58 protein-coding genes and 1 tRNA gene (1 of these 59 running past the window's edge) are annotated in these 54,908 nt (G+C 64.7%); 23 read left to right on the top strand and 36 right to left on the bottom strand.

Annotation, left to right across the window (positions count from 1 at the left end):
• The first annotated feature begins 379 nt into the window (after nt 1-379).
• From PARHAE_RS21060 to grxD, 3 genes are all read left to right on the top strand, one after another.
• A complete protein-coding gene (locus tag PARHAE_RS21060; protein WP_164555205.1) occupies nt 380-547 on the top strand; it encodes a hypothetical protein in 168 nt (55 codons plus the stop codon).
• A 112-nt stretch (nt 548-659) separates the two neighbouring features.
• Nucleotides 660-902, top strand: a complete 243-nt coding sequence (locus PARHAE_RS09985; RefSeq protein WP_126154474.1) for a BolA/IbaG family iron-sulfur metabolism protein — start codon at nt 660-662, stop codon at nt 900-902.
• Between the two features lie 44 nt (nt 903-946).
• On the top strand, nt 947-1,309 hold the full coding sequence (gene grxD / locus PARHAE_RS09990) for a Grx4 family monothiol glutaredoxin (protein ID WP_126154475.1): 363 nt from the start codon (nt 947-949) through the stop codon (nt 1,307-1,309).
• 54 nt (nt 1,310-1,363) lie between these two features.
• Here grxD and PARHAE_RS09995 read toward each other — a convergent pair whose 3' ends face one another.
• From PARHAE_RS09995 to PARHAE_RS10005, 3 genes are all read right to left on the bottom strand, one after another.
• On the bottom strand, nt 1,364-2,023 hold the full coding sequence (locus PARHAE_RS09995; protein ID WP_126154476.1) for a phage holin family protein: 660 nt from the start codon (nt 2,021-2,023) through the stop codon (nt 1,364-1,366).
• An 8-nt stretch (nt 2,024-2,031) separates the two neighbouring features.
• A complete protein-coding gene (locus tag PARHAE_RS10000) occupies nt 2,032-2,466 on the bottom strand; it encodes an ElaB/YgaM/YqjD family protein (RefSeq protein WP_126154477.1) in 435 nt (144 codons plus the stop codon).
• 105 nt (nt 2,467-2,571) lie between these two features.
• Nucleotides 2,572-2,648, bottom strand: a tRNA-His gene (locus PARHAE_RS10005).
• A gap of 100 nt (nt 2,649-2,748) precedes the next feature.
• On the opposite strand from PARHAE_RS10005, the gene PARHAE_RS10010 reads away from it, so the two are divergent.
• The gene (locus PARHAE_RS10010) at nt 2,749-2,967 is read left to right on the top strand and encodes a DUF6324 family protein (RefSeq protein ID WP_126154478.1); all 219 of its coding nucleotides are present in this window, start codon (nt 2,749-2,751) and stop codon (nt 2,965-2,967) included.
• Here PARHAE_RS10010 and PARHAE_RS10015 read toward each other — a convergent pair.
• From PARHAE_RS10015 to PARHAE_RS10035, 5 genes are all read right to left on the bottom strand, one after another.
• Nucleotides 2,948-3,412 (bottom strand): MmcB family DNA repair protein, encoded by a 465-nt coding sequence (locus PARHAE_RS10015; RefSeq protein WP_126154479.1) that lies wholly within the window; start codon nt 3,410-3,412, stop codon nt 2,948-2,950. The two genes, PARHAE_RS10010 and PARHAE_RS10015, sit on opposite strands and share 20 nt — an antisense overlap.
• Nucleotides 3,413-3,755: 343 nt before the next feature.
• Nucleotides 3,756-4,721, bottom strand: coding sequence for a DUF481 domain-containing protein (locus PARHAE_RS10020; RefSeq protein ID WP_126154480.1), 966 nt, complete (start codon nt 4,719-4,721; stop codon nt 3,756-3,758).
• Between the two features lie 411 nt (nt 4,722-5,132).
• Complete coding sequence (locus tag PARHAE_RS10025; protein WP_126154481.1) at nt 5,133-5,444, bottom strand: hypothetical protein; 312 nt, start codon at nt 5,442-5,444, stop codon at nt 5,133-5,135.
• A gap of 77 nt (nt 5,445-5,521) precedes the next feature.
• Complete coding sequence (gene nusB, locus PARHAE_RS10030; protein ID WP_126154482.1) at nt 5,522-6,010, bottom strand: transcription antitermination factor NusB; 489 nt, start codon at nt 6,008-6,010, stop codon at nt 5,522-5,524.
• Nucleotides 6,011-6,063: 53 nt separating this feature from the next.
• Nucleotides 6,064-6,681 carry a riboflavin synthase gene (locus PARHAE_RS10035; protein WP_126154483.1) on the bottom strand — a complete coding sequence of 206 codons (618 nt, stop codon included), beginning with the start codon at nt 6,679-6,681 and terminating at the stop codon, nt 6,064-6,066.
• Between the two features lie 139 nt (nt 6,682-6,820).
• Here PARHAE_RS10035 and PARHAE_RS10040 point away from each other — a divergent pair, with 139 nt between their 5' ends.
• From PARHAE_RS10040 to cysW, 7 genes are all read left to right on the top strand, one after another.
• Nucleotides 6,821-8,155, top strand: a complete 1,335-nt coding sequence (locus PARHAE_RS10040) for a capsule biosynthesis protein (RefSeq protein WP_241232762.1) — start codon at nt 6,821-6,823, stop codon at nt 8,153-8,155.
• A gap of 164 nt (nt 8,156-8,319) precedes the next feature.
• Entirely contained in the window at nt 8,320-9,396 is a 1,077-nt protein-coding gene (locus tag PARHAE_RS10045) for a polysaccharide biosynthesis/export family protein (protein WP_126154661.1), read from the top strand.
• 7 nt (nt 9,397-9,403) lie between these two features.
• A complete protein-coding gene (locus tag PARHAE_RS10050) occupies nt 9,404-11,395 on the top strand; it encodes a capsular polysaccharide biosynthesis protein (protein WP_126154484.1) in 1,992 nt (663 codons plus the stop codon).
• A gap of 207 nt (nt 11,396-11,602) precedes the next feature.
• Nucleotides 11,603-12,703 carry a sulfate/molybdate ABC transporter ATP-binding protein gene (locus PARHAE_RS10055; protein WP_126154485.1) on the top strand — a complete coding sequence of 367 codons (1,101 nt, stop codon included), beginning with the start codon at nt 11,603-11,605 and terminating at the stop codon, nt 12,701-12,703.
• A gap of 2 nt (nt 12,704-12,705) precedes the next feature.
• On the top strand, nt 12,706-13,707 hold the full coding sequence (locus PARHAE_RS10060) for a sulfate ABC transporter substrate-binding protein (RefSeq protein WP_420899402.1): 1,002 nt from the start codon (nt 12,706-12,708) through the stop codon (nt 13,705-13,707).
• A 2-nt stretch (nt 13,708-13,709) separates the two neighbouring features.
• The gene (gene cysT / locus PARHAE_RS10065) at nt 13,710-14,558 is read left to right on the top strand and encodes a sulfate ABC transporter permease subunit CysT (RefSeq protein WP_126154486.1); all 849 of its coding nucleotides are present in this window, start codon (nt 13,710-13,712) and stop codon (nt 14,556-14,558) included.
• Nucleotides 14,555-15,373: a sulfate ABC transporter permease subunit CysW gene (gene cysW / locus PARHAE_RS10070; RefSeq protein WP_126154487.1), complete on the top strand. Its 819-nt coding sequence runs from the start codon at nt 14,555-14,557 to the stop codon at nt 15,371-15,373. The genes cysT and cysW overlap by 4 nt, the downstream gene beginning before the upstream one ends.
• On the opposite strand, the gene PARHAE_RS10075 is transcribed toward cysW, so the two are convergent.
• Together PARHAE_RS10075 and PARHAE_RS10080 are read right to left on the bottom strand one after the other, a co-directional pair.
• Nucleotides 15,374-16,696 carry a sigma-54-dependent transcriptional regulator gene (locus tag PARHAE_RS10075; protein WP_126154488.1) on the bottom strand — a complete coding sequence of 441 codons (1,323 nt, stop codon included), beginning with the start codon at nt 16,694-16,696 and terminating at the stop codon, nt 15,374-15,376.
• Nucleotides 16,693-18,351 (bottom strand): sensor histidine kinase, encoded by a 1,659-nt coding sequence (locus PARHAE_RS10080; protein WP_126154489.1) that lies wholly within the window; start codon nt 18,349-18,351, stop codon nt 16,693-16,695. The genes PARHAE_RS10075 and PARHAE_RS10080 overlap by 4 nt, the downstream gene beginning before the upstream one ends.
• 224 nt (nt 18,352-18,575) lie before the next feature.
• Here PARHAE_RS10080 and PARHAE_RS10085 point away from each other — a divergent pair, with 224 nt between their 5' ends.
• Nucleotides 18,576-19,946, top strand: coding sequence for a dicarboxylate/amino acid:cation symporter (locus tag PARHAE_RS10085; RefSeq protein WP_126154490.1), 1,371 nt, complete (start codon nt 18,576-18,578; stop codon nt 19,944-19,946).
• 56 nt (nt 19,947-20,002) lie between these two features.
• Here the strand turns inward: PARHAE_RS10085 and PARHAE_RS10090 are convergent, their stop codons facing one another.
• From PARHAE_RS10090 to PARHAE_RS10125, 8 genes are read right to left on the bottom strand one after another with little or no spacing between them, the layout of a single operon-like run.
• Nucleotides 20,003-20,962, bottom strand: coding sequence for a 2-hydroxyacid dehydrogenase (locus PARHAE_RS10090; RefSeq protein ID WP_206436927.1), 960 nt, complete (start codon nt 20,960-20,962; stop codon nt 20,003-20,005).
• 6 nt (nt 20,963-20,968) lie between these two features.
• Nucleotides 20,969-22,567, bottom strand: coding sequence for a gamma-glutamyltransferase (gene ggt, locus PARHAE_RS10095; protein ID WP_126154491.1), 1,599 nt, complete (start codon nt 22,565-22,567; stop codon nt 20,969-20,971).
• A 48-nt stretch (nt 22,568-22,615) separates the two neighbouring features.
• Nucleotides 22,616-24,214, bottom strand: a complete 1,599-nt coding sequence (locus PARHAE_RS10100; RefSeq protein WP_126154492.1) for a GMC family oxidoreductase — start codon at nt 24,212-24,214, stop codon at nt 22,616-22,618.
• Nucleotides 24,214-25,212 carry a branched-chain amino acid ABC transporter permease gene (locus PARHAE_RS10105; RefSeq protein WP_126154493.1) on the bottom strand — a complete coding sequence of 333 codons (999 nt, stop codon included), beginning with the start codon at nt 25,210-25,212 and terminating at the stop codon, nt 24,214-24,216. Before PARHAE_RS10105 ends, PARHAE_RS10100 begins: the two co-directional genes overlap by 1 nt.
• Nucleotides 25,212-26,099 carry a branched-chain amino acid ABC transporter permease gene (locus PARHAE_RS10110; protein ID WP_126154494.1) on the bottom strand — a complete coding sequence of 296 codons (888 nt, stop codon included), beginning with the start codon at nt 26,097-26,099 and terminating at the stop codon, nt 25,212-25,214. Before PARHAE_RS10110 ends, PARHAE_RS10105 begins: the two co-directional genes overlap by 1 nt.
• 1 nt (nt 26,100) lies before the next feature.
• Nucleotides 26,101-26,805, bottom strand: a complete 705-nt coding sequence (locus PARHAE_RS10115; RefSeq protein WP_126154495.1) for an ABC transporter ATP-binding protein — start codon at nt 26,803-26,805, stop codon at nt 26,101-26,103.
• The gene (locus tag PARHAE_RS10120) at nt 26,802-27,581 is read right to left on the bottom strand and encodes an ABC transporter ATP-binding protein (RefSeq protein ID WP_126154496.1); all 780 of its coding nucleotides are present in this window, start codon (nt 27,579-27,581) and stop codon (nt 26,802-26,804) included. Before PARHAE_RS10120 ends, PARHAE_RS10115 begins: the two co-directional genes overlap by 4 nt.
• Nucleotides 27,582-27,590: 9 nt before the next feature.
• On the bottom strand, nt 27,591-28,793 hold the full coding sequence (locus PARHAE_RS10125) for an ABC transporter substrate-binding protein (protein ID WP_126154497.1): 1,203 nt from the start codon (nt 28,791-28,793) through the stop codon (nt 27,591-27,593).
• Nucleotides 28,794-28,978: 185 nt separating this feature from the next.
• On the opposite strand from PARHAE_RS10125, the gene PARHAE_RS10130 reads away from it, so the two are divergent.
• From PARHAE_RS10130 to PARHAE_RS10155, 6 genes are all read left to right on the top strand, one after another.
• The gene (locus tag PARHAE_RS10130) at nt 28,979-29,911 is read left to right on the top strand and encodes a LysR family transcriptional regulator (RefSeq protein WP_126154498.1); all 933 of its coding nucleotides are present in this window, start codon (nt 28,979-28,981) and stop codon (nt 29,909-29,911) included.
• 28 nt (nt 29,912-29,939) lie between these two features.
• The gene (locus PARHAE_RS10135) at nt 29,940-31,409 is read left to right on the top strand and encodes an APC family permease (RefSeq protein ID WP_241232763.1); all 1,470 of its coding nucleotides are present in this window, start codon (nt 29,940-29,942) and stop codon (nt 31,407-31,409) included.
• 154 nt (nt 31,410-31,563) lie between these two features.
• Complete coding sequence (locus tag PARHAE_RS10140; RefSeq protein WP_126154499.1) at nt 31,564-31,893, top strand: thermonuclease family protein; 330 nt, start codon at nt 31,564-31,566, stop codon at nt 31,891-31,893.
• Between the two features lie 145 nt (nt 31,894-32,038).
• Nucleotides 32,039-32,356, top strand: a complete 318-nt coding sequence (locus PARHAE_RS10145; protein WP_126154500.1) for a hypothetical protein — start codon at nt 32,039-32,041, stop codon at nt 32,354-32,356.
• A gap of 46 nt (nt 32,357-32,402) precedes the next feature.
• On the top strand, nt 32,403-32,984 hold the full coding sequence (locus tag PARHAE_RS10150) for a hypothetical protein (RefSeq protein WP_126154501.1): 582 nt from the start codon (nt 32,403-32,405) through the stop codon (nt 32,982-32,984).
• Complete coding sequence (locus PARHAE_RS10155) at nt 32,978-33,892, top strand: hypothetical protein (RefSeq protein ID WP_126154502.1); 915 nt, start codon at nt 32,978-32,980, stop codon at nt 33,890-33,892. Before PARHAE_RS10150 ends, PARHAE_RS10155 begins: the two co-directional genes overlap by 7 nt.
• 332 nt (nt 33,893-34,224) lie before the next feature.
• Here the strand turns inward: PARHAE_RS10155 and PARHAE_RS10160 are convergent, their stop codons facing one another.
• The 5 genes from PARHAE_RS10160 to PARHAE_RS10180 all read right to left on the bottom strand — a co-directional run bounded on the left by PARHAE_RS10160 (nt 34,225) and on the right by PARHAE_RS10180 (nt 36,532).
• Nucleotides 34,225-34,755: a hypothetical protein gene (locus PARHAE_RS10160; RefSeq protein ID WP_126154503.1), complete on the bottom strand. Its 531-nt coding sequence runs from the start codon at nt 34,753-34,755 to the stop codon at nt 34,225-34,227.
• 18 nt (nt 34,756-34,773) lie between these two features.
• Nucleotides 34,774-35,061: a ubiquitination-like system serine protease family protein gene (locus PARHAE_RS10165; protein WP_126154504.1), complete on the bottom strand. Its 288-nt coding sequence runs from the start codon at nt 35,059-35,061 to the stop codon at nt 34,774-34,776.
• The gene (locus PARHAE_RS10170) at nt 35,061-35,687 is read right to left on the bottom strand and encodes a peptidoglycan recognition protein family protein (RefSeq protein ID WP_126154505.1); all 627 of its coding nucleotides are present in this window, start codon (nt 35,685-35,687) and stop codon (nt 35,061-35,063) included. Before PARHAE_RS10170 ends, PARHAE_RS10165 begins: the two co-directional genes overlap by 1 nt.
• A gap of 79 nt (nt 35,688-35,766) precedes the next feature.
• Nucleotides 35,767-36,144, bottom strand: coding sequence for a hypothetical protein (locus PARHAE_RS10175; protein ID WP_126154506.1), 378 nt, complete (start codon nt 36,142-36,144; stop codon nt 35,767-35,769).
• Nucleotides 36,145-36,202: 58 nt separating this feature from the next.
• Nucleotides 36,203-36,532 carry a phage holin family protein gene (locus PARHAE_RS10180; protein WP_126154507.1) on the bottom strand — a complete coding sequence of 110 codons (330 nt, stop codon included), beginning with the start codon at nt 36,530-36,532 and terminating at the stop codon, nt 36,203-36,205.
• A gap of 272 nt (nt 36,533-36,804) precedes the next feature.
• Here PARHAE_RS10180 and PARHAE_RS10185 point away from each other — a divergent pair, with 272 nt between their 5' ends.
• On the top strand, nt 36,805-37,416 hold the full coding sequence (locus PARHAE_RS10185; protein ID WP_126154508.1) for a VPLPA-CTERM sorting domain-containing protein: 612 nt from the start codon (nt 36,805-36,807) through the stop codon (nt 37,414-37,416).
• Here the strand turns inward: PARHAE_RS10185 and PARHAE_RS10190 are convergent.
• The 8 genes from PARHAE_RS10190 to PARHAE_RS10225 form a co-directional block, all read right to left on the bottom strand.
• Nucleotides 37,413-39,980, bottom strand: coding sequence for a hypothetical protein (locus tag PARHAE_RS10190; RefSeq protein ID WP_126154509.1), 2,568 nt, complete (start codon nt 39,978-39,980; stop codon nt 37,413-37,415). The two genes, PARHAE_RS10185 and PARHAE_RS10190, sit on opposite strands and share 4 nt — an antisense overlap.
• Nucleotides 39,977-41,779, bottom strand: coding sequence for a phage tail protein (locus tag PARHAE_RS10195; RefSeq protein WP_126154510.1), 1,803 nt, complete (start codon nt 41,777-41,779; stop codon nt 39,977-39,979). The genes PARHAE_RS10190 and PARHAE_RS10195 overlap by 4 nt, the downstream gene beginning before the upstream one ends.
• Nucleotides 41,776-42,078 (bottom strand): hypothetical protein, encoded by a 303-nt coding sequence (locus PARHAE_RS10200; protein ID WP_126154511.1) that lies wholly within the window; start codon nt 42,076-42,078, stop codon nt 41,776-41,778. The genes PARHAE_RS10195 and PARHAE_RS10200 overlap by 4 nt, the downstream gene beginning before the upstream one ends.
• A gap of 2 nt (nt 42,079-42,080) precedes the next feature.
• Complete coding sequence (locus PARHAE_RS10205) at nt 42,081-42,683, bottom strand: DUF4376 domain-containing protein (protein WP_126154512.1); 603 nt, start codon at nt 42,681-42,683, stop codon at nt 42,081-42,083.
• Nucleotides 42,680-42,997: a hypothetical protein gene (locus PARHAE_RS10210; RefSeq protein WP_126154513.1), complete on the bottom strand. Its 318-nt coding sequence runs from the start codon at nt 42,995-42,997 to the stop codon at nt 42,680-42,682. The genes PARHAE_RS10205 and PARHAE_RS10210 overlap by 4 nt, the downstream gene beginning before the upstream one ends.
• A 9-nt stretch (nt 42,998-43,006) precedes the next feature.
• Entirely contained in the window at nt 43,007-43,699 is a 693-nt protein-coding gene (locus PARHAE_RS10215; protein WP_126154514.1) for a hypothetical protein, read from the bottom strand.
• Nucleotides 43,700-43,745: 46 nt separating this feature from the next.
• Nucleotides 43,746-44,639 carry a hypothetical protein gene (locus tag PARHAE_RS10220; protein WP_126154515.1) on the bottom strand — a complete coding sequence of 298 codons (894 nt, stop codon included), beginning with the start codon at nt 44,637-44,639 and terminating at the stop codon, nt 43,746-43,748.
• A 64-nt stretch (nt 44,640-44,703) separates the two neighbouring features.
• Nucleotides 44,704-49,263 (bottom strand): hypothetical protein, encoded by a 4,560-nt coding sequence (locus PARHAE_RS10225; protein WP_126154516.1) that lies wholly within the window; start codon nt 49,261-49,263, stop codon nt 44,704-44,706.
• A gap of 84 nt (nt 49,264-49,347) precedes the next feature.
• Here PARHAE_RS10225 and PARHAE_RS10230 point away from each other — a divergent pair, with 84 nt between their 5' ends.
• From PARHAE_RS10230 to PARHAE_RS10245, 4 genes are all read left to right on the top strand, one after another.
• A complete protein-coding gene (locus PARHAE_RS10230) occupies nt 49,348-49,620 on the top strand; it encodes a hypothetical protein (protein ID WP_206436928.1) in 273 nt (90 codons plus the stop codon).
• Between the two features lie 78 nt (nt 49,621-49,698).
• Nucleotides 49,699-50,262: an excalibur calcium-binding domain-containing protein gene (locus PARHAE_RS10235; RefSeq protein ID WP_126154518.1), complete on the top strand. Its 564-nt coding sequence runs from the start codon at nt 49,699-49,701 to the stop codon at nt 50,260-50,262.
• A gap of 205 nt (nt 50,263-50,467) precedes the next feature.
• The gene (locus tag PARHAE_RS22125; protein WP_420899403.1) at nt 50,468-51,379 is read left to right on the top strand and encodes a trypsin-like serine protease; all 912 of its coding nucleotides are present in this window, start codon (nt 50,468-50,470) and stop codon (nt 51,377-51,379) included.
• Nucleotides 51,376-52,704, top strand: a complete 1,329-nt coding sequence (locus PARHAE_RS10245; RefSeq protein ID WP_126154520.1) for a trypsin-like serine peptidase — start codon at nt 51,376-51,378, stop codon at nt 52,702-52,704. Before PARHAE_RS22125 ends, PARHAE_RS10245 begins: the two co-directional genes overlap by 4 nt.
• 95 nt (nt 52,705-52,799) lie before the next feature.
• Here the strand turns inward: PARHAE_RS10245 and PARHAE_RS10250 are convergent, their stop codons facing one another.
• The 5 genes from PARHAE_RS10250 to PARHAE_RS10265 all read right to left on the bottom strand — a co-directional run.
• Nucleotides 52,800-53,159 carry a type II toxin-antitoxin system death-on-curing family toxin gene (locus PARHAE_RS10250; protein WP_164555207.1) on the bottom strand — a complete coding sequence of 120 codons (360 nt, stop codon included), beginning with the start codon at nt 53,157-53,159 and terminating at the stop codon, nt 52,800-52,802.
• 19 nt (nt 53,160-53,178) lie between these two features.
• Nucleotides 53,179-53,376, bottom strand: a complete 198-nt coding sequence (locus PARHAE_RS21065) for a hypothetical protein (protein ID WP_164555208.1) — start codon at nt 53,374-53,376, stop codon at nt 53,179-53,181.
• A 112-nt stretch (nt 53,377-53,488) separates the two neighbouring features.
• Nucleotides 53,489-53,797, bottom strand: a complete 309-nt coding sequence (locus PARHAE_RS10255; RefSeq protein ID WP_126154522.1) for a hypothetical protein — start codon at nt 53,795-53,797, stop codon at nt 53,489-53,491.
• Between the two features lie 173 nt (nt 53,798-53,970).
• Nucleotides 53,971-54,267 carry a hypothetical protein gene (locus tag PARHAE_RS10260; protein WP_126154523.1) on the bottom strand — a complete coding sequence of 99 codons (297 nt, stop codon included), beginning with the start codon at nt 54,265-54,267 and terminating at the stop codon, nt 53,971-53,973.
• Nucleotides 54,264-54,908 carry the 3' portion of an ORF6N domain-containing protein gene (locus tag PARHAE_RS10265; protein WP_164555210.1) on the bottom strand. Its footprint extends 186 nt past the window's final position, so only the last 645 of its 831 coding nucleotides appear in the window; its start codon lies off the right edge, out of view; it ends in the stop codon at nt 54,264-54,266. The genes PARHAE_RS10260 and PARHAE_RS10265 overlap by 4 nt, the downstream gene beginning before the upstream one ends.

Genomic DNA, 54,908 nt, shown 5'->3' on the forward strand with positions numbered 1-54,908 from the left:
GCAGAAACCTGGCACCAGTTCCTCGACGACTTCGTTAGCGATCCTGAACTCGCGCAACGCTTCAAGGCTCAACCGCCGCGGTAACAATCGGCCGGTTACGTTCGGTCCCATTCTCAGCATTATCGCAAAAAGCTGTCTCATGCCCTGGGGCCACCCCGGATGTTACACCACTTTGAGGGACGTGACCGGGGCGCCCTAGCATCTTGCCCTGCGCCGGCGCGCGAAATTGCAGGCTGCGGCACAGTCCGAACGCGACTGCCGACGCAAGAAACTTTCCCGGCAGCCAAAGTCGCATTTGGGCCTGCCCCTACGGAACTTTTGTCAGTTCCGACGCTTTCTGAAATAGCAGCGCAATTGGGTGCGCAGAAAGGACAATCTGATGCGGATACTGACGGCAAGTCTCTGCGGCAGCATCGTTTTCATGCTGGCTGCCTGCGGCAATACGGCAACGGAACGCGCCGCGACCGGCGGCATCGGAGGCGCGGTTGTCGCCGGGCCTGCGGGCGCGATCGTCGGCGGAACCGTGGGCGCAGCGACCGCAAACTGATCTTTGAAACCACGTCCTGAACGGCCGCGCCAGTCGCGGCCGTTCGGCGTTGGTCTTGCGAGAGCTTTCGGCTTCCCCTACATCAGAAAAGCAAAGGCAGAAGGACAATCCCATGGCGATGGAAGCGCATGACATCGAGGCCCTTATCCGCGTGGCCTTTCCCAACGCGCAGATCACCATCACCGACCTGGCGGGCGACGGCAATCACTATGCCGCCGAGGTGATCGACGAAAGCTTCCGGGGTCAGAACCGCGTCCAGCAGCAGCGCGCCGTCTATGCGGCGTTGCAGGACAAGATGGCGGGCAAATCGGGCGCCCTTCACGCCTTGGCATTGACCACCAAAGCGCCTGACTGAGGCCCCTGCCCCTTGGCCAGACCATCAGACACAGGATGAAAGACATGACGGAAGTAACTGGAAAAATTCAAGGATTGGTGGACAATGCGGATGTCGTCTTGTTCATGAAAGGCACCAAGGAAATGCCGCAATGCGGTTTTTCCAGCCGCGTCGCGGGCGTGTTGAACTATATGGGCGTCGATTACCGCGACGTGAACGTGCTGGCCGATGACGATATCCGCCAGGGCATCAAGGATTTCTCGGACTGGCCGACGATCCCGCAGCTCTATGTCAAGGGAGAGTTCGTGGGTGGATGCGACATCGTGACCGAGATGACCCTTTCGGGCGAACTGGATCAGTTGTTCGACCAGAAGGGCGTGTCCTATGACAAGGCCGCTGCGGACAAAATTCGCGAAGCGAACGCCTGATCCGATCGGATTTTACACATGAAGCGGGCCGCCTTCTTGGGCGGCCCGTTCAGTTTACAGGATATCATCCTGATAGTCGTAATCGTCGTCGTCGTGTCGTTCCTTCAACTTGGCCGCCAAGGTAACGCCGAGGGCAAAAGCTCCTAACAGCTTGGCCATACTGCCCGCGTTGCTGTTGTGCGCGCGGGACAGCGTCTCGGTCGCGCCTTCGACCTTGGACCGCACGGTATCCAGGTTGCCTTGCGTGAACCCCACGGCCTGCGCCGCATGACGCGCCGCGCCGAAGACCCGGCGTTCGGTGTCATCGGCCAGCTTCGTAACCTTGTAGCTGGCCTCGTCCATCAAAGACGACACTTTTTGGCCCGCCATGTCCACGACCCGCTCGGCCTCGGCCCGCGCCTTTTCGACCGCCGCATCGGCCGCCAGACTGACCCGAGCCTCGACCTCTTTGCGAAGATCGTCTGTGGTCGGCATTTCGTGACGGGTGGCCTTGGACATCGCGAACAGGATCAGCCCGATCAGGATGAACAGCACGGCTACGGCAAGAGACGCCAAGGCCGATCCGAATTCCAGATCATGGGCCAGGAACGACCAAAGGGCTGCTATCAGGAACCCAACGGCAACGGCCAGGACACCCCCGGCCGCCGCCTTCATGACCGACCGACGCGCCGTGTCCTTGAGAGCCAGTTGAAGACGCTGCGCATAGTCGAACATGGGAAACCTCAGCGACGGGCCAGGATTAGGCCGACCAGGAAGCCGATACCGGCGGCGATGCCCAGGGCTTGCGCGGGATTGCGCCGAACCATTTCGGACACTTCGTCATACCGCTCCTCGGCGTAATGGGCGACCTCGGAGGCCTTCTGCTGGCCGGTCTCGTACAGCCGCTCGGCCTCGGCCTTGGCGCGGCCGGCATATTCGCCGCCAACCTCGCGGGCGCGGTGAACGTAATCCTGCGCGGTTTCGCGGGCATTCTGCGCCAGTTCCGCGCCGCGTTCCTTGAGATTCTCGGTGCCCGAGTTGTTTGACAGCTTGTCGGCGGTATCGCGGATATCCTCGCCGATCTTGCGGGCGCCCTCGTTCAGGTCGCGCTTGGCCTGCTGCCCTGCGGCGGCGGCGTCTTTTTTCAGGTCGTTTGCTGTGGGATTGTGTTCAGCCATGGAAATGTCCTCCGGTGTGATTGTCACCATCAGGGCTTAAACACATGGAACAAGGGCATTGTTCCGCACCGCAGAAGATTAATTGAATGCCGGGCTTTGGGGAAATGGTACCGCCTCCCCGGCTCGAACGGGGGACCTCTAGATCCACAATCTAGCGCTCTAACCAGCTGAGCTAAGGCGGCACGGTTGCGTTCTGTAACGCCGGTTCGGTCCCGTTGCAAGCCCGACTTGCCGTGAAAATTCATGCAGGCTACAGAAACCCATCACAGAAGGATGACGGTCATGAGCATCAACAGCCAAAGCGACATTGCGGCCAATCTGCAAGTCGGCCCCACCGATCAGGGCATGGTGCGCATCTATCTGCAAGCCGAAGAGATCGACCTGCCGCTGGATTTCGATCCCGAGGAAGCCACCGAAATCGCCGAGGAACTGCTGGCCGCAGCCGAAGCCGCGCGCAGCATGGGAAAGACCGGGGGGAAGCCTAAAAAACCCCGGCGGTAAGGGCATCGGGATCGGTCAGGCCTTGCAGGCGCAACGCCGAGGCGCGGGCGAAGTCGCGCATGATCCTGCTGCGGCGCGCGCCTGCCAGCCGGGCCTCGGGTGCCATGCGCTGAATTTCGGCGCCATAGGCATCGGCGCAGATCAGCCCGGTGTCGGGGGGCAGCAGTTCCGAGGGAAAGTCGCAATCGACCGCCCAGAAATAGCGGTCGCACCATTCGACATAACCCTGCCATTTGCGGTCGCCCATGAAATCCGCGCGGCAGCTTTTGCATTCGACGATCCAGAATTCGCCCTTCGGACCCATGCTGATCACATCCACCCGCAGGCCGCGGCTGGGCGAGAATTCGGTCAGCACCGCGTGATCCATGCTGCGCAACAGCCGCCCCACGCCGCGCGCAAGACGGTGGCCGGGCATGGCGGGAAGGGTCGGATCCAGATGGGTCATGGTCCGCTTATAGAACGAAGCGGCAACATCCTTCAAGGCGCTTGAAGTGGCCCTGCCCTGTCCCTATCTGTTGCCTTGGCGGGTTTCTGCTCCTCTCGCGCGCGGCCATTTTTCCACTGGCCTATAACTTTTCCGAGGGGGCTGGCTCTGGCGTGACCCTGGTCTCGTTACCCGGCGCCCACCTGGTAATCCAGGCTTTCGGGAAATCTCGCGCCGCCGCGGTTGCTGCGGTTCCCGCCACCCTACCCAACCGCCCTGCCTTGGCATCGGCGGTTTTTTTCATACCGGATACATGCGAAAAGGGCGGCCTTGCGGGCCGCCCTTTCGATGACTGTGGCTGCGATCAGAAGCCGTAGACGACCGACACGCCCAGGGTGTTGTCCGTACGGATCGGACGGTTTTCCTGGTACTCGGTGGTGTAGCTGACGCGGGTCGCCAATTGGTCGGACATCTGGAAGTTGACGCCGAATTGGTTGGTGATCACGTCATCCGAGTCTTTCGAAGAAAGATAGTCGGTGTCGTTGGTGATGAACACCATGTCATTGAAACGGTGGTACAGACGCGACGACACGATATAGCCGACGCCGCTATCGGACGAATCGTTGACCGCAACACGGTCGTAGCTGTCGGTCACCGGATTGTATTCCAGATTGAAGCCAGCCTTCTGGGCGCCCGTCTGGGTATAGCGATAACCGATACCCGCCTGAACCCGCCAAGCGGTCGCTTCGGTGTTGATCACGCGATAGCCCGGACCCACGCCGATGAAGCCGTCGCGGGCGAAATCGCCCAGCTTTTCGGCAATCTCGTTGTCGGGCTGGCCGTCGTAATCAGCCTCGCCGTTGGCCAGACCATCGACACTGAAGCGACCCAGGACAAAGGCATAGAACTGGTCGTTGAAGTAGTAGGCACCATCATAGATGGTCGACACTTCTTCCTTGTCCTTGTTGCCGAAATCGTCTTCACCGAATTCGATCAGCATCCCGACCGACTGCTGCCAGGGACCGGCGTTGTTGGACACGCGGCCCGCAAGAGAGAAGTCCTGGCTTTCGGTGTTGCCGGTGCTGCCCGCATAGGTCAGCGCGATCGAACCGAACAGGCCCTCGCGGCGGTCGGGGTTGCCGAAGCGCGCGTCGTCGTTATCACGGTCGAAATCGTCCTGAACGGCGTCCTCGACATCGATGATCCGGTCGTTGATACCCGAGATCCCGGTCGCATCCGCACCCGCCGCAATCTCGGTCTGGGCGAATGCCGGGGCCGACAGTGCGGCGATCAGAGCGGCGGAGCCGGTCAGCAGCGTAACTTTTTTCATCTTTTCCTCACGAGCTGAGTTTTGTTGTTCTGAACGTCTGTGGGACGCCAGAGCATCTCTGCGAAAGATGAAGTAATCCCCCCCTGCCCTGGTTCATAGGGCCGCGAAAAACGTCTGCACGTCCCGAAAAAGTGAGAGGGTTTGAACAGAGACAAATCAGGCAAAATTCCGCCGAAATATGCGGGTGATGGGATAGTCGGGAACTCAATTCGGTGCTTTGGAACCTCTTGGCGCGATTAACCAAATCGGTCGTCGGCATCCCGCGAGCTTGCCAGCAGCCCGGCAAGATGGATGAAATAATTCCGTGATTGCCTAAAATCTGTGCGGAATTTTGTCCGGCGGCAACGCGTTCAGCTGTTGCATAATCGACACGATATCACACCCAATCGCGCCGAAGGAACCAGAGCAGGTTTATTTTCGCGGTGCCGTTGTGACCGGCACCCGAACCGCCTCTTTCCTCGGCGGACGCCCGATCCACGACCGGCGGCCGGACGACGGCGGCGATTCGGCCTGTTCCATGACCGTGATGGCGAACTGAACCCCCGAAAAGACGATGGTGTTGAAGGCGACCAGCATGACCACGGCCAGCCAGCCCACGGTGCTGTTCAGGACAAGGTGCCGCAGATGCGCAACATCCAGCGCCAAAAGCGCGGCCACGAAGCAACAGGCCAGCGCAGCGCCGATCAGGACGCTGCGGATATAGACACGAACCATGATCGGCATGACGCACCCCAAATCGGACGACAGATCCAAGATATAGGGTATTTCCCACGGAAAAGCAGTAGGAAGTGGGGCCTGCGTCAGAAGGCCTCGGGGCGCAGCTCTCGGGCGACGTGATCCAGGACGGCGTTCACGAATTTCGGCTCGCGGCCCTCGGGAAAGAACGCCTCGGCCAGGCGGACATATTCGGTGATGACCACCTTGGGCGGGGTCTGCGGCGTGACCAGTTCCGCCCCGGCGGCGCGGAACAGGGCGCGCAGTACCGGATCGATCCGGTCGATGGGCCATTTGGCGACCAGGCCGCGATCGGTCGCCTGGTCGATGCGCGACTGCCAGGTCACGGCTGCATCGACAAGGCGAGAAAACAGCCCTTCGTCGGCGGGCAGATACTGCCCATCCTCGTCCTCGGCCTCCAGGCGATACAGTTCGAATTCCCGCGTCACCCGGTCGGCGGACTGACCGGCGGCCTCCATCTGATACAGGGCCTGAACGGCGTAGAAGCGCGCCCCGCTGCTTTTCGCCCGGCGGTCGGCGCGCTTGTCGGTCTGCTTGTCGTCGTTCACGGTCATGGATCGGGCCTTGTCACAGAGACCGGCTGCAATGTCGCGAAAGCCGTCCCGCGTCAAGCCCCGGCGGGCAGCGGCGCGGCCATCGCCTCGGCCAGCCGCGCGACATAGCGGGCCAGGGTGTCGATTTCCAGGTTGACCGCATCGCCCAGGACGACGCCGCCCCAGGTCGTCACCTGCCGGGTATGCGGGATCAGGTTCACGCCGAAGCGGTTGCCTGCCACCTCGTTCACGGTCAGCGACGTGCCGTTCAGCGCGACCGAACCCTTGGGCGCGATGAAGCGGGCCAGCGCGGCCGGGGCCTCGAACGTCAGGCGCAGGCTGTCGCCCTCTTCGTGCAGCTCGGCCACGCGGGCCACGCCGTCGACATGACCGCTGACGATATGGCCGCCCAGTTCGTCGCCCACGCGAAGTGCGCGTTCCAGGTTCAGCTTGCGCCCGACCTGCCAGCCATTCGCGCCGATATTGGTCTTGGACAGCGTCTCGGCCGAGATGTCGACCGTGAACCAGCCAGGCCCCTTGTCGACCACGGTCAGGCAGACCCCGTCGCAGGCGATCGAGGCGCCCAAGTCCACGGTCGCCATGTCATAGCCGCAATCGATCCGCGCGCGCATGTCGCCGCGCATTTCCACCGACGCGACCGTGCCGATATCCGTGATGATGCCTGTGAACACCTGCGCACCCCATGTTTCCAGCGAAAAGACCTAGGCGATGGCCTGAACCGGCGCAAGTCCAGCATGCCGTTAAATCTTTGTTAACCTTCCTGTGAAAAATTTGTGTCGCGCGTGTGTTGCGCTTCATGGGGTTCTCCCAGTGTTCCAGGTTCGTAACGATTTCAGTGCGGTGCAGGAAGTTCAGCGGGATGCGTCCCCGCAGCGCGTCTTCTTGCTGTTGCAGGGACCGCATGGCCCGTTCTTCGACCGGCTGGGCCGATTGCTGCGGGCGGCGGGCGCGCAGGTCTGGCGATGCGCCTTCAACGCGGGGGACGAATTCTTCTGGTCCGATCCCGTGCATCTGCTGCGCCATACCGGCAGCAGCGCGGACTGGCCCGCCCATCTGACGGTGATCCTGGCCGAAAAGGGGGTGACGGACATCGTTCTTTACGGCGACATGCGCCCGATCCACGCCGCCGCACGCCACGCCGCCCAGGCGCTGAACCTGCGGCTGCACGTGTTCGAGGAAGGCTATCTGCGCCCGTACTGGATCAGCTATGAACGCGGCGGGTCGAACGGGCATTCGCCGCTGCTGAATATCTCTCTGTCGGACATGCGCGCGATGCTGCGCGACACCGCGTCCGAGGTCCGGCGGCCGCCCGCCCATTGGGGCGACATGCGCCAGCACAAGGCCTATGGGGCGCTGTATCATTTCCTGGTGCTGGTCGCGAACCGCCGCTATCGCCAGTTCGCCAGCCACCGTGCCCTGCCGGTCTTCGACGAATTCCGCCTGAACCTCGGCCGGCTGATCCTGACGCCGGTCCATTCGCTGACCCGCGCGGTCCAGTGGCGACGCTTCCGGCTGTCGGGCGATCCCTATCTGCTGGTGCCCATGCAACTGGAACACGATTCCAACATGCTGGGCCATTCGCCGCTTTCCCTGAACCGGCAGTTCATCGAACAGGTGGTGGCGGAATTCGCCCGTTCCGCCCCCCGCCACCACCACCTGCTGTTCAAGGCCCATCCGCTGGAGGACGGGCGCGCCCGGAACCGCCGGTCGATCCGCGACGCGGCGGCCCGGCACGGCGTGGCGGATCGGGTGCATTACGTCCGGGGCGGCAAGCTGGCGGACATGATCGCCCATGCCCGCGCGGTGATCACCGTCAATTCGACGGCGGCCCAGCAGGCGCTGTGGCGCGGCTTGCCGGTCAAGGCCCTGGGCCGCGCCGTCTATTGCAAGCCGGGGCTGGTGTCGGAACAGGCGCTGGCCGACTTCATGGCCCATCCCCAACGGCCCGACACCGCCGCCTATCGCCTGTTCCGCGATTATCTGCTGCAAACCAGCCAGGTGCCGGGGGGGTTCTATTCCCGCCGGTCGCGCGCCCATGCGCTGCGGCTGGTGGCCGATCTGATCCTGGCACCCGAGGATCCGTATCAGGCGCTGGCGGCGGGCCGCTGTCATCGCCGCCAGCAGATCGGCGAAGTTCTGGACTAGCGCGCAGGAAGGTGTGGCGCCCGCCGACCGCGCAGTCTAGAATTGCGCGCACAACCGGACAGCAAGTCCGGGCAAAGGAACAGGAGTTTCGAGAGGTGACAGTGAAGCTTTCTCCTGCCCGTTCGGCGGCGGGTCTGGCCGTGCGCCTGACGCTGATTGCCGCGATGACGCTGCTGGCGGCGTGCAGCCTGCCCCGGTCCGGCCCCAGCAAGTCCGAGATCTATTCCGGGGCGGTCGAAAAGGGCGGCAATACGCATGTGATCTATGTGAACGATCACGTTGCCCGCACGACGAACTTCACCCCGTCCTATGGTTTCTCGAACAGCTTCCGGGGCGCCGGGCAGGTCGGCGCCGACGAGATCCGCGCGGGCGACGTGCTGGGCCTGTCCATCTGGGAAAACGTGGATGACGGGCTTCTGACCTCGCTGGGGAACAGCTCGACCGCGTTGCAGGAAATCCAGGTGGACAGCGGCGGCTATATCTTCGTGCCCTATGCGGGCCGGGTCCAGGCGGCGGGCAACACGCCCGATCAGTTGCGCCAGATCATCACCGAACGGCTTGCCACCCAGACCCCCGATCCGCAGGTGACGGTGACGCGGGTGGCCGGCAACGGCGCCACGGTATCGGTCATGGGCAAGGTCACGGCTCAGGGCGTCTACCCGATCGAGCGGCCCACCCGGTCGCTGTCGGCGATGCTGGCGCGCGCGGGCGGCGTGTCCATCGAACCCGAGATCGCGGTGGTCACCGTCAAACGCGGCAACAACACCGGCAAGGTCTGGCTGACGGATCTGTATTCCAACGCCAGCAACGACATCGCGCTGCGCCCCGGCGACGTGATCCTGGTCGAGGAAGATCAGCGCAGCTTCACCGCCCTGGGCGCGCTTGGCGGCCAGACCCGCGTTCCGCTGGGCAATGAATCGATCAACGCGGTCGAGGCCGTCGCCATGGTCGGGGGGCTGAACTCTCACCTGGCCGATCCGACCGGCGTGTTCATCCTGCGCGACGAACCCGAACAGGTCGCCTCGCGCGTGCTGGGCAAGTCGGTGCAGGGATCGCAGCGCATCGCCTATGTCCTGGATCTCACGCGGCCGAACGGGCTGTTCCTGGCCCGCGACTTCCTGATCCGGGATGAGGATACGGTCTATGTGACCGAGGCGCCCTATGTTCAGTGGCAGAAGCGGCTGGCAGCCCTGATCGGGCCGATCAACTCTGCCAACGCAGTTCAGAACCTGGCGCAGTGACAGCCGCATGATCGACGAACAAGGGGCCGCCGGGGGAAAGCACCGGCGGCTTTTCGCATTCAGCGGCGGCTTCTGGCGGGAACCGCGCCTGCGCCGGATCCTGGCGCTTGCGGGCTGGAAGTTGCGGCTGGGACTGCCCGGCCCCGGCGACAGCGTGGCGGTCTGGGGCGCCAGCCCGACCGCCTGGCGCGGCCGCGCCGTCGCCCGGCACACGGGCGCGGCCCTGGTCACGGTCGAGGACGCTTTCCTGCGGTCCATCCTGCCGGGCCGCGCGCGGGGTCATGTCGCCCGGCGCGGGCCGGTCGGCCTGCTGATCGACCCGCTGGGGGTGCATTTCGACCCGTCGCGCCCTTCGTTGATCGAAGCCCTGGTGCTGCGTGGTGTCCCCTCGGCCCAGGAACAGCGCGCCCGCGACGGCATCGCCCGGCTGCGCGCGGCGGATCTGTCGAAATACAACGCCCATCGGCCCGACCTGCCCGCGCCCAGTCCGGGCTATGTGCTGGTGATCGACCAGACGCGCGGAGATGCGTCCCTGATGGGCGCGGGGCGCGGGCGTTTCCTGGCGATGCTGGACGCGGCGCGGCGCGAACATCCGGGCCGTCCGATCCTGCTGCGCAGCCATCCCGAAACCATCCGGGGGCTGCGGCCCGGCCATCTGGACCGCGCCGACCTGGCGCCCGGCGAGGCCCTGTGCGACCACGAGATCTCGCCCTGGCGGCTGCTGGAAAACGCCCATGCCGTCTATGCGGTCAGTTCGCAGCTGGGATACGAGGCGATCCTCGCCGGCCACCGCCCCCGGCTGTTCGGACAGCCCTTCCATGCCGGGTGGGGGCTGAGCCAGGACGAATATCCCCTGCCCCCCGGACGGCGCGGCCCCGCCACGCCCGAGGCGCTGTTCGCCGCAAGCCACCTGTCCGCCCCGGTCTGGTACGATCCCTGCCGCGACCGCCTGACCGATTTCGACGGCGCCCTGGACCAGATCGAGGCCGAGGCGCAGGCCTTTCGCCAGGATCGCGACGGGCATCTGGCCGGGGGGATGCGGCTGTGGAAACGCCCGGCCATCGCTCGCGCCTTTGGCGACGGGGCGGGCGTCCGCTTTACCGGCAGGCCCTCGCCCCGCGTGACCCTGGCCTGGGCGGGCGCAGCCGCCGCAGTGCCGGGCGCGATCCGGGTCGAGGACGGGTTCCTGCGGTCGCGCGGGCTGGGGGCCGCCCTGACGCCGCCTTTGTCGCTGGTGGCCGACGACCTGGGCATCTATTACGATCCGGCGCGCGAAAGCCGCCTGGAACGGCTGATCGCCGCCGGTCCGCCGCCTGGCGGGACGGCGCGCGCGGAACGGCTGATCGCGGCGATCCGGGCCGCTGGCCTGTCGAAATACAACCTGACCGGCAGCTATCGCCCCGCCGCAACCGACCGCCCGCGTATCCTGGTTCCAGGCCAGGTCGAGGACGACGCCTCGATCCGGCTGGGCGCGGGGGCGGAACGCACGAACCTGGATCTGCTGCGCCGCGTCCGCCGCGAGAACCCCGACGCGCATCTGATCTTCAAGCCCCATCCCGATGTCGAGGCCGGGCTGCGGCGGGGCGCCATCGACGCCTCGGGCCTTGCGGATGAGGTGGCCGTCAACGCCGATCCGGTCGCCCTGCTGGCACTTGCCGATCAGGTCTGGACCATCACCTCGACCATGGGGTTCGAGGCGCTGCTGCGCGGCGTCCCCGTGACGACCCTGGGCGCGCCCTTTTATGCGGGCTGGGGCCTGACCCGCGACCTGGGGCCGGTGCCGCCGCGCCGCGTCGCGCGGCCGGACCTGGCCGCCCTGGTCCATGCCTGCCTGATCGCCTATCCCCGTTATCGCGACCCGGTGACCGGCCTGCCCTGCCCGGTCGAGGTCGCGGTGGACTGGCTGCGCCACGGCATCGGCCCGCGCGCGCCCATGCTGCGCCTGCTGTCGAAGCTGCAAGGCGGCATGGCGGGGCACAGCTGGATCTGGCGGCGCTGAGGGCGCAAAAAAGGGACAATGTCGCGCCGCCGTCCCCGCTTTCGCGAACCAGGCCTGCGCGTCACGGCCCATGGCGGACCGGGATTTTCCGCAGCGTTGTCCGCGAAGAATGCCGTTCTCTGGCGGGCCCCTGGAACGCCCAGCCCCGTTCCTTGGCAAGCCTGCGCGCCGTTGCTAACTGTGGCGCGCAATCAGGAAGGTCCGCCCATGTCGCTTGCCATCTCGCATCTTGCCCGGCGCTTCGACACGACCCAGGTTCTGCGCGGCATCGACCTGACCGTCGGGAAAGGAGAGTTGATCGCCCTGCTTGGCCCCTCGGGATCGGGCAAGACGACGTTGTTGCGGATCATCGCCGGGCTGGACTGGCCGGATGCGGGCGCGCTGTCCTTCAATGGCACCGATTGGCTGGTGAAATCCGCCGCCGAACGCCGGATCGGCTTCGTTTTCCAGCATTACGCGCTGTTTCCGCACATGACCGTGCGCGACAACATCGCCTTCGGCCTGACCGTCCTGCCGCGCGCCGACCGGCCCGGCAAGGCGCAGATCGCCGCCACCGTGGACCGGCTGCTGGCCTTTCTTCAGATCGACGGGCTGGCGGACCGCTATCCGGCCGAATTGTCGGGCGGGCAGCGCCAGCGCGTCGCCCTGGGCCGCGCCATGGCGATCGAGCCGCGCGTGCTGCTGCTGGATGAACCGTTCGGCGCGCTGGACGCCCAGGTCCGCCGCGACCTGCGCCGCTGGCTGCGCGGCGTCCACGACAGCGCCGGGACCACCACCATCTTCGTGACCCACGACCAGGAGGAAGCCTTCGAACTGGCCGACCGGGTGGTCGTGATGAACGGCGGCGTGATCGAACAGACCGGCCATCCCGACGAGATCTATGACCATCCCGCGACACCCTTCGTCGCCCGCTTCCTGGGCCTGACGGTCGAGGTGCCGGTGACGATCCGGTCGGGCCGCGCGCAGGCGGCGGGCCTGGACCTGACCGCCCTGCCCCGCCGCGCGCTGCCCGACGGCCCCGCCACGCTGTTCCTGCGCCCCGCCGACATTCAGCCCGTCCCCGATCCCGCCGCGCCGTTCCGGGTGACGGAAATCGCCTCGACCGGCGCGCTGCTGCGGATCGTGGCGGAAAACGCCGCCGCCTGCCGGATCGAGGCCGAGATGCCGCGCCGCCAGGGCCGCGACCTGCGCAAGGACCAACCCGTCGCCCTGCGCGTCATCGCGGGCCAGATCTTTCCCGGCGGCGCCGCGCCCGCCGACGCCGCCCCTGTCGAAGCACCCAAGGCCCTGAAGGAGTCCCGCCCGTGACGATCCGCGTGAAAACCCGCCTGTCCGCCACCCTTGCCGTCATGCTGGGCCTTGCCTCGCCCGTGGCGGCCCAGGATGCGATCCTGAACGTCTCCTACGACATTGCCCGCGAACTGTTCGCCGAACTGAACCCGGTCTTCGCCGAAAAATGGAAGGCGGAAACCGGCCGCGCCGTGACCATCGACCAATCGCATGGCGGGTCGTCGAAACAGGCCCGCGCGATCCTGGAAGGGCTGCCCGCCGATGTCGTGACCTTCAACCAGGTGACCGATATCGACGTGCTGGCCAAGGACGGCCTGGTCGACGAAAACTGGCGCGAGGCCTTCCCCAACGAAGCCTCGCCCTATTATTCGCTGCCCGCCTTCCTGGTGCGCGAGGGCAATCCCAAGAATATCGACGACTGGGACGACCTGACGCAGGACGGCGTGCAGGTGATCTTCCCGAACCCCAAGACCAGCGGCAACGGGCGCTATACCTATCTGGCGGCCTATGCCTATGCGCTGGACAAGAACGGCGGCGACCAGGCGGCGGCGCAGGACTTCGTGAAAAAGCTGTTCGCCAATGTCCCGGTCTTCGACCAGGGCGGGCGCGCGGCCACCGCGACCTTCGCCGAACGCGGCATCGGCGACGTGCTGATCACCTTCGAGGCCGAGACCGGCGGCATCGCCCAGCAATATGCCGATGCCAGGCTGGAACGCGTCACCCCGTCGCTGTCGCTGCTGGCGGAATTCCCCGTCGCCGTGGTGACCGCGAACACGGAAAGCAAAGGCACCACCGAGGTGTCCAAGGCCTATCTGGATTTCCTCTATTCCCCCGACGCGCAACGCATCCTGGCCAAGAACTTCAACCGCGTCCATGACCAGGCGATCACCGCCGAATTCGCCGCCAACTTCCCCGACGTGAAGCTGGTCACGGTCGATGACGTGTTCGGCGGCTGGGACAAGGTGCAGGCCGACCATTTCGCGGAAGGCGGCATCCTCGACACGGTGTTCGTCAATCAATGAGCATGACGGCGGCCCTTCCCGCCAGCGGGCGGCAGCGGCGCGTATTGCCGGGCTTCGGCCTGACGATGGGGCTGACGCTGACCTATGTCGGCATCATCGTGCTGCTGCCCGTGATCGCCCTGTTCCTGAAAGGGGCCGAGATCGGCCCCGCCCGCTTCTGGGCCATCGTGACCGCCCCCCGCACCCTGGCCGCGCTGCGGCTGACCATGACCGCCGCAGCCCTGGCGACGGCGTTCAACGCGCTCTATGGCCTGCTGATGGCCTGGGTTCTGGTGCGCTATCGCTTTCCGGGCCGCAGGCTGCTGGACGCGATGATGGACATTCCCTTCGCCCTGCCGACCGCCGTCGCTGGCCTGGCGTTGACCGCGCTGTTTTCCGAAAACGGCTGGTACGGGCAGGTGCTGGCCCCTGCCGGAATCCCGGTCGTCTATACGATCTGGGGGGTGGCGGTGGCGATGTCCTTCACCTCGATCCCCTTCGTGGTCCGCACCGTCCAGCCGATCCTGGAAGATCTGGACCACAGTCAGGAAGAAGCCGCCCGGACCCTGGGCGCCACGCCCTTGCAGATTTTCGCTCGGGTGATCTTTCCGGCGATCCTGCCCGCCTTCCTGGTCGGCACGACCATCGCCTTCGCCCGCTCGCTGGGCGAATTCGGCGCGGTGATCTTCATTGCCGGGAACCTGCCGATGAAGACGGAAATCGCCTCGCTTCTGGCCGTCATCCGGCTTGAGGAATACGACTATAACGGTGCCGCCGCCATCGCGCTGACCCTGGTCGCCATCGCCATGGTGCTGCTGGTGCTGTCGAACTGGCTGCAAGCGCGGCTGACCCGGCGCAGGGTGCCCGCATGAGCGCCGTCCTCGCCCCGCGCCCCGACCAGGGCGGCGCGCGCCTGCTGATCGGGCTGGCGGTCGCGCTGACGCTGTTCATCGTCGTGGTGCCGCTGGCCTATATCTTCTGGCGGGCGTTTTCCGGCGGGTTTGCGGTCTTCGCCCAGAACATCCTGGCGCCCGACACGCTGCACGCGATCTGGCTGACCTCGGTCGTGGCGGCGATCACGCTGCCGATCAATCTTGCCATCGGCATCGCCTCGGCCTGGCTGATCGCGCGGTTCACCTTTCCGGGCCGCAAGGCGCTGCTGACGATCATCGAACTGCCGTTTTCCATCTCGCCGATCATCGCCGGGGTCTGCTATCTGCTGCTCTACGGACGGCAGGGGCTGCTGGGACCGCTGCTGGCGGCGGGCGAGGTGAAGATCCTGTTCGCCCTGCCCGGCATCGTCATGGTGACGCTGTTCGTCACCGGCCCCTTCGTCGCCCGAGAGGTGCTGCCCCTGATGCAGGCGCAGGGGTCCGAACAGGAACAGGCGGCGCTGACGCTGGGCGCGTCGGGCTGGCAGATTTTCCGGCGGGTGACGCTGCCGAATATCCGCTGGGCGCTGCTTTACGGCGCGGTGCTGGCGACGGCGCGGGCGGTGGGGGAATTCGGCGCCGTGTCGGTGGTGTCGGGCGCGATCCGGGGCCAGACCATGACCCTGCCCCTTCAGATCGAGCTGTTGTTCAACGACCTCAACATCGTCGGCGCCTTCGCCGCCGCGTCCACCCTGACGCTGATCGCGCTTGTGGTGCTGGTGCTGAAAACCGTGCTGGAGGGGCGGACCCGCTGATCAGCGCCGGAAATCGGTGGGCCTGATCCCGTGCCGCGCCAGCTTGTCGTAAAAGGTCTTGCGCGGCAGTCGCAGCCGCGCCATCGCGGCGGTCGCGTTGCCGCCCGCCAGCCGCAGCGCATCGCGGATCAGTTCGGCCTCGTAGGCGGCGACCAGATCCGGCAGGCCCGGCGCATCGCCGCCTTCGGGCGCGTCGAAGGGCGTCACGCCAATGGCTTGGCTTTCCGCGAAGCCGCGCAGTTCGGGCAGGTTTCCCGGCCAGCCATGCCCCGACAGCCGCGCCTTGACCGCGCCGGTCATCGCAGGCGCGGGCCGGTCCAGCCGCGCGCAAGCCGCCAGCAGGAAATGGCGATACAGCGCCGGGATGTCCTCGCGCCGCTCCGCCAGGGACGGGACCGGCAGGACGGTGCCCGACAGGCGATAGAACAGCCGCGCGTCGAACCGCCCCTCGGCCACCCGCTGCGACAGATCGGCCTGGGTCGAAGCCAGAAGCTGCACGTCCATCGGCCGCGGCGCGGCGGCGCCGGCGGGCCAGAACTCGCCCGCCTCGACGATGGCCGACAGCCGCGCCTGCATGGCGGGCGACAGCGCGTCGACGCGGTCCAGGAACAGCACGCCCCGCTGCGCCCGCTCCAACTGCCCGGCCTGCCGGGTGCCGCGCGGTCCCATGGCGTCGCCGCCCAGAAGATCGGCGTCGAAACGCGCCTCGTCCAGGGCGTCGCAGGCCAGATGCACGAAGGCGCGGGCGCGGCGCGGGCCCTGGCGGTGGATGGCGCGGGCCACGATCAGCCTGCCCGCCCCGTCCGGGCCGGTCAGCAGGGCATTGCCCCCGGCCTGGGCCACGCGGTCAAGGGCGGTGCGCAGATGGTCCATCACCTCGCTGCCGCCCGCCAGTTCGGGAAAGCTGTCAGAGGCGTCATGGCTGGCCTGCCGCAATTCCCGGTTCTCCAGCACAAGCGCGCGGGCCGACAGCGCCCGGTTCAGCGCCGCCAGCAGCACGTCGCGCGCCACGGGCTTCGTCAGGAAGTCATAGGCACCCGCTTTCAGCGCCGTGACCGCCATCGGCACGTCGCCATGCCCGGTCAGCAGGATCACCGGCAGATCCGGGTCGATGGCGTGCAGGTGCTGGAACAGTTGCATCCCGTCCATGCCGGGCATCCTTACGTCGGACAGCACCACGCCGGGAAAATCGCGCGTCACGCCGCGCAACGCATCAGCGGCAAGGCCGAAATCCTGGACCTGCAAGCCCGCCATCCGCAGGGTCTGGACCTGGGCCGCGCGCAGATCCTCGTCATCCTCGACCAGCCGGACCAGTCCTGTCATGCGGCTCTCCTCAGCGTCAGGCGAAAGGTGGCGCCCTGCCCCCCGACCGGATCGTCGGCGGTCAGATCGCCCCCCAGATCGCGCGCGATGTCGCGAGAGATGACCAGCCCCAGCCCAAGCCCCTGCGCCTTGCTGGTGGCGAAGGGCGCGAAAAGCTGGTCCCTGACCTGCGGCGAAAGGCCCGGACCGTTATCCGCGACGGTCAGCGTCACAAGGTCGCCTTCGGCCCGAACGGCAAGGCGGACCCAGGGATCGGGCCGGTCCTCCTGCGCCTCGAAGGCGTTGGTCAGCAGGTTGACCAGGATCTGCTCGACCCGCACCCGCTCTCCCAGGATGGCCAGCCCTTCGGGAATGTCGGGCAGGTGCACCGGCATGTCGCTGGCCTTGCGGCGGCTGGCGGTCAGCAGCAGCGACGCCTCGATCACCGGGCGCAGGGGCACGGCGCCCACCTGACCCGTGGCCTTGCGGGCAAAGCCGCGAAGCTGGTCGGTGATCTGGCCGATCCGGTCGGCCATGCGGGTGATGCGGGACAGGTTGTCAACCGCCGGGCCATCGGGGGCCATGGCCTGGCCGTTTTCGGCCAGCAGGCGGATCGTCGCCAGGGGCTGGTTGATCTCGTGCGCGACACCGGCGGTGATCTGGCCCATGGTGGCCAGCTTGTTCGCCTGCACCAGGTCGGCTTGCATCTGCGCCAGCCGCTGCTGGGCCAACTGGCGTTCGCGCATCTCTTGCGACAGGTCGCGGGTGCGTTCGGCGACGGCGCGTTCCAGTTCGGCGCGATAGGCGCGGTCGGCATCGGCCCTGCGCGCGGCGCGCAGCCGCGACCGCCGGGCCTGTTCGGCAAGCGCGGCCAGCAGCAGCACCGCGAGCGCAGCCGCACCGGCGGCATAAAGCGCGGTCTGCCGCGCCTCGTGCATCGGCAGGTTCATGGACAGCGTCCAGCCCGTCCCGCGCACCGGCAGGGCGATCGCCAGGCTGTCATCCTGGGCCACAGGTCCGGTTGTGAAACGCCGCCCCGGTTCGGTGGTGATGATGATGCGGCCACCGGCTTCGGTCACATGGGTGGCATTGGGGCTGCGCGCCCAAGCGGCCTCCAACGCGTCGAATTGCACCTTGACAACCACCACCCCCAGCAACGCCGCGCCGTCCCTAATATCATGGGACAGGTACAGCCCCGGCTGCCCGCTGACGGTGCCAAGCGCGAATTCCATCGCGGTCGGGTTGGCGCGCCGGAAATAGTCGCGGAAGCTGTAGTCGTGGCCCAGAAAGCTGTCAGGCTGGTTCCAATTCGACGCGGCGATGGTGCGCCCGGTGGGGTCCATCAGGTACAGGACCGTGCTTTGCGTCTCGGCCCGCAGCCGCTCCAGCTTGGCGGATGCGGCGTCGTCGGTGTCGGAACCCTGCCGAAGCGTGGCCCGGATCATCGCGTCATCCGCCAGAATCGCCACCACGGCGCGCTGCCGGTCCAGGATGCTTTCCAGCGTCAGCGCCCGCGACTGCGCGGCGGCCATGCCCTCGTCCCGCAGGCTGTCCAGAGCGCCCGCCCGGACTCCCCAAAAGACCGCCGCAGGAACCAGCACCAGCAGCGCAAGGGCCAGCAGCGCCAGCCATCCCGCCGCGCGCGACAAGGGCGGCGAATCGTCCGTGCTGGGCAAGGCATCCTGCAAATCCGCGCGCCTCCGGCTTTTTGGCAAGGTGTTTCCTTTTCCACACTAGCAGGATCCTCCTGTGCGGAAAACCACACGGATTCGCCACCCCAATTGAGAGAAACAGCCATGTTTTCAGCGCATTGCCGCTATGCCGCAAGTTTTTTGGGCTGCCCTGCCAAAGTCTTAAGATGCGTCATCCAATCGACATACAGGCAGGAGGAGGCCTTCCCATGCAGCTGGATACATCCGCGCACCCCGTGGCCCATGACAAGCGGCCGTTTTATCGGCACCTGTACTTCCAGGTCATCATCGCGATCACGGCGGGCGCGTTGCTGGGCCATTTCTATCCGCAAACGGGCGAGGCGCTGAAGCCCCTGGGCGACGGCTTCATCAAGCTGGTCAAGATGATCATCGCGCCGGTGATCTTCCTGACCCTCGTGACCGGGCTGGCGGGCATGGGATCGCTGCGCGGCGTGGGTTCGGTGGTGGGCAAGGCGTTTGCCTATTTCCTGACCTTCTCGACCCTGGCGCTGATCGTCGGGCTGATCGTGGCGAACGTGGTCCGGCCGGGCGCGGGCATGAACATCGACCCGGCCTCGCTGGATGCCTCGGCCGTGGCGGGCTATGCGGAAAAGGCGCATGATACCTCGCTGATCGGCTTCGTCATGGGGATCATTCCCGACACGCTGGTCTCGGCCTTCGTCGAGGGCAATATCCTGCAGGTGCTGTTCGTCGCGATCCTGTTCGGCATCGGCCTGATCATGGTCGGCGAAAAGGGCAAGCCCGTCCTGAACATCCTGGAATCGGCCAGCTTCGCGATCTTCCGCGTCGTCGACATCCTGATGAAGGCCGCACCCATCGGCGCCTTCGGGGCCTTTGCCTTCACCATCGGCAAATACGGCATCGCGTCGATCATGAACCTGGCGATGCTGGTGGGCACCTTCTACCTGACCTCGGCCCTGTTCGTGATCGTGATCCTGGGCACTGTCTGCGTGCTGAACGGCTTCTCGATCTTCCGGCTGATCTCGTATCTCAAGGCCGAGATCTTGCTGGTCCTGGGCACGTCCTCGTCGGAATCGGCGCTGCCCTCGCTGATGGAGAAGATGGAAAAGGCGGGCTGCGCGCGCCCCGTGGTGGGTCTGGTCGTGCCGACCGGCTACAGCTTCAACCTGGACGGCACCAACATCTACATGACGCTGGCCGCGCTGTTCATCGCCCAGGCAACGAACACCGACCTGACGCTGTCCCAGCAAATCCTGCTGCTGGCCGTCGCGATGCTGTCGTCCAAGGGCGCGGCGGGCGTTACCGGGGCGGGCTTCATCACCCTGGCCGCCACGCTGTCGGTGGTGCCGACCGTTCCCGTCGCCGGGATGGCGCTGATCCTGGGCGTTGACCGCTTCATGTCGGAATGCCGGTCGATCACCAACTTCATCGGCAACGCGGTCGCCACGGTGGTCGTCAGCCGCTGGCACGGCGCCTTCGACCGCGATCAGTTCGAGGCCGCTTTGGGCGGCCGCGCCGACGGCGGCTATGCCTCGCCCGTTACCGGCCTGGCCGTGCATCCCGCAGGCCTGCAACTGGGCGAATCCAGCGCGGACTGATCCGCCGCCACCGACCCCGAAAGGCGCCGCGGCGATGCGGCGCCTTTTTCCGTGGCTCAGACCAGCACGTCGATCCCCTGGGGCGGCGTGCCCTGCTGCACCGCCAGCAGGTTCGTCATCATCCGCCTGACCGAGGGCGCAAAACCGCCCGCATCCAGCGCCGCCAGATGCGGGGTCAGGACCACGGGGTCCAGGCCCAGCAGGGGATTGTCGGGCTGGATCGGCTCGACCGAGAAGACGTCGATGCCGGCGCCGCGCAGGCGGCCTTCGCGGATGGCCTGGGCCAGATCGGATTCCACCAGAACCCCGCCGCGCGCGGCGTTGACCAGAATCGCGTCGGGCTTCATCAGCGCCAGCCGGTCGCGGTCGATCAGGTTGCGGGTGCTGTCGTTCAGATCGCAGTTCAGCGTCACCACGTCCGAGGCCGCCAGCAACTGATCCAGCGGCGCAAAGTGAAGGCCAAGCGCGGCTTCCTCGTCCACGGGCAAGGGGGTGCGCTTGGCATAGAGGATCGGGCAGCCGAAGCCCCGCAGCAGCCGCGCCAGGGCCTTGCCGATATGGCCCATGCCGACAATGCCGACCGTGCGCCCCGACAGCGTGGTCGAGCTTGGCGCCACCTGCCCCTTGGGCCAGCCGCCCTGGGCGATCCCCAGATGCCCGCGCGCGATGTTGCGGTTGACGGCCAGGATCAGGCCCAGCGTCGTTTCCGCCACCGCGACCGCATTCGACCCGGTGGTGCGGAACACGCGCACCCCATGCCTGCGCGCCGCGTCCAGGTCGATGGAATCATAGCCCACGCCCCATTTGTGAACCGCCCGCAACCCCGGCACGGCCATCATCGCCGCCGTCACCGGCATGTCGCCGGTAATGGCAAAGCTGGCCCCTTGCAGCGCGGCAAGCTGGTCCTGCGGGCTGCGCGAGGCCGCCGTGGTCAGCACCCAGCCCTGCGGCAGGAACGGCCGGATGCGATCCAGCCGGTCGGGGGCAGCGGGGTCCAGCAGAACAACCTGTGTCATGTCACCTCAGATCACGAAGCGGATGCCGGGCCGCGCCAATCCGCCGCCCTGCGCCATCACGGTGCCGTCCGCGCGCCAACAGGCAGCGCCCGTCATCATCCCGTCCGGCGCAAAGCCGATGGCATTCATGCCGCCGCCGATGGTCTTGACCAGCCGCACGTCATGGCCCCGCGCGCGCATGGCCTCGGCCTGCGGGGCATAGGCGGGTTCCAGTTCCAGGTGATGGCCCTCGGTCCACAGGCGCGGCGCCTCGACCGCCTGTTGCAGGGTCATGCCGTGGTCGATCAGGTTGACGATGGCCTGCATGGCGGACGGGAAAATCCGCACCGCCCCCGGCAGGCCGAGGGCATAGAGCGGCTGTCCGTTCCGCAGCACCATCATCGGCGCCATCGAGGTCGGCACCCGCTTGCCCGGCGCCACCGACAGCGCCCGACCGGGCCGGGGATCATAGTTCAGCATATAGTTGTTGGGGATGATCCCCGTCCCCGGCACCATGAAGCAGGCGCCCCACAGCCCGTTGATCGTATGCGTGGCGCTGACGATGATGCCGTCGCGGTCAGCCGCCGTGACATGGGTCGTGTCGCGGCTTTCATGTGGCAACCGCCGCCGTGCATAGTCCTTGCTGGTGAAGCGATCCACCGGCACATCCACGAAATCGGGATCGCCGGATGCGGCGCGCCGATCCTCGAACGCAAGCGCGATGGCCCGCGCCATCAGATCCATCGTGTCGGGATGGCCAAATCCCATGCCGCGCAGGTCGAAGGGTTCCAGCATGTTCAGCATCTGGACGATATGGACACCCGAGGACGCGGGCGGCGGCGGGCCGACGATGGTGTGGCCCCGATAGCTGCCGAAGATCGGTTCGCGTTCAACGGCGCCCGCGTCTTTCAGATCGGCCAGGGTGACATGGCCCCCATCGGCCAGCCGGTCCGCCAGAGCGCGGCCCAGATCGCCTCCGTGCAGCGCCTCGTCACCCTGCGCCTGGATCAGCCGCAGGCTTTGGGCATAGTCGCCCATCACCAGCCGTGCGCCCGGCGCCAGCGGCGCACCGTCCGGCAGCAGCAAGCGGGCGATTTCGGGATCGGCGCGCAGGTCTGCCTCGTGTTCGCGGATCGCGCCGTGCAGATAGGGGCTGACGATAAACCCGCGCGCGGCGGCGCGGATCGCCGGTTCCACCACATCGGCCCAGGGCAGCCGCCCGTATCGCCGCTGCATCAGGAACCAGCCGCGCAGATTGCCCGGCACGGCCACCGCCGAAGGGCCGACCCGGTTCCGCCGACCCTCGGTCTCCATATAGGCGTCGGGCAGGTCCGAGACCGGCGTGAACATGTCCGGCCGCGCGCCCTGCCCCGCGACCGACAGCGCGTCGATCACCACATGCCGCCCGTCCGCCAGCCGCAGATGCGCGATGCCGCCGCCCGCAATGCCGACCATCATCGGCTCCACCACCGTCAGCGTCAGCAGCGCGGCCACGGCGGCGTCCACGGCATTGCCGCCGATGGCCAGCATCTCGGATCCCGCGGCGGAACCCAACGGCGCGTTCGTCACGACGACGCCCAGGGCGCCGCTGGCGGGGCGCTTTTCGCAGGTGAAGGGCAAGGCCATGCTGTTCCCGTCTTTCGCGGGCAGCTTAGGCGGCGGGGGAAGGCGGGATCAACCCCGCGCATCCTCCAGCATCATCCGCGCGGCCTTTTCGGCGATCATCATCACCGGCGCGTTGGTATTGCCGCTGGTGATTGTCGGCATGATCGAGGCATCCGCGATCCGCAGCCGCCCAAGCGCCCGCATCCGCAGGCGCGGATCCACGACCGCGCCGTCATCCGTGCCCATGCGGCAGGTGCCGACCGGGTGGAAGATCGTGGTGCCGACCGCGCCCGCCGCGCGGACCAGATCGTCGTCGGTCTGAAAGGCGATGCCCGGCACATGCTCGCTGGGATCGAAGCGCGTAAAGGCGGGCTGCGCGGCGATCTTGCGCGCCAGCCGGATCGCGCGCACGGCCACGTCCCGGTCGCCGGGGGTAGACAGGTAATTCGGCCGGATCGCCGGATGGGCGCGGAAATCAGGGCCGGTGACATGGACCGAACCCCGGCTTTCGGGCCGCAGGTTGCAGACGCTGGCCGTCATCGCCGGGAAGGGGTGGACCGGATCGCCGAACTTGTCCAGGCTGACCGGCTGGACGTGGAATTCCAGATCCGCCGTGGCCTTGTCGGGGCCGGATTTCGCGAAGATGCCCAACTGGCTGGGGGCCATCGACATCGGACCGGACCGCTTCAGCAGGTATTCCAGCCCGATGGACGCGCGGCCCAACAGCCGCGAGGCCTTTTCGTTCAGTGTCGGCACGCCCTTGACCTTGTAGACCAGCCGCAGTTGCAGATGATCCTGAAGGTTCTCGCCCAGATCCGGCACCTCGATCTGCGGGGCGATGCCTGCGGCTTGCAGCACCTCGCCCCGGCCCACGCCGGATTGTTCCAGAACCTGAACGGATCCGATGGCCCCCGCCGACAGCACGGTCTCGCGCACCGCCCGGACCTGAACCCGCTGGCCCTGATGGTGGAAGACGACGCCCCTGACTTCACCCTGTTCGATCACCAGCCGCTCGACCTCGGCGCTTGTCAGCACGCGCAGGTTGGGGCGCGACAGCACCGGGCGCAGGAAGGCCTTGGCCGCGCTCCACCGCCATCCAGCGCGTTGGGTCACGTCGAAATAGCCGCCGCCCTCGTTGTCGCCCCGGTTGAAATCATCCGTGCGCGGGATGCCCGCCTGTTCCGCCGCCTCCATGAAGGCGTCCAGAACGGCCCAGCGGACGCGGGCGGTTTCCACCCGCAATTCGCCGCCCGAGCCATGGGCGTCGTCGGCGCCGCGATAGAAATCCTCTTGCGCCTTGAACAGCGGCAGGATGTCGTCCCAGCCCCAACCGGTGCAACCCATCTGGCGCCAGTGGTCGTAATCCGCCGCCTGACCGCGCATATAGATCATGCCGTTGATCGACGAACAGCCGCCCAGCACCCGGCCCCGCGGATAGAGCAGAGACCGCCCCCCCAGCCCTACCTCGGCCTGGGTCTTGAAGCCCCAGTCGGTGCGCGGGTTGCCGATGCAATACAGGTATCCGACCGGAATATGGATCCAGTGGTAATTGTCTCGGCCACCCGCTTCCAGCAACAGCACCCGCGCCCTGGGATCGGCGGACAGGCGGTTCGCCAGGACGCAACCGGCGCTCCCCGCGCCGATGACGATGTAATCGTAGCTTTCCATCAGTTTTCGGCCCTGAACCCAATCTTGCGGCCCAGCTTGCTGGCGAAGAATTCGCCGATCAGGCCGCGGCGGAAGACCAGCACGCAGACCATGAACACCACGCCGGTGATGATCGTGACCGGAAAGTCCGAGGTGGCGAGGTAGTTCTGCAAGGTGACCACCAGCCCGGCGCCGACGACCGGCCCGGCCAAAGTGCCGATGCCGCCCAGAAGGGTCATCAGGATCACCTCGCCCGACATCTGCCAGGACACGTCGGTCAGCGTCGCGAACTGGAAGATCAGCGCCTTGACGCCCCCCGCCAGCCCGGCAAGCGCCGCCGACATCACGAAGGCCCCCAGCTTGTAGCGGCTGACCGAATAGCCCAGCGAGATCGCCCGCTGTTCGTTTTCCCGAATCGACTTCAGGATCATGCCGAAGGGCGAGTTCACGAAGCGCCAGATGATCAGCAGACCCAGGATGAACACCGCCAGCACGAAGTAGTACATGGTCATCGTGTCGGACAGGTCGAACAGGCCGAACAGGCGGCCGCGCGGCACGGACTGGATCCCGTCCTCGCCATGGGTGAAGCCCGCTTGCAGGCAGAAGAAGAAGAACATCTGCGACAGGGCCAGGGTGATCATGGCGAAATAGATGCCCTGGCGGCGGATGGCGATGGCGCCCATCACCAACCCCAGGGCGGCGGCACCCAGGACGCCCAGCAGGATTCCGGCCTCGGGCGGCCAGCCCCAGACCTTGACCGCATGGGCGGTGAAATAGGCCGCCCCGCCGAAGAACGCGGCGTGGCCGAAGGACAGCAGGCCCGTGTAGCCCAGCAGCAGGTTGAAGGCCGCCGCGAAGAGGCCGAAGGCCAGCAGCTTCATCAGGAAGATCGGATACAGGAACTGCGGTGCCAGCAGCAGCGCGGCCGCGATCACCGCCAGCAGCGCCAGCCGGATCCAGCCGGAACGGGGGTGGACGGCGATCTGTTCGGTGGCGATGGGTTCGGATTTGCCGGACATCAGGCATCCTTTCCGAAAAGGCCCGCCGGGCGCAGGATCAAGACGATGGCCATGATGACGAAGATCACGATGTTCGAGGCCTCGGGGTAGAAGACCTTGGTCAGCCCCTCGACCACGCCCAGCAGATAGCCGGTGACGATGGCCCCCAGGATCGAACCCATGCCGCCGACCACGACGACCGCGAAGACGATGATGATCAGGTTCGATCCCATCAGCGGGCTGACCTGATAGACCGGCGCCGCCAGCACCCCCGCGAAGGCCGCAAGTCCCGCGCCCAACGCATAGGTCAGCGTCAGCAGCAGGGGCACGTTCACGCCGAAGCTTTGCACCAGGGTCGGGTTCTCGGTCGCGGCGCGCAGGTATGCGCCCAGCTTGGTCTTCTCGATCAGGAACCAGACCCCCAGGCAGACGATCAGGGATGCGATCACCACCCAGCCGCGATAGATCGGCAGGAACATGAAGCCCAGATTGACCGCCCCAGTCAGCGCGCCGGGCGCCGCATAGGGCATGCCCGAGGCGCCGTAGAAGTAACGGAACGTCCCTTCGATGGCGAGCGCGAGGCCGAAGGTGAACAGCAACCCATACAGGTGGTCCAGCTTGTAAAGCCGCGACAGCATCGTGCGTTCGATGATGGCGCCGAACAGGCCGACGATCAGCGGCGCCAGGATCAGCGCCAGCCAGTAGTTGACGCCGCCCATCGTCAGCAGCAGCAGCGCGGTAAAGGCGCCCAACATGTATTGCGCGCCATGGGCGAAGTTGATCACGCGCAGCAGGCCGAAGATGACCGCAAGACCCAGTGACAGCAGCGCGTAGAAGGAACCGTTAATCAGGCCGACCAGAAGCTGGCCCATCAGCGCCTGGACGGGGATGCCGAAGATCATGGTCATGTCACACCCCCAGTTCCCGATGCAGCAGGTCCATCCGGTTCGGAAGGTCCGATACCGGGAATTCGGCGGTCATGGTGCCATGGTCCATCAGATAGAAGCGGTCGGCGACCTTGGCGGCGAAGCGGAAGTTCTGTTCCACCAGCACCACGGTCATGCCGCGCTGTTTCAGTTTGCGAAGCACGTCGCCGATGGCGTTGATGATGACCGGGGCCAGGCCCTCGGTCGGTTCGTCCAGCAAAAGGCAGCGCGCCCCGGTGCGCAGGATGCGCGCCATGGCCAGCATCTGCTGTTCGCCCCCCGACAGCTTGGTGCCGGGGCTGCTGCGGCGTTCGCGAAGGTTCGGGAACAGGTCATAGATCTCGGCCACGGACATGCCGCCGTCGGCGACCTTGGGGGGCAACATCAGGTTTTCCTCGACCGAGAGGGTGGCGAAGATGCCGCGTTCCTCGGGGACGAAGCCCAGGCCCGCGCGGGCGGTCTTGTGCAGGGGCACGGACATCATGTCCTGGCCGGCGAAGGTGATCCGGCCGGTGCGCTTGCGCAGGATGCCCATGATCGTGCGCAGCGTGGTGGTCTTGCCCATGCCGTTGCGGCCCAGGATGCAGATCATTTCGCCTTCGTTGACGTGCAGGTCGACGCCGTGCAGCACATGGCTTTCGCCGTACCAGGCCTGAAGCCCGGCGGTTTCCAGAAGCGGCGCCGTCATTCCTCGGTTCCCATATAGGCGGTGCGCACACGCGGATCGGCGGACACGGTGGCATAGTCGCCGGTCGCGATGATCTCTCCGCGTTGCAGGACGGTGACGTGATGGCAGATGTCGGCGACCACGTTCAGGTTATGCTCGACCATCAGCACGGCGCGGGTCTGCGCCACGTCGCGGATGATGTCGGCCACCATCCGCACATCCTCCTGCCCCATCCCGGCCATCGGCTCGTCCAGAAGCAGCACCTGCGGGTCGAGCGCCAGCGTCGTCGCGATCTCCAGCACGCGCTTGCGGCCATAGGACAGATCGGCGGCGCGGTGGTCGCGATAGGGGGTCAGGCCCAGGTGATCGATCAACTCGTCCGCCCGTGCGTTCAGCCGGTCCAGCGCGGACAACGGCTTCCAGAACTGCACCGCCAGCCCCGCCGGGCGCTGCAACGCGACCTTGACGTTCTCGCGCACCGTCAGGTGCGGGAAGACGGCCGAGATCTGGAAGGACCGCACAAGCCCCATCCGCGCCACCTTGTCGGGCTTGGTCCGGGTGATGTCCTGGCCCAGCAGCGTGATCTTGCCGCGCGTCGGTTGCAGGAACTTGGTCAGCAGGTTGAAGACCGTGGTCTTGCCCGCCCCGTTCGGTCCGATCAGCGCATGAATGCGCGCGTGTTCGACATCCAGATCGACGTTGTTGACCGCCGTGAACCCGGCGAAATCCTTTCCCAGACCGCGGGCGGACAACACCGCCCGCGGCTCGGTTTGCGTCATGACAGGCGCAACGGTCATGGGCGCGCCTTACTGGGTGACCAGCGGGCACCCGCTTTTCGCGGGATCCAGATAGGCCTGATCGCCCGGAATGGTCGCCAGGACGTTGTAATAGTCCCAGTCCTCGGTGATGTCGGCGGGGGCCTTCACCTCCATCAGATAGACATCCTTGATCATGCGGCCGTTGGCGCCGACTTTGCCGTCCTGGGCGAAGACGTCGTTGACCGGCAGTTCGTGCAGCTTGGCGGCAACCGCCTCGGTCTCATCCGTGCCGGCGGCCTCGATGGCCTTCAGATAGGAGAGAACCGCCGAATAGGTGCCGGCATGGACCATGTTCGGCATGGATCCGGTGCGCTCCAGGAAGCGGCGGCCGAATTCCTCGGATTCGGCGTTGCGCTTCCAATAGAAGCTTTCGGTCAGGTTCAGGCCCTGCGCGGCCTCGGCCCCCAGGCCGTGAACGTCGGCCAGCGTGAACAGCAGCGCCGCCAGCTTCTGCCCGCCCTGGGTGATCCCGAATTCTGCGGCCTGCTTGATCGCATTCTGCGTGTCGGCCCCGGCATTGGCCAGCCCGATCACCTTGGCGCCCGAAGCCTGCGCTTGCAGCAGGAACGACGAAAAGTCGGTCGAGGCCAGCGGGTGACGCACCGATCCGACCACGCTGCCGCCCTTTTCGGTGACGAAGGCGGTGGTCTGCTCTTCCAGCGAATAGCCGAAGGCGTAATCGGCGGTCAGGAAGAACCAGCTGTCCCCGCCTTCCTGCACCAGGGCGCCGCCGGTCCCCACCGCCAGTGCGTGGGTGTCATAGGCCCAGTGAAAGCCATAGGGCGAACATTGCGCGCCGGTCAGTTCGGTCGTCGCCGCGCCGGTGTTGATGGTGATCTTCTGCTTCTCGCGGCTCAGCGCCTGAACCGCCAGTCCGACCGAGGACGAGGTCAGTTCCATGATGCTGTCCACCTGTTCGGTGTCGTACCATTGCCGCGCGATGTTCGAGGCGATGTCGGCCTTGTTCTGGTGGTCCGCCGTCACGACCTCGACCGGGGCGTCCAGAACCGTGCCGCCGAAATCCTCGACCGCCATCAGGGCCGCTTCATAAGAGTTCTTGCCGCCGAAATCGGAATAGACGCCGGACTGGTCGTTCAGGATGCCGATCTTGACCTTGCCGTCCGAGACCTCGGCCACGGCGGGGGCGGCGATCAGCCCGACGGATGCTGCCGACAACAAAAGTTTACGCATTCAACCTCCCTTAGGCATGATCCTGCGGCGCCGCGGTCGAAGCCGCTGGCCGGAATGATGCCCTGTTCCTGGTGACGACAGCCTCTCCTCCAGCCGTCGTTCGACGAAAGGATGACCCTAAAGTCACTTTGACACAAGCGTTCAATACGGTCTAATTTCGTTCAGGTTCTGTACAAATTTGAACAATGACGCTCAGTTGGGACGACCTTCAGTTTTTCCTTGCCGTCGCCCGCGAAGGGCAACTGTCGCGCGCGGCACGGATCCTGGGCACGTCGCATGTCACCGTCTCGCGCCGAATCGACCGGCTGGAACAGGCACTGAACGCGCGGCTGTTCGAACGCAATCCGCGCGGCTACGAACCCACCCCCGCCGGCCGCCGCCTGATCGAGACCGCCGAGCGGATGGAGGAGGCGGCCGACCAGATCCCGCTGGAACAGGGTGCGGCGTCGCGGCAGGCCGGGCCGCTGCGGCTGGCGGTGCCAGAGGGGTTTGCCAGCCTGTTTTCACAGCATCTTTGGCCCGAATTCATCGCGCAGTTTCCGCTGATCTCGCTGGAGCTGGTGACCATGCCGCAGGTGCTGTCCCTGTCCCGGCGAGAGGCGGACATGTCGGTGACGCTGGACCCGATCTCTGGCGGGCCATACCGATCCGAGCGGATGGCGAACTATACCCTGCACCTCTATGCGACCGACGCCTATCTGGCCGACAATCCGCCCATCGCCAGGCGCGACGACCTGCGTCCGCACCGCATCATCGGCTATATCGAGGAGATGATCTTCGCCCCCGGCCTGGACTATCTGAACGAAATCCTGCCGGGGATCCGCGCCTCGATCAAAAGCAGCAGCATCTTCAACCAGTTGGCTGCGGCGCGCAATCACCTGGGGATCGCGGTGCTGCCGCATTACATCGCGTCGAAATATCCCGAACTGCGGATCGTCCTGCCGGACGAGGTGACGCTGACCCGCAGCTATTGGCTGACCTGCCATCGCGACGTGCGCGCGATGCGCCGCGAACGGGCGGTCATCGCCTTTCTGACCGACAGCCTGCGGGCGCGCGGATCGGAACTGGTGCGCCCAGCGATTCCGCTTGCCGCGATGCAACCGGGGGCACAGACTTGACATTAATGTGATGTCAAGGAGGTGGGACATGCCAGACACTCACGTAGGGACCGCCGCGCCGGGCGCGCATCAGCCGGAACTGCATCGCGTCATGGGGCCGAAACTGCTGTTGCTGTTCATCGTCGGCGACATCCTGGGGACCGGGGTCTATGCCCTGACCGGCACCGTCGCGGCCGAGGTCGGCGGCGCGGCCTGGGCGCCCTTCCTGGTGGCCTTCCTGGTCGCCACCATCACCGCGATGTCCTATCTGGAACTGGTGACGCGCTATCCCCAGGCGGCGGGCGCCGCGCTGTATGCTCACCGGGCCTTCGGCGTCCATTTCCTGACCTTCCTGGTGGCCTTTACGGTGATGTGTTCGGGGATCACCTCGGCTTCGACCGCGTCGAACGCCTTCGCGGGGTTCCTGAATGACGGCTTCCGGCTGGGCTTCGCCAAGGGCAGCGCGGGGATCCTGCTGATCGCGCTTGGCTTCATGGCGCTTGTCGCGGCGATCAACCTGCGCGGCGTGGGCGAAAGCGTCAAGGCGAACGTCGTCCTGACCTGCGTGGAACTGACCGGGCTTCTGATGATCATCTTCGTGGGCTTCTATGCGATGGCCCAGGGCCGCGCCGACTTTTCCGAGGTGATGGTCTTTCATTCGTCCCAGGAAAAGGGCGCCTTCCTGTCGCTGACCGCCGCGACCGCGCTGGCCTTCTTTGCCATGGTCGGGTTCGAGGATTCCGTGAACATGGCCGAAGAGGTCAAGGATCCCGTCCGCATCTTCCCCCGCATCATGCTGACCGGCCTGGGCATCACCGGGGTGATCTATATCCTGGTGTCGATCTGCGCGGTGGCCCTTGTGCCGGTGGGCGACCTGTCGAACCCCGACCTTGGGTCGGCACTGACGCAGGTGGTTCGCGCGGGCGCGCCGAACCTGCCCTTCGACACGATCTTTCCCTTCATCGGCATGTTCGCGGTGGCGAATTCCGCGCTGATCAACATGCTGATGGCCAGCCGCCTGCTGTACGGCCTGGCCCGCCAAGGGGTGCTGCCACACGGGCTGGGCCTGGTCCATCACACGCGCCGCACGCCTTGGGTGGCGATCCTGTTCACCACGGCCCTGGCCTTCGGGCTGATCTATTTCGTCGTCACCCGGTCGAACCTTCCGGCGGTCAGCCTGCTGGGGGGAACGACCTCTCTGCTGCTGCTGTGCGTGTTCACCGTGGTCAACATCTCGCTGATCGTGCTGCGGCGCCAGCCTGCGGGGCACGACCATTTCAGGGCGCCGGCGATCACGCCCTGGATCGGCGCCGTGACCTGCGCCTTCCTGGCCGGGCCATGGGCGCGCAGCGCGGCGCAGATGGACCAGTACCGCATCGCAGGCTGGCTGCTGGGGCTGGGCGTGGTGCTGTGGGCCGCGACCTGGATCTGGAACCGGGCGCGCCACAAGCCCCATCCCGGCAGCCTGGGCGACATCGAATCGATGCGTGAACATCACGGGGATTCGCCGCGCAACTAGGGCGGAAAGACTGGCGATCCCGGAAGAAGCGCCTTTGTCGTTCAAGATCAGTCGGCTGCTCTAGAAACGGACCCTTTGTGCCCGCGCGAAGTTTCAATGGCTTACAGGCGGCTATGGAAACCGCTTATCAACCCATTTGCCGTAAACCGTTCGGATGATTACCGCCATCGCCTCTATCATCCTCTCCGTCGGCATCCACGTCCATGACGGCGATACCATCGGGCGCGGGCCTGACCGTGTGCGCATCTGGGGCATCGACGCGCCGGAGCTGCAAGAGCCGGGTGGGAAGGCCAGCCGGGATCATCTGCGCTCCCTGATCGTGGATCAGACCTTGGCCTGCACCATGATCGAGCGGGACCGCTACGGCCGCCGCGTCATGCGCTGCACTCTGCCGGGCGGCGTGGACCTGGCCTGCGCCATGGTCGCCGCCGGGCACGCGCAGGATTGGCCGAGGTATATCGGCGGGGCTTATTCGCGGTGCTGATTGCCGGTCGTGACGAGGTGCGCCCCGTGCACAAGAAAAAATAGCTATGGGGCATTTTTCCGCTTGCGTAGTCTGATGGAATTACCTAATATTAGGTCATAGGCAAGGGAATGGTCCCGGCCACGGAAGGTTAAGGAGAACCGCCATGCAATTCGAGAAAATCGCCAACCGCTGCTATCGCGCCACCTTTGTGACGGATCTGCTCGGCACCCAGAAACAGATCGACTGGGCCAGCGACATCCGCGCGACCAAAGTCCCCGCCATGATCGACGAGCTGGAACAGATGGCAATCCGTCGCGGCAAGACTCTCGATGATATGCTGGCTGTCGCGGATTTCGGCGTCACTGTCGGTCAAGCCCTGAATTTTGTGGCTGAAAAAGCCAGCGCGAAATTCTGGATCGACAATCGCGCCGCTGGGACCATCCAACTGCTGCGCAACGCCGTCTCCGAAATCAATGCCTGACCAGTCGCCGGCCGCAAGGTCGGCCCCTGCCCTTGGAGCACCAACCATGACCCCCACCGATCGTTTCCGCGCCTGTGGCGAGGCTCTCTTTGGCAGCACGTGGCAAACAGAGTTGGCGCGCGCCCTGGACCTCAGCGTAGAGGGCGGCATTGTGCGCAAGATGGCATCCGGCCGTGCCTCTATCGCCCCGCACACCTGGCGCAAGCTGGCGGCCCTGATGCGCCAGCGCGGCATGGCGTTGCAGACGATGGTGCCGATGGCCGACCCCCAGGACGAGGCCGCCGAGCAGATCCGGCACCTCCTGATGGATCCGCGCGCGGAGATTGTCGCCGCCTGCCTGACGGGCATGGGCCATACGCGGCTGGGGTTTGACCTGGCGCAGGCCGATTACGCCTTGGCAGTCGCCCGTAACCGGCTGGCAGAACTGGAAATGCGCCCCTTGACCGAGGATGAGGCAGCCGAAAACCCATTTATGGCGGCTCTGGGCCAGACCTATGTGGACAAGGACGCAGGCCATGCCGCCGAGCGAGAGCGCGCCGCGGCGCAGAGCCGCGTCAACGAGCTGCTACGCGAGGCCCGCGCCATAGCCGACAGCCTGGATCACGGCTATGACGGTGCGCCATGCTGATGCAGTCCAGTCCTGTCATGCAGGCCATGGCCCAGGCTGTCGTTGCGGCGGACGACCGCGCGATCAGCAGCGTGTCTCTCCTGGCGCCGCTGTCGCATGGCCCCGCGAGATTGCTGGTCACCTGGGCGGGCCTGGATTGCCCGACGCGCATCACCGGCATGATCGAGGGGGCCGACATCACAGTCATCGCCTGGTCCAAGCATCCCGATCACATCACGCAACTGCCGCCGCTGACCGCGCCCGAGACTGCGATCCTCGAGGCCGCATGGGCCTGGGGCGCCTGGGACATCGTGCGGACCTGCCATGGCCCCGGATACAACGGCGCGCTCCCTGAGGAGTGGGACGCTTTCGCGCCCGATCTGCGCGCCCAGGGCTGGGTCGTCTGGACGTTCCGCCCGATGATGGGCGGACCGGAGGTCAGGCTTGCCGCCCATCGGCGCGACAAGCGGACCGGCAAGGCGGACATCACCCTGCACCCTGTGTCGATGGGCCGCCATGAGGCCATGCCGGATGTGCGTCCCCCGCCGATCCGGCCCGGCACCCAGCACATCATCACGCTGGGGACCGAGGCCGCGCGCCGCGCCCGTGGCAGGGTGCCGCCTGCGACGGCCCGCCAAATCTCCCTGATCGGACACCTCCGCAAGGAGGCGGGCGACGACACCCAGGCCGACCCGCGCAGGATGACCATCCGCGAGGCAAGCGCCGAGATCGAGCGGCTGACCGGCAAGTCCGCGCCACGCAAGGCCCCGCAGATGACGGTAAGCCAGCACCGGACGATCATCCAGCTTATGCAAGCACGGCGCATCCGCCAGATCGATCACCGCGAGGCTCCCCAGGGCGACCCGTTTTTTTGGCGGATCAGCTATGCCGAGGCGCAGCGGTGGATCGCATATCTGCAAGGCAGGTAGACCGCCCTCCCCTCACACCTGATACACCGGCACGCCCCTCACGTCCCTATAACCGTCTTGGGCGGCCCTTGCCGGATCGGTGGTATGCACGATCATGGTCACGTGACTGGGCCGACCGCCGCAGACCGAGCAGCGGAAGCGGCGCAGCATCTCATCCCGGTGCAGCCACCGAGACGTGCCCACCATCCCGCTGTGGCCGCACCCGCAGTAGATATGAGAGAAAGTGGCTTGCTCCATCCCGACAATGGAACGGAAAGGGAACGATTCGGCAAGAGCCGACTCCTACCTCCTCCACCGGCACCACCGCCGCCGGTGATAACGCGGCCTCCGCCTCACCGGCTGATCACCTCGGCATCGATCAGGGGCAGCACCAGGCCGGACGCCCGCGTCCGCAGCGCCCCTTCCACGATCGTGGCCAGCCGGTCCTGGGTGATCTTGCTCTGCGCGACCGCGTCCGGACTGCCGCTCTGCACATGGGCGATGCCCTCGGCGATCAGATCGCCCAGGTCCGGGCTCTGCGACGCAAGATAGCGGGCCTGCAACAGATCGATGTTGGCGTTGGCGAAGTTGGTCACGGCGGTCAAGATGGCGTCGCGGTTGAAGTATTCGACAACCTTGATCCGCAGCGACTTGGCGATCCAGGCCAGGAAGGCGAAGAACGCCGCCACGATGATCTCGGTCAGATAGGCGACGACGAGGCCCTGGGTCTGGTCGATGATGCTGTTGGCCACCGGGGCGATGGACTGGGCTGCGGCTGGCAGGGCGGCCGTCAACAGCAGGATCAGGGACAGGACGGCGCTTGGCCGCCGCTGGAACAGAATCGTCGCCACCAGAGTGGCGGCGAACAGCAGAAATGTCAGCATGTCAGGATCTCCTAAGGATCAGCAGGATTGCCATTCGCCGGCGCGCAGCCAGCCGTGCCACCGGCAGGGCATGCCGGTGTTGAAGATGGACGGGGTCAGCGTCGGGGCGTCCCAGTTGCCGTCCCAGTCCCATTCGTGGGAGTGCCCTGTCCCCCGCAGCGGCAGATAGCTTTCATTGCCGCAGCCGCAGGGGCAGACGAAGTGCAGACCGCCAACGCTGCCGTCGGCCCGCTCGACAAACTGGATCGAGCCCGCGATCCGCAGTTCGCGGAGTTCGCTGATGTCGTCGATGATCTGGGCGCGCATCAGGCGTGGCCCGCCATCCATGCGGGAACGTTGAAACCGGGGCAGGCCTTGGCGGCGTATTCGTTATGGCCGCTGACCCGCTCGATCTGCGTGCGCGCGCTGATCGCGTCGATCATCTGGCCCAGGGTGATGTCCTGGGCGCGCGTGAAGTGATCGCTGAAGCTGTCGGTCTCAGCCGAGCCGTGGCCGCCGATCAGGCAGATACCGATCGAGCCAGCGTTCTTGCCGACGGTATGGGCGCCGATCACCGTCTCGGGCCGACCCGCCAGCACCTTGCCGTCGCGGTCGATGATCCAGTGATAGCCGATATCGGACCAGCCGTTGGCCAGGTGCCATCGCCGGATCTCGGCGACCTTGTCGGCGATCGGACGGCCGGCCATCCATTCCGGCCGCGTCGCACTGCAATGCACGATGATCTCGCGCACCGGGTGACGCGCCGCCCCCTGATAGATCATCGCCTTGGTCGAGGGCTTGATCACGCCGGCGGCGGGCTTGCCGGGGGCGCCCTGCCCGAACGCCAGGGCTGCCGAGCGCGTCTCCGGCCCGTCGATGCCATCGATAGGGCCGGGCCTGTAGCCAAGCGCGTGCAGTCCGGTCTGGATGGACCGGAAGGCTTCCTTCGTCATGTGGTTTCTCCATGAAAAAGCCGCCGCAGGTGGCGACCTGGGCGGATGGGAGGATCCCGGTTTTCGACCTACGCGTAGGTCATTCCGGCTTCGTCAGCCCCGAGCAGAACGGCCCGTAATACCGCTGGCGGCCGCTGTCGCTGGTGATCGAAAAGGTCGAGCAGGCCCGGAACATGTCAGGCGGGGCGGGACAGCGCGCGAACAGATCGAGCTGCCAGAATCGTTTCCGCTCGCCGACCCAGGTGTTGTGGTGCTCGGCCGAGCAGATGACGCGACCATCGGCGGTCTCTATGGTGTTGACCCGCAGGCCGTGCGCCGGGCCTTTGCTCCGGGTGATGTCCTCGACCACCACGGCGCCCGTGCTGTTCTGGACCACGGTCAGGCGGTCATCGATCCATGGCTCGCCCCGAATTGCGTCCCACAGGCCAGGGCCAAGGACGATCAGGGCCAGGAACAAGATGAGCAGAGATCCGGGCGTGGTATGCCGCCTGAACGTATCCGCGAGATGAGTACATCTAGCCATTCTTGCCTCCAAGGCGCTTGACAATGATGTCCTTCAGGATCTGCCGGTCCGCGATCAGCGACCGGACCACATCGAGGATCAGATAGCCGCAGGCAGCCAGCAGCGCGGCGGCGACCGGCAGCGGTACGCCGACACGCTCTGCCGCCCAGTCGGATGTCGCATAGGCGATCAAGCCGCTGATGATCGCCTCGAAGACCCGCATGGTCCAGGTGGGATGCGGAGACTTGACGTAGACGTAGATCATCCCCGCCATGATCCCGGCCCAAACCTCCGGCGCGCGGGCGCCGACAATCTCGCGCCAGAGGTTCGGATCGTCCTGCATAAATCTTTTCCTGCTATTTGCTTGATTGACCGGTCAAATCAGCCGGTGCGGGAACTGTCACACACAGTTTCACCGAGACGCCGCACCGCAGCATTGGTTAACGTCTCCATGTCGCGACGGGTGTTTGTTACCAGTGCCCCTACACACCTAGGCCTGTCGCGACACTTCCTGCCGACGATCACGCGACCTGGTGCAGCGTCCTGTTCCGGATCGGTTTTCACCCACACGTTGCAGCGGCACCCGCGCTTTCCCCGAGACTCAAGCGCGCTGCGATGATCCGATGGTCACGCGACGGTGATGATTCGCGCTTTTTGGAGGTTGCATTGGGTATCAGGGCATTGTGCGCGGCGGCTGCCGTGGTGGTCGGGGTGGGGTCGGCGGCAGAGGCGGCGACGAGCCGGTGCGCCTACTCGGACATGTATGACCTTAAGGGAGAAAGGATCGCTTATGATTTTGATCTCTATTTCAAAGAAGGTCAGGTAGGTGAGCCTGGTAATTACATCGAGGCCTTCGGCATTTACACGCGGGACGTCCCAATCCCTATGCGGATGAACGCAATTTTTCTTCCATCCGATTACTGCGCCGACATCACGCTTTCGTCGCAGGGCGAGGAGTGGAGTGTTGCATCCTCAGGATGGGTATCTGAATTCTTCGCGACAGGCATAAATCCTGACGGGGCCAAGTATTCCTTGGCTTTAGACCCTTGGTCGCCCTCCGAAAGTTTCGTGGACTTGGAATATTGGGATGGCATCCAAACGACTTGGGTCTTGCTATCGGTAGACAATATCCGTCCGGCACCCATTCCGCTGCCTTCCGCCGCAGTGCTGCTGCCCGTTGGGGTCGGCGCGCTCACAGTCCTGCGAAAGCGCCGACGTTCCGCTTAGGCGGGATGGGTATAGGTCAGCTTTCCGGCGGTTAGGCTGACACCCGTGGGCAGTGCGCCCGCCTGGTTTACATAGGTGATGCCCGATCCGGCGCCGCCGCCCAGATCATGCACCGACCCTGCCGCCAGGCCAGTGGTGTCGATCCGCAACCCGGTCAGGTTGACGGTCGCCGTGATGGTCGGCTCTGGATCATCCCCACGCCGCTTGAACCGCTGGATCTTGCCCAGCTTTCCGCCCTCGGCCACGAAGGCGACAGCGCCAGTCAGCGTGGCAGTCCCAGAACCATCCCATCCGACGAAATGATCGCCGCCAGTAATGACCAGTTCCTTCTCCGCCGGGATCGTCAGCTCAGGCCCGAGCAGACACTCGGTCCATTTTCCCGATACAGACACTGCGCCTTCCGTGGCGGCAGTCAGGACCAACCGCCCGCCCTTGACGGTGTAGTCGGTTCCCGACCCGCCCGGAGAATAGAACTGCCCCGACACACGCACCTCGACATGTTGGGTGTCCAGCGCGCCCGTCACCGTGAACTTGCCTGATGAAACGGTAAGCCGCGACCCGCCCGCCAGGATCGCCGCGAAGGTGCGCGTGTAGCGGCCCAGCAGCACATTGTTGCCATCGAGGTTCAGCGTGTCGCCGTTGATCGGGATTTGCCTGTCCGCCCAATTCAGGTAGTTGTCGAACCGGAAACCCTCGCCGCGATAATCAGGCATGAACAGCCGAGTGCCGGGGGTCGTGTGCGGCGGAACATGGATGCCCCACGTTTCCTGGAAAAACTGGCGGACCATCTCGAACTCGGCCACCCGCTCTGTGGGCGGCAGGCCGCGCACATAGGTCAGGTAGGCGTCGATGGTCGCTCCTGCAAAGCCCGTATGCGCCTCGGCGTATTTCTGAAGCGTGATCTCGTTCAGATTGGTCGGGTCAATGCCGTGAGCAGCGGCATTGCCAGCATGGCCCCCCCAGTTATGCACCCGCGTGTTATCGAAGAGAATGGCCGCGCCTTTTACCGCAGGCTGGCTCATGTTGGCGGATTTCGCCGTCACCTCTGCCGGATTGTTCGGGTCGGCTTTGTGCATGACGATATTGTCGATCAGGCTGACATCCGCGCTATGGCCGTGCAATCCGCCATCCACCTCGCCCGGCTGGACCGGGCCGATCCGCACCCCGGCAGAGACCGCGACGTTGGAATACAGGAAGCCGTATTGCAGCGGGAACCCAGCGCCGCCCCCGCGATCCGCCCCCGCAATGTTGTTGTCAGCAAGCAGCACCTTGGCTGTCATCCCGCTCGGACCATTGGACACGCCGAAAGCTGCCGCGCGAGAAGCAATCCCGCCATCGACGCAGGCGTCATGGCTGTTTTGCGCAATATAGTAGCAATGAGTATACATTGACTGGGGATGCGGCCCAGCAGATGCTGCGGCATCTGTGCTGCTGAAACCATCACGCCAGCCTGGCTTGTCCATAAACGAATTCCAGGACAGGAACGATTGCAGGTTTTCGACGTAGACGCCTTGGGTGTGGTTCTGCAACGGGATCCACGTCGTTGATCCTTGGGCCGGGTAATCATTCGAAGCGTTAAAGCCGACGCAGCGATAAAGCGTGTGATGCGGAAGTTTGGCCTCCCCTCCCGTGATGGATTGAAGATAAAACGACCCACGATGCAGGTTAATGTTATCTCCAAGGAAATTGGCGGAATATTGGATTTCCACTCCGCCGCCCGAGGTGCCAACCTTGTAGGTCTGGAGGTTCCGCGCGACAAGGAATGCCTTGGTGGCACTCGTAAGGATGCTTACCAGCCCATCGACAATAGGCAGCGGTTCATTTTCATCGCCATAGCAGTCCACCACAGTCGCGTGGAGGAAGCCCTCTCCGGAAGCCCCTCGCGAAAAGAAGCGTTCATTGCCTGCCCAAGGAGCACCTCGGTAATCGCCGCCCCGCTCCAACAGCACCCAGTGCGAGTAAGGTTCGCTGTTATGAGCGTATTGGATGTTTGTGATGTAGCCCCACAGAGCCACACCCAGCGGGACAGAGAGCGCCGTTTCTGGCGTCGATCCCCACTGCGGCCTTGTCCGCAGCCAATCTTTCGTCACAGTGGCCTCTGAAACCCCCGCCTGGTCGGCGATCATCGCAGCCGTCATTCCGTGCGCCTTGCTGGTGATGTAGAGCTTGCGATGGTTGCGCCCCGGCTCCACGATCAGATCCCCGGTATCTGGGTCCGTCTCCAGCATGTAATAGTCGCCCGACGCCCAGCCGCGCACCTGGCGCTGCGGCAAGACATGGACCGCACCTTGATAGCCGTCAATCGTGGCCGCTATCTCTGTCGGACCAGGGGTGCCGACTAGGTTAAGGGTCGTCTTGCCGTCCGCTCGGGGCAGAGCCAGATTGGAACCCGTGATCTCCTCGTCAAAGATATTGATCCGCCCGCCCAAGGCAGACAATTCTGCGGTCGGACTGGCCTCGCCATACGCCGGGATCGTCAGCAGCGGCCCCGGCACCCCGCCGATGATCAGTCGCGCGGAGAATTCCTCGCCCACCATAGACAGGGCTTTGATCTTGATGGTCATGCTATTTGCCTCACACGGGTGTTGGAAAGGATCTTGGCCGTGCCGCTGACGCCCATGGTGAAGATATAATACATCGCCACATGAGCCCCGGCGGGGGTGAAGGTGTCGGTGCGAGAAAGGGTCGTGGCACCCTCGGGCTTGGTCACGTCGAAAACACTGACGTGTATCGCGGTATTGTAGCTGGTCATGTCTGACAAGCGACCGATCACGCGGGTCGCATCGCCCCACTCGATGTGAGTTTCCAGCTCATAGGTGTCGCCCGGCACCACGTCGAAATAGACGCGTGGGTTGCCCTGTGTATTGCCGCCCGCGACGCCGTCCGATCCAATGGTCAGGTCGCCATTGGCATCCGGCCCGGTGATCGTGCCGCGCGATGCAGTCTCTCCATTGCGCTTCCAGGTCGGTGCATACCACCCGACCGCTGCCGGGATCACCGCCTGCGCTTCGGACAGCACCAGCCGGTCGCCATTGGCGTCCTCGGCTTGGCCACCGAAGCGGATCGTATAGCCCTGATCGCCGCTGCCGACGGTATAGGTAGTGCCGGTCGCCCCCGAGATGGGCACAAATTCATCGCCCGAATTGGCGGTCAGGCGGCGCACCCAGACCGGCTCCAGGCTCATGTCGTTAGCCAGCGTCAGCCACAGGCCCAGATCGCCGGTCAGGGCCTGGCCCACGTCTGCGGTGCCGGTGAAGGTGAGCGGAACATGGGCCACGGGTCCGTCCGAGAATTCGGACGGGGTGACGGTGCGCTCACCGGCGTATCGGGCGGGGGTGACGATTTCGAGGTCGAACGGGTCCGTGGTCGGGTTGACGTTCTCGATGCGCGCGGTGTTGTCGGACCGGGTGACCAAGGTGGGCAGCGCGGGCTGCACGTCGAACGTCCACGGACTGGACGCATATTCTGCTGCCGTCGCCGCGATGATCAGCGCGCCAGCTGCGACCGGCGTAAAGGTCCACTCGTTCGTGGTGCCGACGCGCGTGGCCGTGATCGCCGTCTGGCCCTGGGCGATGGTCGGAGGGCCGTCGATGGGGACGCTGAAGGTGACGCTGGCGGGCTGACCCGCCACCAGAGGGTCGGGGGCGATGGTGGCTTGTAGGATTGGTGCAGGCGCGCCAGTCTCGGCAGTTTTCGGATCGCTGGGCTCGCTTTCTCCGATGGCGTTCACCGCGACGATGACGACCGACACATCTTCGCCTGCTTCGCCGCCGTCGATAACGCGCTGCCCCGGCCCGGTCCCGCTCAAGGTCTGCCAGGTGCCGCTGCCAATCCTGTAGCGCAGGGCGTTGATCGGACTGCCCTTGTCGTCAGGCAGGGCAAGGATGGTGAGGACAAGCTCACCCGGCTTGGTGCCGGTTTGCAGCGTCCACTGGTCGTCCGCGAAGGCGTCGGGCGCAGCAGGCGCCGCACTGACCGTGGCATTGACAGACACGGCTGCCAGCGGCGCGGCCGTCACGGTCAGGGTCAGCGTGCCCGCTTGCGTGGTGACATAGACGCCATCCACGATCTGGTCCGTCACGTCGACGCCCTGCCCCGTGCTGCCCGCCGCCCGGAACCGCAGCACAGCGGTCGGGGTGACGCCGGTCCAGGTGCCGAAGAAGACCTCGACCCCATTTCCGGCCTGCACTGTCGTGGGCGTCAGGGACGGCGCATCGACCATGACGGGCGATCCTGCGGTGCCGGTCATGGCCGCGACCAAATCCCGAATGCCTTCGATTTCCCAAGGATCGCCGGGCCGCAATGCCTGCATTCCGGGCTGCTCGGCGGTCAGCATGACGCCATTGATCTGTGCGAAAATCATAGCGAGACCCCTTCCAGAACGGGCATGTCGATATTGGACAACTCGGGGATCAGCACCGTCTTGCCGCCGTAGATCAGCATGGCGTCCATCTCGCCCTTGCCGAGTTTCCAGGTGCCGGTTTCGGCGCGCATGACCAGGGCGCGCAGGGTGGGATTGATCGTCACCGTCAGCTGGTAACGCTCGCCCTCGACGCGGCAATATGCCTTGGCCTCGGTGATCGGCGCGATCAGCGCCCATTCCTCTTGGGTAAACTGGATCGCGAAAAGAAGCGTCGCGCCCCGCTTGATGCCGAATGCCATGCCTAAGCCTCGCTGCCGGGGCGCAGCAGGACGTGCTGGCCGGTGGGTATGTCTGCCAAGGTGTGATCACGCCTGACCCACACGGTGAGCGCGTCGCCGTCATGGGACAGGCCGACTGTCAGGCCCTCGGGCGGCTCCGCGATCCAATCGCTCTCGAGCGTCGCGACGCGATAGACCCCGGCCCCGACGCGGTGCGTGACCGCAGCGCCATTGGCGAGCCGCACGACCTGCACCGGCCACCCGTCATCGATGGCATAGGGCCGCTCCGCGACGAGGTCCGACAACAGCGCCGCCTCGCGGTCAAAGCAGGCCTGGACGTGCGCGCGAATGGCTTGAGCGACACCGATCACCTGCGGGCCGGTCAGCGGGACGAATGTGCCGTCAGCGCCCTTCCAGGAGACGGAATAGGCCGGGTCCAGCATCGCGGCCATCGCTGCGCCCATGATACGGGTCTGGGTCACGTCATCGGTGCCGACCGCGATGCCCGCAACCGTGGTGCCGGATCGGATCGCCTCATCCCTGCGCAACCGAATCGCTTCTCGCGCAGCCGCGCCGCGAGCCTCGGCCCGCTGCTGGGCGGTGATGGCTTTGTCCCAGTCGATCATGCGTCAGGCTCCTCGATGCGGGCGAACGGCGGAAGCGCGACCGGCCCGTCCCCGGTCACGATGATCGCCGCGGGGAAAAGGGTCTCCTGCGGCGCGCCGGGGCCGTGCGGCAGGATCAGCGTGAGGCAGATGTGGCCGCCGTCGCGGATCACGTCCGACACCAGCCAGGGGCATTCCACTGCGCCGCGCGGCAGAATGTCACCCTCGACCAGCGGGCCGAAATCGTAGGTGGCGCCCTCGACGGTCAGCACATCACCTGTGACGGAAACGGCGACGGGCGCAGCGCCAAGCTGCGGTGAAAAGCTGATTTTCATGGGTGTTCCTCAATACCAGAAGCCCTCTGCCGTCAGGCGGCAGAAGCGCGAAAGCCGACTGGTCCCGTCGTTTGAGTTCACGGCCGAGAACGACATGTCACCCGCAGACATGGCCGAAATCGTCGCATGGGCCGACCCTGCGTTGACCACCAGGATCGATGCTGAATGCTGGGAGGGAACAGAGGTGGAAAACGCGGCCGGAAAGGCCCAGATAGTCTCACCGGATGCCGATGACAAAAGACCATTCAGGCATCGCTGGTAGCCATTCGCCAAGCGCAGATACGAGCCATTCGCATTTGTCCCGCTCTCGATCTGCCGATCCAGCACCCAGTAGGTGCCATCATAGGTCGCCTCGGTATCGACATCAGTGCGGATGTAGCCAGCTGGCAGGACTGCTCCGGTGATCGTGCGGCACTGCCGCGCGCCTAGGCCGTCCAGGTTGATCGTGGCAGCGCCGGAGTTGGCCGCGGTCGCGCGGAACCGGACCTGCGTGCCCCTGACCAAGGCGACATAGCCCGCCGTCAGGGTGATCGCGTTCGCGGAGCCGCCGTAGGTCGCCCAGGACTTCGAGCTGATGAACGGCAGCTCGGCGTTGAACTGGGATACGAAGGTCGGAAACCAACCGAAGAAGGCATCGGCCCGCTGCTCCAGGAAGGCGGGATCGCCAGTGTTGGGCGGGGTCGGCGGCGGGGTAATTGCCATGCAAAAAAGCCCGCGCGAGGCGGGTTCCCTGTGTCGGTGGTTAAGGTCAGGTAAGGCTTTCAGCCTGGATGGTGCCAAAGGACCGACCCGTGGTCAGGGTCAGATCATAGTCCCGCAGGATCCCGGCCACGGTTGTCCCGAAGGGATCCTCTCCGTCGACAGCATAGAAGACGCAGACCTTCGAGGCGATCCGCTCCATGATCTTCTGGACACGTGCGGCGCCATCGGTCGGGATCGAGAAGCGGAAGCTGACGGTCTTGATCACCGGCCGGGGGATCAGAAACAGCCCGCCCCATTCGTCGCGATCCTTCCTCGAAAAGTCCTGGATACCCAGGCCGCTGTCCTCCAGCGTCGTCCCGATGTCGATGTCATTCCCCAGCATGATCTCACCGACCTGCGCCGCAGTGCCTGCCGTGACGGTGATCTCGACCGTGCCGCCGCTGGGCAGCCGCAGGTCGGTGAGCACGAGATCCGGTTTGAACGCGAAGGGCGTGTAGATGTATTCCCAGAACGTCCCGACCGGATCCCGCGTCGCAAGCTGAATGGTCTCGTCGAAGATGACGGTCGGCCCCGGCGTCAGCACCCGGATGCGGACAGAAGTCGCATTCAGCCCGAAGAAGCAGATCGCGTTCAGCGTGCGCGGCAGGGCGATGGTATAGGTGATCATCGAGCCGCCGGTCGTCATGCCGCCCAGGCGGTTGTCGAAAGCCCGCCAGGGGTTTGTGGCGCCGACCCGGACCCACCACTCGCTAGCGGTGTCCGCGCCGGGGTTCCTGCCGGTATTGGCTGCCTGCACGCTCTCCCAGATGCCGGTCTGGAACACCACCCGCGCCTTGTCCGCATAGGTCGTGCCCACATTCCAGGCAGGCAGGCTCTCCACCGGTACATTGGTGGCGACCATCATCGCCTCTGTGACCGGATAGGGTTCGATGATCCGCATCGGACCTCCATGCAAAAAGGCGGCCCCGAAGGACCGCCCTGCTTTCATTTCGCCGTAGATGCCTTCAGACCGTCACCTTGTTCTGGGTCGGATCGATCGAGATGCCGTTCTGCTGGATGTCTCGCTGGATATTGTTGATGCTGCGCGTATTCTCGGCGGTCTTTTGAGCATGAGCACGCAGCTCCGCCACTTCCTGGCGTAGAGCACGCAGTTCCGCGACTATCTCGCGGTTATCGCCACCGGCCAGTATCTGCCGGGTCTGCTGGGCATTGTAGATGCGGCTCGGGCCGGTCGCTTCAAGCTCGGGGCCGCGCTCGCCGACGATCCGCAGGCCGCCCGCGAAGTCTCCCCCCAACGCAAAGGCAGGGTAGTTCTGGGCCTTGAGCCACGCCAGCGCCTGGGATCGCGATCCGCCGTAATGGCTGTCGAAGGTCTTGACGCCTCCAAGCGGCCCGACGATCCGGGTCTTGTCGCCCATGCCGTTCGACCCGCCGACCTGACTTGTCCGCACCTGGTAGTCGTCCAGCGTGTAAGCCTTCGGCTTGGTGGGGGTCGCAGGCTTTAGCGCCGCCGGTGCCGGCGTGGGCTTGTTGACGACGCCGGCGGCCGCTTTCACCGCGTCCTGCTGCCGTTTCGTCTCCGCCATGATGGCCGCGCGCAGGTCGTTCAGAGCCGTTCGCAGCCCATCAGCACCAGGAACGTTTAGCCCGACAGATTTCAGGGTCTTCCCGAACCCTTCCACGATCACGCCCGCATCGCTGGCGCGCTTCAGGATCCGCTCGTCGATCAGGCCGAGGCTGCCGATCAGCTTCTCGATGCCCTCTCTGGTCAGGGCGTTTCCGGCGGCGATGTCCGCCTGCGCCTTGGACAGCAGGTCAACCTGGCGCTGTTGCAGCCCCGCGATGGCTTCCAGCGCGGTCGCGGTCATATCGGACTTCACCGCCACTTTTCCCAGGGCGGCCGCCACGCGAGCCTGTGCCAGCGCCGCTTCCTCACGGGTGCGGGCAGTGTCACCCACGCTCGACAGATAGGTCTGCGCCGCGCCAGGCAGGGCCTGCGCCGCCTCGACGTTGCCGCCCATGGCTTGCTGCAAGGTCCGCTGATACGCCGAGCGGTTGAAGGCCAGGGCCTGCTGCGGCGTGAACAGCGCCGAAGCCGTGCCGCGCAGCTTGTCCAGGTATTCGCGGATGCCGGTCCCGGCTTTGCGCCAGTCGGCTGCCGCTGCGGCGTTGATCTTGATCGCATCGGACAGCCCGTCGAGGACGGTACCCAAGGCCGTTGCCACGCGGTCTTGCAACTTTGCCATCCGCGCAGTGAACCCGGCGATCTGCGGCAGGATCTGATCAAAGGCGCCAGACAGGCCGATCAAGGCGGCATAGGTCGCCCGCCCCCTCTCCGTCGTCAGGTCCATAGCACCAATGATCGCGCGGTATTCTTTCCGGGTCTGCGGCATGGCGATCCCAAGGTCCGCCATGGCCTTGGCCGTCTGCCTGGTCGTGGTCGCCAGGCGCTCTGCGTCGGAATAGAATGCCCCGTAGAAAGCTTGCGTCGATTGCGCCATCGCGTCAAGCCCCCCGAACGCATCGGCGATCTTCGAGGCGGTATCGGCCCCGGACAGACCGGCCGCGCGGAAGCGGTGGCCCAGGGTGTCCATGATGCCGTTGACGCCGACCAGCGCGCCGGAAAGGCGGGACAGGGCCTGGCTGGCGGTCTCGCCGTCTTCCGCGAGGCGGTTCAGGCCGGGGATCATCGAGGCATAGGCATCGCTGACACCGCCGATGGCTTCGATCAGCGCCTTCTGGGCTTCCTCGTCGCTCATGCCCTTGGTGCTGATCTTCACCGTGTGGGCAAAGTCCTCAAACGTCTTGGCCCCGAAGCCCAGCACATCCGCTGCCGACAGCACACCCGCCTGCAAGCCGTTGATTGCGTTCTCCACCGCGCGCTGCGTCTCCGCGTCGGCAGTGTCGTAGTAGGTGCGGACCTTCTTGGACAAGCCCCAGAACTTCTTCTTCTCGACCTTCTCGAACGTCTCGGTCAGCGCGTCCAGGCCGTCGATAGTCACGCGCAGGCCGGCGTCCAGTTGCTTCGTCTTGGTCTTGAAGAAGCTGAACACCGCTGCGACAGCGGCCACCGGCAGGGCGATGGCTCCGAGGGCCGATGCGAAGCCGGTCAAGCTGGCGGTCGCGCCTTTCAACATGAAGCCGGTGTAGGTCGCCGCGCTGCCGATGCCTCCGCCGGCGGCCGTCAGGAAGCCCGAGGCGCCGGACATGACGCTGCCAGCGAAGGACGTGATGCCGCCCAGGATGCTGCCCGCGGCCCCGCCGACGCCGCCGATCGGTGCACCCGCCGCGCCAAGAGCGGAAGTCAGCGCGTCACCTGCGCCGATCCCGCCCAGACCCATGGCGATGACGATCCGGTTCTTCGCCGCCATGGCGATGGCATTCGCAAGCCAACTCTTGAGCATGTCCCACATGCTGGACAGGGTGCCGCTGAAGCCGTTCAGCAGGCCTTCGGACATGATGTCCACGAACTTGCCCGCGAGCGGCAGGGAGTCGGCCAGTTCGACGTTCAACCGCTTCTGTGCCTCGGCCATTTCGCCCTTCGACAGGATGCCAGTGAGTTGGGCCAGTTGCGCGGCGTCGCGGCGATAGCGGGACATGGGGTCCAGCAGGTCGCGCCAGCGTTCGGCTTCTCGGTCGAGGTTGGCGGCGAGCTTGGCCGACTCTTTGGCGGCGGCGGAGGATGCACCGCCTGAACGGCCCTTACTGGTTGCAGCGCGTTCGGCTTCTGCGGCGTTCTTACGCAATGCGTCAGCTTCGGTCGTGGCAGCGATGCCGGCCATTTCCATCGACTTGGCAGCCTTCAGCGCCTGCGCCTCGGTCCAGCCGAAAATGCCGCCCCGTGCCTCAGCCGCCATGATCTGCCCATCATATTTCGCCGCGACGTTGAACTTCTCCATCTCGACGCGGGCCTCGGCCACTGATCGACCAGCCTTGAGGGCATTGATCTCCACGAACTTGGCCGCGTTCGAGATCATGCCGCCGCCAATCTGCGAAAGGGCCGAGACGATCCCGAGGATTTCAGAACGAACCCCCGCCATCGCTATCGCCCAGTTCTGCGTCGAAGTGGCCGCCCCAGCTGCCGCTGCATCAGCATCGCCAAGTGCTCGCGCCGCTTCCTGGGCGTTAATCGAAAACTGATAGGACCGTTCGGCGGAGGCCAGCAACTCATCGTTCGTCCGGCCGCTGGCCTCATAGGCACGCATCAACTGATCGCCCAAAGCACGAGACGCGGCAGCGGCCTCGCGCGGCCCAGCATCCGACGCAGCCTTGAACGATTGGATGGCGTTGGCAACGCGGTGCGCTTCGACGACCGAAAGGCCGAAGGCGGTAGCGAGTGCCTGGGCCGCAGAGCCTGCGCCCGCAATTGCCTCCTCGCGCATAAAATCCGGCAACTTGGTCGCGGCCTGCCAGTCCTGCACGGCCTTTGTGATGCCTTGCAGGTCGCCAGTCAGGGTCGCGACGGTCGCGCTCATTTCCTTGAAATACTGAATGCGCTCGATCTCGACCATCGCAGCATAGGTTTCGCGGGCTGCTTGCGCGCCCTGCCCGAACTTCTTCCAGAGTTCATCCATCGGCATCAGCGCGTTCGTGACGGCATCCCGATAACTGTTAAGCGAGCCGGTCAGATCATTGATGGCGTCCTCGGTGGTCTTTGCCTCCTTTCCGGCTGCAACGAACATCGGCATCAGCGCGGCACCGACCGCAATCGCCGTGCCGATCCAGGGAACAATCGTCCCGATTGACCCGCCCAACATGGCAAACGCGCCCGCCGCCTGAGGTGCCTGCTGCGCTACGGCGCGGAACCAGCCGACCATCGGAGCGGAGACAAAAACGTCTTGGATTTGATAGCCGAGTTGGTTTGCGACCAAGCCGAATTTCTGGGTCGCGGCGCCTGCCTGTTCCGCCGATGGTGCAATCGCCAGCATCTTGGACGCCGCCATTTGCAGCACGCGAGCATGTTCCGTTTCGGTGATGATCTTCGATTTCAGCGCGGCGTCTGCCGTTTCGATAGCAGCCTCATATCGCTTCGATGCCGCGTAGATCGGGTCAACTGCTGCACGCAAAGCCTGGAAGTTACCCGTCGCTTGGGCCACTGCCTGCGCCTGCTGGCGTTGCGCTTCCTCGGCGGCCTCCGCAGCCGTGGCAATGCCGAGATACCGGCTGCGGGCAATCTCCAGCACCTGGTTGGCTTCAGACTGCTTGGCGGCACCCTGCCCGACCAGGGCAGCGAGTTCCGCCTGAACCTCGGCGAAGCGCTGGCTTGCGGCATAGGCAGGGTCGATCGCCCGGCGCAGATCGTCGAAGGTCCGGGCCGCTTTGGTCGTTTCCTGCTGCGCCCGCCCCACGGAACCGCTTACAGCGCGCTCAACGGCCTGCATGGTCTTGTCTAGGTTGCCCATGACGCCGCCAAGCGACGCCATGGCACGCTCGATCTTGCCCATATCGACGGTCAGCTTGCCCTCGACGCGGCCGCCGGTGCGGGCCAGGCTATCGAGGGCATTCTCGCCCTGCTTCAGGCTGGTGCTGTCGGCCACAAGGACCAGGCGGGCTGCTTCGGGCATAGCGAATCCTTGCAGATACGAGAAAGCCCCGCCAAATGAAGGCAGGGCTTGGAGGAACGGATAATGAAGGTATTTCGGACGGCTATGGCCGCAGTGGTTCTTTCGTCTGGCGCTGCTGCGGCGCAGGACTGCGCTAGCCTGACAGCAGCCTATTCGAAATTCGACAACGCCCTGATCTTTTTCGATCGGTCCAGCAAGAGCGAGAGCAGCACCTTGCGGGCGGAGACAGCTCAGTCAGCAATGACGAACATCCTGCTGCGCCAAGGCATAATCGTTGACATGATGATCGCGGGAGGGTGCGAGCTTCCGCCGCCCCCGGACTTCCAGTTCCTAGGCATGATCGCTTCGCACAATTAGGCATCGGCAATAATCCGCCTTGACTCACGCCCCTGTTACCGCGGGCAATGGGACGGGAGCATTTCGGGGGGAATCACCATGCTTTTGAGGATCATTCGCCGCGGCACCGCCCCGGCCGGCGTCGCTTTGCTTGCTTCCTGTGGCCCTACCCAGACCGCTGCCCCACCGATCGTTAACTACTCGGCCCTCGCGACCGAAACCCTTTGGCACGACCTGTCCGTTACCGGAAACGCCCGTGAGATGATGCTGATCGAAGCAGAACTCGCGGCGCGTGGCCAGCGATCCTCGGGTTCTGAATACATCGGACGCCGCACATCAAGCACGGTCGGGCGGACCCTCTACTCTCGTTCCACGCCCGTTTCGGGCGATCGCAACTGCTCCGACTTCGCTTCGGGTGCAGAAGCCCAGCGCTTCTTCCTGGCCGCTGGCGGGCCGGTGAACGACCCCCATGGTTTGGATCGCGACGGCGACGGGAACGCCTGCGAGTGGGGCAGGACGATCAGTGCGAACGCTACGCGATACAAGCCGAGGCCTGTGCGCGTCTCGGCACCGCGGCAGTCGTCCAGTCGCTGCTATGTCGGGCCGCGCGGGGGCACGTATACGATCACTGCCAGCGGCAACAGGAATTACGATGGGTGCTGAATAGCAGGACGCCCTTTCTTGGGGCGCCTACACGCAGAACCCAACGCCCATCCGACGGAAACAGAGGCCCGCAGAAAGCAAACTAACTGATCACGACGACCTTCTCAAAGGCGCGAGCCGCCCCTCGATCATGGGGCCAGGGCCTATTGGACCGAATCGGCGAACGTGGCATGATTTGAATCTGTTCCTTTTGCGTGGTGCAATCATGCGGACCGCTTGTCGTATATTTTCTGTACTAGCTTTCATCTGGAGCGCATGGCCCGCTTTAGCACAGAGCAGTGCTCCAGAGGAATTTGATTTAGAAGGCTTTATCGGGGGAGGCACGATCCCGTACGGGAACGTCGCACCTGATTATAGTTTCCCTGGAGTTGGCCGGATTACCTTTGGCGGCAGCAACCCAGGGTGCACTGCCACGTTAATATCCGACCAAGTTATTATCACGGCAAGGCATTGCATTTACGTCGTCGGAACAACGCAGCTGAAACGTAGGATTTCGGTAACCTTCAGAAGCACTCGGCGCTGCGGAGCCAGCGGACCTCATCATGCGCGCATCTCGCGTGATACGGCCTATTTTCATCCGAAAGTAGTCAATAACGATGACGAAGGTGACCGGGCGCGAGACGTTGCCTTAATAAAATTACCAAGAGCCGTCGACTGCCCGGATGAGCGTGTCGTACCTGTGGCAACGACTTCAGATGAAGGTCGTTACCGAACTGTATCGGGGTGGGGGCTTACTCTGCTAACACAGTCAGCCGCAGCAGACCGCTTATACTTTGTCCCGCCAGCTCGCCTAACACTAAGCGATTCGACAAATTTCAACCTCCATTTAATAGATGGCCTGACGCTCGACGGAAAGCGCATAACAAATCCTGTATGCAATGCTGATAGTGGCGCGGGCGTGTTTCGAATGATAAACTCGTCCAATTTAGAGACACTGGAACTGATCGGAATCATCCAGCACTATACCGTTAAGCTTGGCGCTCCTCCAGTTCCCGGGCCTAGTAGGCCAGCAACTGATCGAGTAGCGCACTGCATAACATACGGACAGTACGCTGTCGCGGCGAGAACCGACGCCCTGCAGAGTTTTATTGAGGCAGGACTCGAGTACTTGCAATGAAACGTTCGGCCATCATCAATGTTATTTGCATCTTGTTATGGCCCAACGCCGTAGCCGCAGGTGACTTTGGCATCGATTTTGGATTGAACAACGGCTCCAACATAATCGATAGCCATAAATGGCTTACGGATAAATACTCTGTGACGACGAGCTGGCAACGCTTCCCCGGCGACAACCAAATGCCAGTCGGCCCTCCAGACTTTACTCCAGTTCCTCCAATCCCTCTGCCGTCAATTCCAATTCATTTACCGCGAAACTGTGACTACGTTTATCTACCTTGTTACCCGCAACAAACGATCTCTGTTTGGGCGCCTCAAGAGGACGCCATTTCCTCTCATGATGTATTCAATCCGTTGTTCGAACCACCATCCTGCGAGAACGCCAGGGGATCATCGCTAGCCGCAGACTGCTGGCGGGCGCGTCATGACACAGTTCAAATCACAACAGAGTTCAGTTTGGGCGACGAAAGCTTTGGCTTCGAGACGTTGCCAGTCAGTTCCGACGGCTCGGCTGATTATGGTTCGATCACGTCAGGCGACATACCTGCTTGCACTGGATTTGTTCGCCCTGGCAACCGTTCCGTGATAGACACTGTTTTTCATTGCGCATCGAAGATGGCAAAGGGAGAAATTTTTGGATTAGACTCATTGAGTGAAATGTCCGAAGTGGACTGTAGTAATTCGAGTATCCGTGTTGCCTTACGCTCTCTTGAGCCAATGCCGACAACGACTTTGGTTGGGCGATGTAAGTTAATCAAGCGACTGCCTGCTGACCGGGCCGAAATCACCCTTGATGAACCATTGGGTGAACTTGTTCCCTCGGGTCTTCTAGGAGAAATCGATGTATCTTGCGGGCGAAACCCAAGTCCATCAAATGATAAGCTTTTTAGTGTGCAATATGCTTATGGGCGTTATCGGGTTGAGGTCCATACGGGGCAAATGCGCCCGCCCGAAGGCTGTCAAATTGCTCTCGGCTGGATAAGAAGCCAAATGGCATTCTCCGACGACGCTGTGATGTGCAGCACCCTGGACACCGTTGTCGGTTCTTCCGGCTCTCCCGTTTTTTCCGTTACTTCTGATGGCCTGACACTAATAGGATTTGCCTCTTCAGCCGCATCAAGCGAATTCAAACACGAGCTTGAAGCTCTGTTGGGTCAAAAACAAATACCTGAGGATTGCGGCCACGAAGGGGCCTGCAATCTTCTGACGCGCTTCGCCGCATCGCCAGAGAGCGAAGCCGCCAATCAATCAAACAAACGCGATTGGTTCGGAAGCTTTGCCCTAGCCACTGCAACTGGCAGTGAAGTGTGCGCAGGACTTCAGTAGCAGTTCAGGTCGTTGACCCAGGCAAGGCAGCCCGCGTGCCGATCTGTTCTGGCTGATTCTTGAATAGCAGAACGCCCCCCAAAGGCGTTCTTGTTTCACAATGCGCGAATAAGGCGATCTTTGAACCAAATGGCAAGTTCACCTTCTGTCATCGTCCGTTCCACTACAGCCACGGCGACATCATCGATCCGGTCATCCTCCAAGGTTTCCAGATGATAACCGCTTCGTTCTATCAAGATGAACGTGACGAGCCATGCCGTCCGCTTGTTTGCGTCAGTGAAGCCGTGACTTGAGGCCACCCCATGCAGCAGTGCCGCGCACTTCTCATGGATGAAGCGGTGATAGCCATGAAAGGGGCGGCCAAGAGCCCCCGCCAAGGTGTTGATGTCGCGAATGCCGGGGCGGCCGCCGCCGTACTCCAAGGCGATGCTATGGGCATCAATGGCGTCGGCCAAGGTAAGCCGATAATGCCGCTTAGCGATCAGCCAACCGGATCAGCGCTTCGCTATGCCGCGAAGCATTGCTGGCTGCCGCCTCCTTGGACACCTGAGATGGCTTTCCTTTCGGGGTGGCCGAGGAAGATGAACGTGCCTTCATGTTCGGCCCTTTCTGGTTCGACACCACAAAGCGTCCTGTAGCAGGTGATTTACTGATCGAACGCACGTCGTTCACTCCGAAGGCTGGGCTACCTATAAGATGGCAACTCCACATCTGCCGTCAACCCCGCAACATCAGCCAGCAGGGGCGATCACCCGCCCCCACTACGACCCGAGGGCCGGTTTCGTTATGCCGCCTCGCCTCCTTCCATTCCCTGCACCCACCAATCCGGCCGGTGCTGCGGGCGGAAATGCGCCAGCTTGTAGAACCGAGGGTCCACCGGGTCGATCCAGTCGCCCGAAGCCCAGAAGTCGTCCGCGCCAACGCGCCAGCAGACGCTGGTCAGTTCGACGCCCTCAGGCGCTGCGTCCTGCAACAGCCGCTCGATTTCGGCGACGTGGTGCAGGATTTGGTCGGCGAGGGTGGTGTGGGTGAGGACCGGCGCAGCACCGGCCGCCTCGGCCCCGGCGGCATAGGCACCGCCGATTGCGGCCATCAAGCAAGCAGCGGGGCTGGCAGCGAGAAGGTTGCGCCTTGAAACGGTGTTTCCTTGGCTGGGGGCGGTCGATCCGCTATGTTCGATAGTATCCATTGATCTGATTTCCTACGGATCAGGTTTCTGGTAAGGCCTCCGGTCGCGCTGCACACGCGCCGGGGGCCGCTTGTTTTTCAGCAGGCCGCTGCGATGGCAGCTTTCAAGCGGCGCTTGGCGTTGTAGACCTTGCGCTTGGCTGCCTCTGAAGCGGCGTATTCCCCCGCCGTTTCAGCCATCATGGCTTCCCACTCGGGGCTGTCGCGCTCGACACGATCAATGCCTTTCACGGCCTTGAAAATCTGATACGCGCTGTGCAGGTCGGCTTTCTCATTCGCCGCTGCCCGTTCGAGATCATAGACCTCCACCGCGATTTCAGCGATTTTCAGCATGGCATAGACGGCAGCGGAGATTTCGAAGTATTCGCGCGTCATGCCGAGGCGCCCTCAAGATCGCCACGAAGCGCGTCAACGATGCGGCTGGACCACATCAGTTGCAGAACGGGCGTCCCATTGTCGTGCTTCTTCTTCGTGTCCTTCATCCGGGCACCAGCCGCCCTGCCCTTGTCGGTCAGTTCGTAATATGGGCGCCCCTTGTAGTCGCGGAACTGGACCTGATAGCCGTGGTCGCAGAGCATCCTGTTCACCGCGACAGCCTTGAAGCCTCCAAGGCGGTTGCCGATCTCGGAAGGGTTGATGTCCTGATGATCGTCAGGTGCTTCGACCCTGCTCACCCCGATCAGGCCCATCATATCGACCCCGGTCAGAACGCGAGTTGCGTGGTTTGCCGACAGGATCGCCTGATTGCCATCCAGCTTGCATTGCTTCGCCAGCCAGAGGGACTGCTTGAACTGCAAGCGGGCCTCGCGAGACAGTGCCGTCGACATGATCGGCCGGTCCAGCGGCTCAGCATTCTTCACCTTGAAGTAGCAGTCGATCATCTCGCCTTGCACTTCCCACGCTCGGTCGTCCTGCATCGGCTTCACCAGCTTGAGGTAGCCGCGCTCGGTTAGCAGCACCACATCTCCATGCGCCTTGCTCGAAATCTCCATGATCTTGTGGCGACGAATTTCGTC

The sequence above is a fragment of the Paracoccus haematequi genome (assembly GCF_900631945.1).
Lineage (GTDB): Bacteria > Pseudomonadota > Alphaproteobacteria > Rhodobacterales > Rhodobacteraceae > Paracoccus > Paracoccus haematequi_A.

Bases quoted from the DNA above. Each gene is read 5' to 3' on its own strand.
- PARHAE_RS21060 (WP_164555205.1), top strand. From the start codon at position 380: ATGCGGATACTGACGGCAAGTCTCTGCGGCAGCATCGTTTTCATGCTG.
- PARHAE_RS09985 (WP_126154474.1), top strand. From the start codon at position 660: ATGGCGATGGAAGCGCATGACATCGAGGCCCTTATCCGCGTGGCCTTT.
- grxD (WP_126154475.1), top strand. From the start codon at position 947: ATGACGGAAGTAACTGGAAAAATTCAAGGATTGGTGGACAATGCGGAT.
- PARHAE_RS09995 (WP_126154476.1), bottom strand. From the start codon at position 2,023: ATGTTCGACTATGCGCAGCGTCTTCAACTGGCTCTCAAGGACACGGCG.
- PARHAE_RS10000 (WP_126154477.1), bottom strand. From the start codon at position 2,466: ATGGCTGAACACAATCCCACAGCAAACGACCTGAAAAAAGACGCCGCC.
- PARHAE_RS10010 (WP_126154478.1), top strand. From the start codon at position 2,749: ATGAGCATCAACAGCCAAAGCGACATTGCGGCCAATCTGCAAGTCGGC.
- PARHAE_RS10015 (WP_126154479.1), bottom strand. From the start codon at position 3,412: ATGACCCATCTGGATCCGACCCTTCCCGCCATGCCCGGCCACCGTCTT.
- PARHAE_RS10020 (WP_126154480.1), bottom strand. From the start codon at position 4,721: ATGAAAAAAGTTACGCTGCTGACCGGCTCCGCCGCTCTGATCGCCGCA.
- PARHAE_RS10025 (WP_126154481.1), bottom strand. From the start codon at position 5,444: ATGCCGATCATGGTTCGTGTCTATATCCGCAGCGTCCTGATCGGCGCT.
- nusB (WP_126154482.1), bottom strand. From the start codon at position 6,010: ATGACCGTGAACGACGACAAGCAGACCGACAAGCGCGCCGACCGCCGG.
- PARHAE_RS10045 (WP_126154661.1), top strand. From the start codon at position 8,320: ATGACGCTGCTGGCGGCGTGCAGCCTGCCCCGGTCCGGCCCCAGCAAG.
- PARHAE_RS10050 (WP_126154484.1), top strand. From the start codon at position 9,404: ATGATCGACGAACAAGGGGCCGCCGGGGGAAAGCACCGGCGGCTTTTC.
- PARHAE_RS10055 (WP_126154485.1), top strand. From the start codon at position 11,603: ATGTCGCTTGCCATCTCGCATCTTGCCCGGCGCTTCGACACGACCCAG.
- cysT (WP_126154486.1), top strand. From the start codon at position 13,710: ATGACGGCGGCCCTTCCCGCCAGCGGGCGGCAGCGGCGCGTATTGCCG.
- cysW (WP_126154487.1), top strand. From the start codon at position 14,555: ATGAGCGCCGTCCTCGCCCCGCGCCCCGACCAGGGCGGCGCGCGCCTG.
- PARHAE_RS10075 (WP_126154488.1), bottom strand. From the start codon at position 16,696: ATGACAGGACTGGTCCGGCTGGTCGAGGATGACGAGGATCTGCGCGCG.
- PARHAE_RS10085 (WP_126154490.1), top strand. From the start codon at position 18,576: ATGCAGCTGGATACATCCGCGCACCCCGTGGCCCATGACAAGCGGCCG.
- PARHAE_RS10090 (WP_206436927.1), bottom strand. From the start codon at position 20,962: ATGACACAGGTTGTTCTGCTGGACCCCGCTGCCCCCGACCGGCTGGAT.
- ggt (WP_126154491.1), bottom strand. From the start codon at position 22,567: ATGGCCTTGCCCTTCACCTGCGAAAAGCGCCCCGCCAGCGGCGCCCTG.
- PARHAE_RS10100 (WP_126154492.1), bottom strand. From the start codon at position 24,214: ATGGAAAGCTACGATTACATCGTCATCGGCGCGGGGAGCGCCGGTTGC.
- PARHAE_RS10105 (WP_126154493.1), bottom strand. From the start codon at position 25,212: ATGTCCGGCAAATCCGAACCCATCGCCACCGAACAGATCGCCGTCCAC.
- PARHAE_RS10110 (WP_126154494.1), bottom strand. From the start codon at position 26,099: ATGACCATGATCTTCGGCATCCCCGTCCAGGCGCTGATGGGCCAGCTT.
- PARHAE_RS10115 (WP_126154495.1), bottom strand. From the start codon at position 26,805: ATGACGGCGCCGCTTCTGGAAACCGCCGGGCTTCAGGCCTGGTACGGC.
- PARHAE_RS10120 (WP_126154496.1), bottom strand. From the start codon at position 27,581: ATGACCGTTGCGCCTGTCATGACGCAAACCGAGCCGCGGGCGGTGTTG.
- PARHAE_RS10125 (WP_126154497.1), bottom strand. From the start codon at position 28,793: ATGCGTAAACTTTTGTTGTCGGCAGCATCCGTCGGGCTGATCGCCGCC.
- PARHAE_RS10130 (WP_126154498.1), top strand. From the start codon at position 28,979: ATGACGCTCAGTTGGGACGACCTTCAGTTTTTCCTTGCCGTCGCCCGC.
- PARHAE_RS10135 (WP_241232763.1), top strand. From the start codon at position 29,940: ATGCCAGACACTCACGTAGGGACCGCCGCGCCGGGCGCGCATCAGCCG.
- PARHAE_RS10140 (WP_126154499.1), top strand. From the start codon at position 31,564: ATGATTACCGCCATCGCCTCTATCATCCTCTCCGTCGGCATCCACGTC.
- PARHAE_RS10145 (WP_126154500.1), top strand. From the start codon at position 32,039: ATGCAATTCGAGAAAATCGCCAACCGCTGCTATCGCGCCACCTTTGTG.
- PARHAE_RS10150 (WP_126154501.1), top strand. From the start codon at position 32,403: ATGACCCCCACCGATCGTTTCCGCGCCTGTGGCGAGGCTCTCTTTGGC.
- PARHAE_RS10155 (WP_126154502.1), top strand. From the start codon at position 32,978: ATGCTGATGCAGTCCAGTCCTGTCATGCAGGCCATGGCCCAGGCTGTC.
- PARHAE_RS10160 (WP_126154503.1), bottom strand. From the start codon at position 34,755: ATGCTGACATTTCTGCTGTTCGCCGCCACTCTGGTGGCGACGATTCTG.
- PARHAE_RS10165 (WP_126154504.1), bottom strand. From the start codon at position 35,061: ATGCGCGCCCAGATCATCGACGACATCAGCGAACTCCGCGAACTGCGG.
- PARHAE_RS10170 (WP_126154505.1), bottom strand. From the start codon at position 35,687: ATGACGAAGGAAGCCTTCCGGTCCATCCAGACCGGACTGCACGCGCTT.
- PARHAE_RS10180 (WP_126154507.1), bottom strand. From the start codon at position 36,532: ATGCAGGACGATCCGAACCTCTGGCGCGAGATTGTCGGCGCCCGCGCG.
- PARHAE_RS10185 (WP_126154508.1), top strand. From the start codon at position 36,805: ATGATCCGATGGTCACGCGACGGTGATGATTCGCGCTTTTTGGAGGTT.
- PARHAE_RS10190 (WP_126154509.1), bottom strand. From the start codon at position 39,980: ATGACCATCAAGATCAAAGCCCTGTCTATGGTGGGCGAGGAATTCTCC.
- PARHAE_RS10195 (WP_126154510.1), bottom strand. From the start codon at position 41,779: ATGATTTTCGCACAGATCAATGGCGTCATGCTGACCGCCGAGCAGCCC.
- PARHAE_RS10200 (WP_126154511.1), bottom strand. From the start codon at position 42,078: ATGGCATTCGGCATCAAGCGGGGCGCGACGCTTCTTTTCGCGATCCAG.
- PARHAE_RS10205 (WP_126154512.1), bottom strand. From the start codon at position 42,683: ATGATCGACTGGGACAAAGCCATCACCGCCCAGCAGCGGGCCGAGGCT.
- PARHAE_RS10210 (WP_126154513.1), bottom strand. From the start codon at position 42,997: ATGAAAATCAGCTTTTCACCGCAGCTTGGCGCTGCGCCCGTCGCCGTT.
- PARHAE_RS10215 (WP_126154514.1), bottom strand. From the start codon at position 43,699: ATGGCAATTACCCCGCCGCCGACCCCGCCCAACACTGGCGATCCCGCC.
- PARHAE_RS10220 (WP_126154515.1), bottom strand. From the start codon at position 44,639: ATGCGGATCATCGAACCCTATCCGGTCACAGAGGCGATGATGGTCGCC.
- PARHAE_RS10225 (WP_126154516.1), bottom strand. From the start codon at position 49,263: ATGCCCGAAGCAGCCCGCCTGGTCCTTGTGGCCGACAGCACCAGCCTG.
- PARHAE_RS10230 (WP_206436928.1), top strand. From the start codon at position 49,348: ATGGCCGCAGTGGTTCTTTCGTCTGGCGCTGCTGCGGCGCAGGACTGC.
- PARHAE_RS10235 (WP_126154518.1), top strand. From the start codon at position 49,699: ATGCTTTTGAGGATCATTCGCCGCGGCACCGCCCCGGCCGGCGTCGCT.
- PARHAE_RS22125 (WP_420899403.1), top strand. From the start codon at position 50,468: ATGCGGACCGCTTGTCGTATATTTTCTGTACTAGCTTTCATCTGGAGC.
- PARHAE_RS10245 (WP_126154520.1), top strand. From the start codon at position 51,376: ATGAAACGTTCGGCCATCATCAATGTTATTTGCATCTTGTTATGGCCC.
- PARHAE_RS10255 (WP_126154522.1), bottom strand. From the start codon at position 53,797: ATGGCCGCAATCGGCGGTGCCTATGCCGCCGGGGCCGAGGCGGCCGGT.
- PARHAE_RS10260 (WP_126154523.1), bottom strand. From the start codon at position 54,267: ATGACGCGCGAATACTTCGAAATCTCCGCTGCCGTCTATGCCATGCTG.